The 55653-nt window shown below is 64.0% G+C and carries 58 protein-coding genes (1 of these 58 only partly in view); 34 read left to right on the top strand and 24 right to left on the bottom strand.

The window, feature by feature from the left end; genetic code table 11:
- The 4 genes from M2427_RS34290 to M2427_RS34275 form a co-directional block, all read left to right on the top strand.
- Positions 1-801, top strand: partial view of an acetyl-CoA C-acetyltransferase gene (locus M2427_RS34290; protein WP_280711238.1) — the 3' portion only. Its footprint begins 483 nt before the window's first position; the window shows 801 of its 1284 coding nt (coding positions 484-1284); the start codon falls outside the window, past its left edge; it ends in the stop codon at positions 799-801.
- A 2-nt stretch (positions 802-803) separates the two neighbouring features.
- Positions 804-2900, top strand: a complete 2097-nt coding sequence (locus M2427_RS34285; protein WP_280711237.1) for a 3-hydroxyacyl-CoA dehydrogenase NAD-binding domain-containing protein — start codon at positions 804-806, stop codon at positions 2898-2900.
- A gap of 7 nt (positions 2901-2907) precedes the next feature.
- Positions 2908-3318, top strand: a complete 411-nt coding sequence (locus tag M2427_RS34280; RefSeq protein ID WP_280711236.1) for an acyl-CoA thioesterase — start codon at positions 2908-2910, stop codon at positions 3316-3318.
- Positions 3319-3540: 222 nt separating this feature from the next.
- Positions 3541-3732, top strand: coding sequence for a hypothetical protein (locus M2427_RS34275; protein ID WP_237866489.1), 192 nt, complete (start codon positions 3541-3543; stop codon positions 3730-3732).
- A gap of 119 nt (positions 3733-3851) precedes the next feature.
- Here M2427_RS34275 and M2427_RS34270 read toward each other — a convergent pair whose 3' ends face one another.
- Together M2427_RS34270 and M2427_RS34265 are read right to left on the bottom strand one after the other, a co-directional pair.
- On the bottom strand, positions 3852-4247 hold the full coding sequence (locus M2427_RS34270; protein ID WP_280711235.1) for a nuclear transport factor 2 family protein: 396 nt from the start codon (positions 4245-4247) through the stop codon (positions 3852-3854).
- A gap of 57 nt (positions 4248-4304) precedes the next feature.
- Positions 4305-4757, bottom strand: coding sequence for a nuclear transport factor 2 family protein (locus M2427_RS34265; protein ID WP_280711233.1), 453 nt, complete (start codon positions 4755-4757; stop codon positions 4305-4307).
- Between the two features lie 154 nt (positions 4758-4911).
- Between M2427_RS34265 and M2427_RS34260 the strand changes: the two genes are divergently transcribed.
- Both M2427_RS34260 and M2427_RS34255 read left to right on the top strand, forming a co-directional pair.
- A complete protein-coding gene (locus M2427_RS34260) occupies positions 4912-5586 on the top strand; it encodes an HAD-IA family hydrolase (protein WP_280711232.1) in 675 nt (224 codons plus the stop codon).
- An 89-nt stretch (positions 5587-5675) separates the two neighbouring features.
- Complete coding sequence (locus M2427_RS34255; RefSeq protein ID WP_280711231.1) at positions 5676-6521, top strand: DeoR/GlpR family DNA-binding transcription regulator; 846 nt, start codon at positions 5676-5678, stop codon at positions 6519-6521.
- Between the two features lie 3 nt (positions 6522-6524).
- Here the strand turns inward: M2427_RS34255 and M2427_RS34250 are convergent, their stop codons facing one another.
- Together M2427_RS34250 and M2427_RS34245 are read right to left on the bottom strand one after the other, a co-directional pair.
- Complete coding sequence (locus M2427_RS34250; protein WP_280711230.1) at positions 6525-6941, bottom strand: type II toxin-antitoxin system VapC family toxin; 417 nt, start codon at positions 6939-6941, stop codon at positions 6525-6527.
- Positions 6941-7192: a type II toxin-antitoxin system Phd/YefM family antitoxin gene (locus M2427_RS34245; RefSeq protein WP_280711229.1), complete on the bottom strand. Its 252-nt coding sequence runs from the start codon at positions 7190-7192 to the stop codon at positions 6941-6943. Before M2427_RS34245 ends, M2427_RS34250 begins: the two co-directional genes overlap by 1 nt.
- A gap of 267 nt (positions 7193-7459) precedes the next feature.
- Between M2427_RS34245 and glpD the strand changes: the two genes are divergently transcribed.
- The 7 genes from glpD to M2427_RS34210 all read left to right on the top strand — a co-directional run bounded on the left by glpD (position 7460) and on the right by M2427_RS34210 (position 15175).
- Positions 7460-9010 (top strand): glycerol-3-phosphate dehydrogenase, encoded by a 1551-nt coding sequence (gene glpD, locus M2427_RS34240; RefSeq protein WP_280711228.1) that lies wholly within the window; start codon positions 7460-7462, stop codon positions 9008-9010.
- Positions 9007-10083 (top strand): ABC transporter ATP-binding protein, encoded by a 1077-nt coding sequence (locus M2427_RS34235; protein WP_280711227.1) that lies wholly within the window; start codon positions 9007-9009, stop codon positions 10081-10083. Before glpD ends, M2427_RS34235 begins: the two co-directional genes overlap by 4 nt.
- A 13-nt stretch (positions 10084-10096) precedes the next feature.
- A complete protein-coding gene (locus M2427_RS34230) occupies positions 10097-11182 on the top strand; it encodes an ABC transporter ATP-binding protein (protein WP_280711226.1) in 1086 nt (361 codons plus the stop codon).
- Positions 11182-12156: a sugar ABC transporter permease gene (locus M2427_RS34225; RefSeq protein WP_280711225.1), complete on the top strand. Its 975-nt coding sequence runs from the start codon at positions 11182-11184 to the stop codon at positions 12154-12156. Before M2427_RS34230 ends, M2427_RS34225 begins: the two co-directional genes overlap by 1 nt.
- Complete coding sequence (locus M2427_RS34220; protein ID WP_280711224.1) at positions 12156-12962, top strand: carbohydrate ABC transporter permease; 807 nt, start codon at positions 12156-12158, stop codon at positions 12960-12962. The genes M2427_RS34225 and M2427_RS34220 overlap by 1 nt, the downstream gene beginning before the upstream one ends.
- 10 nt (positions 12963-12972) lie before the next feature.
- Positions 12973-13302: a DUF2160 domain-containing protein gene (locus tag M2427_RS34215; RefSeq protein ID WP_280711223.1), complete on the top strand. Its 330-nt coding sequence runs from the start codon at positions 12973-12975 to the stop codon at positions 13300-13302.
- A 76-nt stretch (positions 13303-13378) separates the two neighbouring features.
- Positions 13379-15175, top strand: coding sequence for an ABC transporter substrate-binding protein (locus M2427_RS34210; protein ID WP_280711222.1), 1797 nt, complete (start codon positions 13379-13381; stop codon positions 15173-15175).
- Between the two features lie 89 nt (positions 15176-15264).
- Here M2427_RS34210 and M2427_RS34205 read toward each other — a convergent pair whose 3' ends face one another.
- From M2427_RS34205 to M2427_RS34195, 3 genes are all read right to left on the bottom strand, one after another.
- The gene (locus M2427_RS34205; protein WP_280711221.1) at positions 15265-16365 is read right to left on the bottom strand and encodes an alkene reductase; all 1101 of its coding nucleotides are present in this window, start codon (positions 16363-16365) and stop codon (positions 15265-15267) included.
- A 181-nt stretch (positions 16366-16546) separates the two neighbouring features.
- On the bottom strand, positions 16547-17050 hold the full coding sequence (locus M2427_RS34200; RefSeq protein WP_280711220.1) for a DUF1993 domain-containing protein: 504 nt from the start codon (positions 17048-17050) through the stop codon (positions 16547-16549).
- A gap of 109 nt (positions 17051-17159) precedes the next feature.
- Complete coding sequence (locus M2427_RS34195) at positions 17160-18461, bottom strand: lytic murein transglycosylase (protein WP_280711219.1); 1302 nt, start codon at positions 18459-18461, stop codon at positions 17160-17162.
- A gap of 188 nt (positions 18462-18649) precedes the next feature.
- On the opposite strand from M2427_RS34195, the gene htpX reads away from it, so the two are divergent.
- The 3 genes from htpX to M2427_RS34180 all read left to right on the top strand — a co-directional run bounded on the left by htpX (position 18650) and on the right by M2427_RS34180 (position 20823).
- On the top strand, positions 18650-19582 hold the full coding sequence (gene htpX / locus M2427_RS34190; protein ID WP_280711218.1) for a zinc metalloprotease HtpX: 933 nt from the start codon (positions 18650-18652) through the stop codon (positions 19580-19582).
- A gap of 253 nt (positions 19583-19835) precedes the next feature.
- Positions 19836-20015: a hypothetical protein gene (locus M2427_RS34185; RefSeq protein ID WP_280711217.1), complete on the top strand. Its 180-nt coding sequence runs from the start codon at positions 19836-19838 to the stop codon at positions 20013-20015.
- Between the two features lie 166 nt (positions 20016-20181).
- On the top strand, positions 20182-20823 hold the full coding sequence (locus tag M2427_RS34180) for a tetratricopeptide repeat protein (protein WP_280711216.1): 642 nt from the start codon (positions 20182-20184) through the stop codon (positions 20821-20823).
- A 33-nt stretch (positions 20824-20856) separates the two neighbouring features.
- Here the strand turns inward: M2427_RS34180 and M2427_RS34175 are convergent, their stop codons facing one another.
- Positions 20857-21210, bottom strand: coding sequence for a hypothetical protein (locus M2427_RS34175; protein WP_280711215.1), 354 nt, complete (start codon positions 21208-21210; stop codon positions 20857-20859).
- A 176-nt stretch (positions 21211-21386) separates the two neighbouring features.
- Positions 21387-22199: a hypothetical protein gene (locus M2427_RS34170; RefSeq protein WP_280711214.1), complete on the bottom strand. Its 813-nt coding sequence runs from the start codon at positions 22197-22199 to the stop codon at positions 21387-21389.
- Positions 22200-22425: 226 nt separating this feature from the next.
- Between M2427_RS34170 and M2427_RS34165 the strand changes: the two genes are divergently transcribed.
- On the top strand, positions 22426-22719 hold the full coding sequence (locus tag M2427_RS34165; protein ID WP_200517822.1) for an antibiotic biosynthesis monooxygenase: 294 nt from the start codon (positions 22426-22428) through the stop codon (positions 22717-22719).
- A gap of 202 nt (positions 22720-22921) precedes the next feature.
- Here M2427_RS34165 and M2427_RS34160 read toward each other — a convergent pair whose 3' ends face one another.
- The gene (locus M2427_RS34160; protein WP_280711213.1) at positions 22922-24367 is read right to left on the bottom strand and encodes a short-chain fatty acyl-CoA regulator family protein; all 1446 of its coding nucleotides are present in this window, start codon (positions 24365-24367) and stop codon (positions 22922-22924) included.
- A 233-nt stretch (positions 24368-24600) separates the two neighbouring features.
- On the opposite strand from M2427_RS34160, the gene M2427_RS34155 reads away from it, so the two are divergent.
- From M2427_RS34155 to M2427_RS34145, 3 genes are all read left to right on the top strand, one after another.
- Complete coding sequence (locus tag M2427_RS34155; RefSeq protein WP_280711212.1) at positions 24601-26235, top strand: isocitrate lyase; 1635 nt, start codon at positions 24601-24603, stop codon at positions 26233-26235.
- Positions 26236-26258: 23 nt separating this feature from the next.
- Entirely contained in the window at positions 26259-26468 is a 210-nt protein-coding gene (locus tag M2427_RS34150) for a hypothetical protein (protein ID WP_008137787.1), read from the top strand.
- Positions 26469-26655: 187 nt separating this feature from the next.
- Positions 26656-27213, top strand: coding sequence for a hypothetical protein (locus M2427_RS34145; protein ID WP_280711211.1), 558 nt, complete (start codon positions 26656-26658; stop codon positions 27211-27213).
- A 146-nt stretch (positions 27214-27359) separates the two neighbouring features.
- Here the strand turns inward: M2427_RS34145 and M2427_RS34140 are convergent, their stop codons facing one another.
- Entirely contained in the window at positions 27360-28241 is an 882-nt protein-coding gene (locus M2427_RS34140; RefSeq protein ID WP_280711276.1) for a metallophosphoesterase, read from the bottom strand.
- Positions 28242-28348: 107 nt separating this feature from the next.
- On the opposite strand from M2427_RS34140, the gene M2427_RS34135 reads away from it, so the two are divergent.
- From M2427_RS34135 to M2427_RS34115, 5 genes are all read left to right on the top strand, one after another.
- Positions 28349-28840, top strand: coding sequence for an NUDIX domain-containing protein (locus tag M2427_RS34135; protein WP_280711210.1), 492 nt, complete (start codon positions 28349-28351; stop codon positions 28838-28840).
- A 47-nt stretch (positions 28841-28887) separates the two neighbouring features.
- Positions 28888-30039, top strand: coding sequence for a hypothetical protein (locus tag M2427_RS34130; protein WP_280711209.1), 1152 nt, complete (start codon positions 28888-28890; stop codon positions 30037-30039).
- Positions 30036-30971: a glycosyltransferase family 2 protein gene (locus M2427_RS34125; protein WP_280711208.1), complete on the top strand. Its 936-nt coding sequence runs from the start codon at positions 30036-30038 to the stop codon at positions 30969-30971. Before M2427_RS34130 ends, M2427_RS34125 begins: the two co-directional genes overlap by 4 nt.
- 112 nt (positions 30972-31083) lie before the next feature.
- On the top strand, positions 31084-31599 hold the full coding sequence (locus tag M2427_RS34120; RefSeq protein ID WP_280711207.1) for an N-acetyltransferase: 516 nt from the start codon (positions 31084-31086) through the stop codon (positions 31597-31599).
- Between the two features lie 26 nt (positions 31600-31625).
- Entirely contained in the window at positions 31626-32093 is a 468-nt protein-coding gene (locus M2427_RS34115; protein WP_280711206.1) for a hypothetical protein, read from the top strand.
- Positions 32094-32439: 346 nt separating this feature from the next.
- Here the strand turns inward: M2427_RS34115 and M2427_RS34110 are convergent, their stop codons facing one another.
- The 7 genes from M2427_RS34110 to M2427_RS34080 form a co-directional block, all read right to left on the bottom strand.
- Complete coding sequence (locus M2427_RS34110) at positions 32440-34707, bottom strand: TonB-dependent receptor (RefSeq protein WP_280711205.1); 2268 nt, start codon at positions 34705-34707, stop codon at positions 32440-32442.
- 150 nt (positions 34708-34857) lie between these two features.
- Positions 34858-35256 carry a DUF2946 family protein gene (locus M2427_RS34105; RefSeq protein WP_280711204.1) on the bottom strand — a complete coding sequence of 133 codons (399 nt, stop codon included), beginning with the start codon at positions 35254-35256 and terminating at the stop codon, positions 34858-34860.
- Positions 35257-35410: 154 nt separating this feature from the next.
- Positions 35411-35791, bottom strand: a complete 381-nt coding sequence (locus M2427_RS34100; RefSeq protein WP_280711203.1) for a hypothetical protein — start codon at positions 35789-35791, stop codon at positions 35411-35413.
- A gap of 26 nt (positions 35792-35817) precedes the next feature.
- Positions 35818-37881 carry a hypothetical protein gene (locus M2427_RS34095; protein WP_280711202.1) on the bottom strand — a complete coding sequence of 688 codons (2064 nt, stop codon included), beginning with the start codon at positions 37879-37881 and terminating at the stop codon, positions 35818-35820.
- A gap of 7 nt (positions 37882-37888) precedes the next feature.
- The gene (locus M2427_RS34090) at positions 37889-40702 is read right to left on the bottom strand and encodes a DUF4159 domain-containing protein (RefSeq protein WP_280711201.1); all 2814 of its coding nucleotides are present in this window, start codon (positions 40700-40702) and stop codon (positions 37889-37891) included.
- Entirely contained in the window at positions 40699-41643 is a 945-nt protein-coding gene (locus M2427_RS34085; protein ID WP_280711200.1) for a DUF58 domain-containing protein, read from the bottom strand. Before M2427_RS34085 ends, M2427_RS34090 begins: the two co-directional genes overlap by 4 nt.
- Positions 41643-42641: a MoxR family ATPase gene (locus tag M2427_RS34080; RefSeq protein WP_280711199.1), complete on the bottom strand. Its 999-nt coding sequence runs from the start codon at positions 42639-42641 to the stop codon at positions 41643-41645. The genes M2427_RS34085 and M2427_RS34080 overlap by 1 nt, the downstream gene beginning before the upstream one ends.
- Before the next feature lie 273 nt (positions 42642-42914).
- On the opposite strand from M2427_RS34080, the gene M2427_RS34075 reads away from it, so the two are divergent.
- Genes M2427_RS34075 through M2427_RS34055 form a run of 5 tightly spaced genes read left to right on the top strand, consistent with a single transcriptional unit; the run spans position 42915 to position 46491 of the window.
- Positions 42915-43526 carry a DUF1285 domain-containing protein gene (locus M2427_RS34075; RefSeq protein WP_280711198.1) on the top strand — a complete coding sequence of 204 codons (612 nt, stop codon included), beginning with the start codon at positions 42915-42917 and terminating at the stop codon, positions 43524-43526.
- On the top strand, positions 43523-44200 hold the full coding sequence (locus M2427_RS34070) for a CoA pyrophosphatase (RefSeq protein ID WP_280711197.1): 678 nt from the start codon (positions 43523-43525) through the stop codon (positions 44198-44200). The genes M2427_RS34075 and M2427_RS34070 overlap by 4 nt, the downstream gene beginning before the upstream one ends.
- The gene (locus tag M2427_RS34065) at positions 44197-44460 is read left to right on the top strand and encodes a DUF6111 family protein (RefSeq protein ID WP_280711196.1); all 264 of its coding nucleotides are present in this window, start codon (positions 44197-44199) and stop codon (positions 44458-44460) included. Before M2427_RS34070 ends, M2427_RS34065 begins: the two co-directional genes overlap by 4 nt.
- A 10-nt stretch (positions 44461-44470) precedes the next feature.
- The gene (locus tag M2427_RS34060) at positions 44471-45724 is read left to right on the top strand and encodes a CCA tRNA nucleotidyltransferase (RefSeq protein ID WP_280711195.1); all 1254 of its coding nucleotides are present in this window, start codon (positions 44471-44473) and stop codon (positions 45722-45724) included.
- Complete coding sequence (locus M2427_RS34055; protein ID WP_280711194.1) at positions 45721-46491, top strand: TSUP family transporter; 771 nt, start codon at positions 45721-45723, stop codon at positions 46489-46491. Before M2427_RS34060 ends, M2427_RS34055 begins: the two co-directional genes overlap by 4 nt.
- Before the next feature lie 7 nt (positions 46492-46498).
- On the opposite strand, the gene M2427_RS34050 is transcribed toward M2427_RS34055, so the two are convergent.
- From M2427_RS34050 to M2427_RS34035, 4 genes are all read right to left on the bottom strand, one after another.
- The gene (locus tag M2427_RS34050; RefSeq protein ID WP_280711193.1) at positions 46499-47065 is read right to left on the bottom strand and encodes a hypothetical protein; all 567 of its coding nucleotides are present in this window, start codon (positions 47063-47065) and stop codon (positions 46499-46501) included.
- A 146-nt stretch (positions 47066-47211) separates the two neighbouring features.
- On the bottom strand, positions 47212-47595 hold the full coding sequence (locus tag M2427_RS34045; protein WP_280711192.1) for a VOC family protein: 384 nt from the start codon (positions 47593-47595) through the stop codon (positions 47212-47214).
- 71 nt (positions 47596-47666) lie between these two features.
- Entirely contained in the window at positions 47667-48353 is a 687-nt protein-coding gene (locus tag M2427_RS34040; protein ID WP_280711191.1) for a YafY family protein, read from the bottom strand.
- Positions 48354-48546: 193 nt separating this feature from the next.
- On the bottom strand, positions 48547-49107 hold the full coding sequence (locus tag M2427_RS34035; RefSeq protein WP_280711190.1) for a hypothetical protein: 561 nt from the start codon (positions 49105-49107) through the stop codon (positions 48547-48549).
- 324 nt (positions 49108-49431) lie between these two features.
- On the opposite strand from M2427_RS34035, the gene M2427_RS34030 reads away from it, so the two are divergent.
- The 3 genes from M2427_RS34030 to M2427_RS34020 all read left to right on the top strand — a co-directional run bounded on the left by M2427_RS34030 (position 49432) and on the right by M2427_RS34020 (position 51654).
- Positions 49432-49617 carry a hypothetical protein gene (locus tag M2427_RS34030; protein WP_280711189.1) on the top strand — a complete coding sequence of 62 codons (186 nt, stop codon included), beginning with the start codon at positions 49432-49434 and terminating at the stop codon, positions 49615-49617.
- A gap of 28 nt (positions 49618-49645) precedes the next feature.
- Complete coding sequence (locus tag M2427_RS34025) at positions 49646-50455, top strand: arylamine N-acetyltransferase (RefSeq protein WP_280711188.1); 810 nt, start codon at positions 49646-49648, stop codon at positions 50453-50455.
- Positions 50456-50580: 125 nt separating this feature from the next.
- On the top strand, positions 50581-51654 hold the full coding sequence (locus M2427_RS34020) for a TauD/TfdA family dioxygenase (protein WP_280711187.1): 1074 nt from the start codon (positions 50581-50583) through the stop codon (positions 51652-51654).
- A 68-nt stretch (positions 51655-51722) separates the two neighbouring features.
- Here the strand turns inward: M2427_RS34020 and M2427_RS34015 are convergent, their stop codons facing one another.
- Together M2427_RS34015 and M2427_RS34010 are read right to left on the bottom strand one after the other, a co-directional pair.
- Positions 51723-51989: a hypothetical protein gene (locus M2427_RS34015; protein WP_280711186.1), complete on the bottom strand. Its 267-nt coding sequence runs from the start codon at positions 51987-51989 to the stop codon at positions 51723-51725.
- A 256-nt stretch (positions 51990-52245) separates the two neighbouring features.
- On the bottom strand, positions 52246-52458 hold the full coding sequence (locus M2427_RS34010; RefSeq protein WP_280711185.1) for a DUF2158 domain-containing protein: 213 nt from the start codon (positions 52456-52458) through the stop codon (positions 52246-52248).
- Between the two features lie 309 nt (positions 52459-52767).
- Here M2427_RS34010 and M2427_RS34005 point away from each other — a divergent pair, with 309 nt between their 5' ends.
- Positions 52768-55257 (top strand): ATP-binding protein, encoded by a 2490-nt coding sequence (locus M2427_RS34005; RefSeq protein WP_280711184.1) that lies wholly within the window; start codon positions 52768-52770, stop codon positions 55255-55257.
- Positions 55258-55653 lie beyond the last annotated feature (396 nt).

The raw sequence follows: 55653 nt of genomic DNA, 5'->3' as shown, positions 1-55653 counted from the left end.
ATCGGCCTCGAGCGCGGACTGACCGATCCCATCACCGAATTGAACATGGGCCAGACCGCCGAGGTTGTCGGGCATCTCTTCGGCATTACGCGCGCGCAGTCCGATGCCTATGCCGCCGAGAGCCATCGTCGCCTCGCGCAGGCGCAAGCCGGGGGATTTCTGAAAGGCGAGGTCGAGACCGCGTTCTCCCGCGACGGAAAATTCTTCGACCATGACGACGGCGTGCGTCCGGACTCCACGGCCGAGACGCTGGCAAAGCTGAAGCCGGTGTTCGAGCGTCCCTGGGGCCAGGTCACCGCGGGCAATTCCTCGCAGATTACCGACGGTGCCTCCTGGGTGATCCTGGCGTCCGACGCGGCGGTCGCAAAACACAAGCTGACGCCGAAGGCCGCGATCGTCGACAGCAATTGGGCCGCGCTCGATCCCAGCATCATGGGGCTGGGGCCGGTTATGTCGGCAACGCCACTTCTGACTCGCAACAACCTGACCCTCCAGGACGTCGAGACCTGGGAGCTGAACGAGGCCTTTGCGACCCAAGTGCTCGGCTGCCTCGCCGCCTGGAACGACGAAAAATTCTGCCGCGAGATTCTCAAACTCGATGGCGCGGCCGGCGAGATCGATCGCGCAAAACTCAATGTCGATGGCGGCGCGATCTCGCTCGGCCATCCTGTCGGCACGTCAGGCAACCGCATCGTGCTTCACCTCGTCAACGCGATGAAACGGCTTGGGACGCGACGCGGCATTGCCACCGAATGCATCGGTGGCGGGCTCGGTGGTGCCATGCTGATCGAGGCGGTGTGACCATGGATTCCAGGATCATGACCGCGCTCGGTGACCGCGTGCTGGCGCTCGGGCCGCAACCGGCTGCCGATAATCCCTACAAGCATCTCAAGCTGACGCGCGATGCCGACGGCATCGCCTGGCTGCTGTTCGACCGTGCCGATTCCAGCGCCAACACGCTGTCCTCGGACGTGATGGAGGAGTTCGATGCCGCGCTCGCCGCCATCGAGACGGAGCGCCCCGCAGGCCTCGTCATCCGCTCGGCAAAACCGTCCGGCTTTATCGCCGGCGCCGACGTCAGCGAGTTTCGTGGCGCTACTGATCCGGAGATGGTCGAAACGCGCATCCGCGCCGCGCATGCGGTGGTCGATCATCTGGAAGCGTTGAAGCTGCCGACCGTCGCGGTCATCCACGGCTTCTGCCTCGGCGGCGGGCTTGAGGTCGCGCTGGCCTGCCAGTCGCGCGTCGCCATCGATGACGCGCGCTTCGGCTTCCCGGAGGTGATGTTGGGCCTGCACCCCGGTCTCGGTGGCACGGCGCGCTTCACCGCGCTGGTCAATCCGACCCAGTCGATGGCAATGATGCTGACCGGCCGCACCATTGATGCCCGCCGCGCCAAGGCGCTCGGGCTCGTCGACAGCGTAACGCAGGAGCGCCATGTCCGTAATGCCGTGAAGGACGTTCTGTTCGGCCGCCTCAAGCGGGCCAAGCCCGGCCTGCTCACCCGCGCGGCCAATCTCGGCCCCATACGTGGTTTGCTCGCCAAGCGCATGCGCAGCGAGGCGATGAAGGCCGCGCCGCGGGAGCATTATCCCGCGCCTTACGCGCTGATCGATCTCTGGGAAACACATGGCGGCAGCAAGGCCGCGATGCTGAAGGCTGAGCAGGCGTCCTTCGCCAAATTGATGGTGACGCTGACCGCGCAGAATCTGATCCGCGTGTTCTTCCTGCGCGAGCAGATGAAGAAGGCGGCCGGCCCCGGCAACATGGTCAAGCACGTCCACGTCATCGGCGCCGGCGCCATGGGCGGCGACATTGCGGCTTGGGTAGCCGGGCAGGGCTTTCGCGTTTCGCTCGCCGACATGAAGGCCGAGCCGATCGCCGGCGCGGTGAAGCGCGCGGCCGAGCTCTACGGCAAGATCATCCGCAAGCCGACCGAGGTGCGCGACGCGCTGGACCGGCTGATTCCGGATATGGATGGCGAAGGTGTCCGTAGCGCCGATCTCATCATCGAGGCGGTGCCGGAGAAGCTCGAGCTCAAGCAGAAGGTCTATGCCGGCCTCGAGCCCAGGATGAAGCCTGGCGCGATCCTTGCGACCAACACGTCCAGCATTCCGCTTCAGGATCTGCGCACCACGCTGGCGCGACCGGAGCGGCTGGTCGGCCTGCACTTCTTCAATCCGGTGTCGCGGCTGCAACTGGTCGAGGTTATCAGCCATGACGCCAACGATGGGCAAGTGCTGAAGGAGGCGCTCGCCTTCGTCGGCGCGATCGATCGCCTGCCGCTCTCAGTGAAAAGCTCGCCCGGCTTCCTCGTCAACCGCGCGCTGACACCCTACATGCTGGAAGCGATGGTGATGCTGGACGAGAAGACCGACCAGCGCCTGATCGACGCAGCCGCCGAACAGTTCGGCATGCCGATGGGACCGATCGAGCTCGCCGACCAGGTCGGGCTCGATATCTGTCTCGATGTCGGCGACATGCTGCGCGCCAAATTCGGCGACCTGCTGCCGCCGACGCCGGCTTGGTTGCGCGAGAAGGTCGCCAAGGGCGAACTCGGCCGCAAGACCGGCAAGGGCTTTTATACCTGGAAGGATGGCAAGGCGGAGAAGGCGTCGCTGCCCGAGACCGGTCCGCGCGTTACCGACCAGATGATCGACCGCCTGGTGCTGCCGATGTCCAATGTCTGCGTCGCGGCACTTCGCGAAGGAATCGTCGACGATCCCGGTACGGTCGACGGTGCCATGATCTTCGGCACCGGCTTTGCGCCGTTCCGCGGCGGTCCGCTGAACTATGCACGTGCGCGCGGCGTGGAGAATGTCGTATCCACCATGCGGGCGCTGGCGGAACGATTCGGTGGGCGCTTCGCGCCCGATCCGGGCTGGGACAATTTCAAGTGAGAGGCGCATGAGCGACCAGGGGATGACCGAGCCGAGCGGCGATCTCTGCATTCGCACGCTGGCGATGCCTGCCGACACCAATGCCAATGGCGACATTTTTGGTGGCTGGCTGCTCAGCCAGATGGACGTCGGCGGCGGCGTGTTCGCCTCGAAGGTCGCGAAGTCGCGCACCGTCACGGTCGCGATCGAGGCGATGAACTTTCGCAAGGCCGTCTATGTCGGCGATCTCGTCTCGGTCTACGCCAATCTCGTGCGTGTCGGCCGCACCTCGATGACCGTGCATCTCGAAGCCTGGGCACTGCGGCGGCGCGAGCAGCAGCCGATCCTCGTGACCGACGGCAATTTCACTTACGTCTCGATCGACGATAACGGTCATCCGCAAGCGATCCAGCGCAACGATCCGCCGATCGCGACCTAACCGCGCGCGGCTTTCCGCCTCATCTCGCGAAAACTTGCGGCATCGCGAAACGCGGCACTGGTGAGTCCACGCGTCGCTTCTTTGCCAAGAACGGGTCATAAAACGGATGAGGTCTCGGCGTACTCAGTTGCGTGTCGATTCGGGGTGGAAACCGGCTGATTTGCCCTGGGAACCTTTGGGCAAACATGCCGTTATTCGCCCGCACTGAGGAATCCACGGGCCATGCCGGACAGCTACATCATCGAAGTGAACTCAGAGACCGCGGGCATCGTCGTTCGCGGCCAGGGAGGCTATTGCTTCTTCGCCTCGTCCCACCAATTCAATCGCCTCGAAGGCCAGCTCTTCCGCAATGCCCGCGAAGCCGAGCGCGCCGCGCGCAAGCTGGTCAATGGTGATGTGAGGGAGGCGGCGTAATAACCAACTCGTCATTCTGGGGCGCGCAAAGCTCGAACCCGGAATCTGTCTCGCTGCAGAAATTGCCGATCAATGGATTCCGGGCCCGCGCTGTGCGCGTCCCGGAATGACACTGACGATCACAGTTTCGTCGCGGAGCGCGACAGCAGCTTCCACTCGTTGCCCTGCTTTAGCCAGTTCATCAGGATGTGAAGGCTGTTTTCCACCTTCTTTCCGTCGGTCATCATCTCGGCCATCCAGTGAAAGCGCACGATCGCGGCGGGCCCGACGATCTTGATGGTCGGATCCTTGTACGTAATCGACAGAAATTTCGTTTTTCCGTCGGTTGCGTTGGCGACGAAGGCGGCCTTGTCCTCGAGGAAGCCGTTGGAATGGCTGTAGCTCAGATCGTCGGAGCACAGAGCGCCGAGCGCCTTCGGATCGGCCGCGATCTGGGCAAGGCGAAATGCCTCGACATTTCTTGCCACCGCCTCATGGTCCGTCGCGGCAGCCTGATCGCGATTAATCGCCATCATTTCCTCCTTCTCGATCTTGTAGGGAGCGCTGCGCGCGTCCCGGAATGACACTGTCGATCACAGCTTCGTCGCGGCGCGCGACAAGAGCTTCCACTGATCGCCCTGCTTCTGCCAATTCATCAGAATGTGAAGGTTGGTCGGCACTTTTTTCCCATCGGCCGCCATCTCCTGTTCCGCGATCCAATGGAAGCGCACGATCGCGGTGGGGCCGACGACCTTGATGGTCGTATCCTTGTATTCGATCGAGAGAAACTTTGATTTGCCGTCGGTGGCATTGGCGATGAAAGTGGCCTTGTCTTCGACCTTGCCGCTGGAATGGCTATAGCTGAGATCGTCCCAGCACAGCGCGCCCAGCGCCTTGGGATCGGCCGCGATCTGTGCGAGGCGGAAGGCCTCGACCTGCTTCGCCACGGCTTCTTCGTCCGCGGATGACGCAAGCGCCGGTGCTGCGAGAGCAAGTGCGGACATGGCGAGAGTTGAGAGAGCCAGATCGCGTCGGTTGATGGTCATCGTTTCCTCCTTTTTGGTCTTGCGTCGAGTGTTGCAGCCATGGGCGGCTTTGTCGAGTGTCGCGTGGCCGTCATGCACGTGCGTCATTGCGCGATGGCGGCTGCATTGATACGTCTTCCGCATCGATGCATTGCGCATTTGGGAAAGTACGGACATGATCGAAGCTCTCGGCAAGTCGCTGCTGTTCGATATCGATGGCACGCTTGCCAACACCGACCCGCTGCACCTCAAGGCATTCAACCAGGTGTTTGGTCCTCACGGCCATGTCTTCGACCACGCACGCTTCTCGAAAGAGTTGCAGGGCTTCGCCAACGTCTCGATCGGCGAGCGCTTTCTGCCCGGCGAGACGCTGGAGCGGCGCGCCGAAATTCTCGGTGAAAAGGAAGAGGTGTTCCGGACGTTGGTTGCGGGGCAGATCGAACCGCTGCCGGGCCTGATGGCACTGCTCGACCGCGCGGATGCCGTCGGCGTTCCCATGGTCGCCGTCACCAATGCGCCGCGTCTCAATGCCGAGTTGCTGCTGTCCGGTCTCGGCATCACGCATCGCTTCAAGACGCTCGTGATCGGCGATGAGCTGCCGCACGGCAAGCCACATCCGCTTCCTTATCAGGAGGGGCTGCGCTTCGTCGGGGCCAGCGCGGCCGCCTCGATCGCGTTCGAGGATTCCCGTTCCGGCGTGCAGTCGGCCACTGCCGCGGGGATTCCGACCATCGGCATCCGGACCAGCCTCAGCGATGCTGACCTTGTCGGCGCGGGTGCGGTCGCCTCGGCGAGCGCCTTCGACGATCCCGCGCTGCTGGCGCGGCTTGCGCGCGCTATGGCGTGGTGACGGCCCATCCATTAACCGTGATCGGCGTGCGCATTGACCGCGCGCCCGAGAAGCCGCACCATGCATCATTCTGATTTGAGGCCATTGCCGTGACCGGATTGACCCATCGCCAGGCTGAAATCCTCAACATCGCCCGAGCCTCCGGCCGCGTCATGGTCGAGGAGCTGGCGCGCCGGTTCGAAGTCTCGGCGCAGACGATCCGCAAGGATCTCAACGATCTCTGCGAGCGCCGCTCGCTGACCCGCATCCATGGTGGCGCGATCATCGCCTCCGGCGTGGAAAATCTCGCCTACGAGGCGCGCCGCTTCGTGGCGGCCGACGAGAAGAAGGCCATTGGCGCTGCTGCTGCCTCGTTGATCCCGAACGGCTGCTCGCTGTTCATCAACATCGGCACCACGACGGAGGAGGTGGCGAGCGCGCTGACCTCGCACGAGGATCTGCTGGTCATCACCAACAATCTCAACGTCGCCATGCTGCTCTACCGCCATCCCCGCATCGAGGTCGTGGTGGCTGGCGGCACGGTGCGGCGCGCCGACGGTGCGGTGGTCGGCTCGACCGCGACGCAGCTGATCGGCCAGTTCAAGGTGGACTACGCCATCATCGGCGCCTCCGCGATCGACGAGGAGGGCGCGCTGCTCGACTTCGATTATCGCGAGGTGCAGGTGGCGCAGGCCATCATCGCCAATGCCCGCAGTGTCATGCTGGTCGCCGATTCCACAAAGCTTCGCCGCAGCGCGCCGGTCCGCATCGCCCATATCAGCCAGATCCAGACCTTCGTCACTGATCAGGAACTGCCCGAGCGCCTCGCTACGATCTGCCACAGCAAGGGCATCGAGGTGATGGCCGCGATGCCGAAGGGAGCCGATATCGACGATAGCCAGGCCGATGCGCAGGACGCGGCGCCTGAGGCGGCGCCGGTGGTTAGGCTGCGATAGGGCTTATGCACTATCCCACGGGTTGAGCAGCTGAACGCCCGTCGGTTCAAAATCTCCCACATTGCGCGTGACGACCGTGAGGCCGTGAACAAGCGCCGTGGCCGCTATGAGAGCATCGCGTTCGGCCCTTGGATTGGGAACGTGAAGCTGAGCGCAGCGCTGCGCCACAATCGTATCGATGGCCAGGATCCGCCCCTCGAAGCGAACCAGAACTTGATCATTGATCCATGTGCGGAGGATGGCACCTTGCGCAGCGTCCCTGCGCTCTATCAGGCGCGCGCCAAGTTCGATTTCGAGGATCGAAACGACGGACATGAAGAAATTCGCCACAGGAACTGCGTTGGCCCAGGCGACGACACTGCGATCCGCTTTATCCGGTCGCCTGAGTTCGAAAATGACGTTGGTGTCGAGCAGAAACATCAATCGAGATCAGCGGGCTTGAAGACGCCGCCCGACAGGCGGGGCGGATCGAAATCAAAGTCCGTGCTCGCTTGTGCCAGAGCCTCGGCAAGACTCATGTGTCCGCCGCTCAGGCGCAAATAATCTTCAATCGTTAGCAGCACGTGGGCCGGGCGGCCGCGATTCGTAATAAAGACGGGTCCCTGCGCAGCAGCTTTTTTTGCGCCGCTGGTGTCTTGATTGAATTCTCGGCTGGTGAGGGTGGTCGTCATCGTCAGCCCTCCTCGCTGCGGTCGTGTCATACACGCAACTATATGTAGTTACGTTTCTACATTTAAGGCACTGGCTGCGGCCTGCTGCTCAATCGCGCCGATTGCCCCCGAATCTATCCGTCTGTCTGCCTATTTCTTGGCCATTCTGGTGGGGAAAAAGTTCCGCTTTCGCTTCTTTTCGTCTCTCTTTCGTCTTGCTTTCGTTTTTCGGTGTGATCTAATCAAAAACGAAAGTAGCCGCTCGACTGAACGAGCGGTTTCCGGGGGATGCGTCAGTTGGAGCGTATTTTCGACCTCGCCATCATTGGAGGCGGTGTAAACGGTTGCGGCATCGCGCGTGACGCGGTCGGCCGTGGCAACACTGTTTTCCTGTGCGAAATGAACGATTTGGCGAGCGGGACGTCGTCCTGGTCGACCAAGCTGGTGCATGGTGGCCTCCGCTACCTCGAATATTACGAGTTCCGCCTGGTTCGCGAAGCGCTGATCGAGCGCGAGATTCTGTGGGGCATCGCGCCCCACATCATTCGCCCCCTGCGTTTCGTTCTGCCTCATCACGCCGGCCTGCGCCCCGCCTGGCTGCTGCGCCTTGGTCTCTTTCTCTACGATCACATCGGCGGCCGTCATCTGCTGCCGGCAACCCGATCGCTCGATCTGACGCGCGACGAGGTCGGCCGTCCGCTGATCCCGAATCGCTACGGCCGCGCGTTCGAATATTCCGACTGCTTCGTCGACGACGCCCGTCTGGTCGTGCTCAATGCGCGCGACGCCGCCGACAAGGGCGCCGAGATCCGCACCCGCACCCGTGCCACCGACATCAAGCAGTCCGACGGGCTTTGGACCGTCAGCATGGTCGACACGCTGACCGGTGCGCGCTCGCAGATCCAGGCCCGTGCGCTGGTCAATGCCGGCGGTCCCTGGGTCGAGGACGTGCTTGGGCGCGGCGCCGGCGTCAACGCCAAGGCGAAGGTACGCCTGGTGCAGGGCTCGCACATCGTGGTCAGGAAGCTCTACGACCACGACCGCGCCTACATGTTCCAGAACGCAGACGGTCGCATCATCTTCGTAATCCCCTACCAGGACGACTTCACGCTGATCGGCACCACCGACCGCGATTACGACGGCGATCCGTCCAAGGTGAAGGCCACGGCCGAGGAGATCCAGTATCTCTGCGCGGCCGCGAGCGAATATCTCGCCAAGCCCGTGACATCAGAGGATGTGGTCTGGACCTATTCCGGCGTGCGACCGCTTTATGACGACGGCGCCAGCGAAGCCAAGGCCGCGACCCGCGATTACGTATTCGAGCTCGACACGCCCGGCGGCTCGCCGCTGCTGTCGATCTATGGCGGCAAGATCACGACCTATCGCCGCCTCGCCGAAGAGGCGCTGGAGCGGCTCGCGCCCTATCTTCGCAGCGCGAAAGCGCGTGAGGGCTGGACTGGCAAATGGCCACTGCCCGGCGGCGACATGGACGTGTCGGCCGTCGATGGCCTGATCGCCGAGCTTCAGCGCGGCTATCCCTTCCTGAGCCACGAGCATGCGCGGCGCCTTGCGCGCGCCTACGGCACCCGTGTCGTCAAGCTGCTCGGCGACGCCAAATCGGCCGCCGATCTCGGCCAGGCCTTTGGCGCAACTCTGACCGAGCGCGAGGTTCGCTACCTGATGACCAATGAGTGGGCGGTGACCGCCGAGGATATCGTCTGGCGCCGCTCCAAGCTCGGACTGCGGCTATCTGCCGACGAAATTACCGCCCTGGACGACTGGATCAAGACCCACGTTGTATCGCAAAGTCCTCTGCTGCAGGCAGGAGGACGCTCATGAGCGTGACACTCGATCACGTGACCCGGACCGTCGACGGGGTCCCTCACATCCGCGACGTCTCGCTGACGCTCGAGAGCGGCACGCTCAACGTGCTGCTCGGGCCGACGCTGTCGGGCAAGACATCGATCATGCGGCTGCTCGCCGGCCTCGACAAGCCGACCACGGGCAAGGTGCTGGTCAACGGCAAGGACGTCACTGGCATCGACGTGCGCCAGCGTTCGGTCGCTATGGTCTATCAGCAGTTCATCAACTACCCCTCGCTGACGGTCTACGAGAACATTGCCTCGCCCTTGCGCGTGCAGGGCAAGCCGCGCGAGGAGATCGAGACGCGCGTGGCGGAAGCCGCCAGGCTGTTGCGGCTCGAGCCGTTCCTGAAGCGAACGCCGCTCCAGCTCTCCGGTGGCCAGCAGCAGCGCACCGCGATGGCGCGCGCGTTGGTGAAGGGCGCCGACCTCGTGCTGCTCGACGAGCCGCTCGCCAATCTCGACTACAAGCTCCGCGAGGAACTGCGCACTGAGCTGCCGCGCATCTTCGAGGCATCAGGCGCGATCTTCGTCTATGCCACGACAGAGCCGACGGAGGCCCTGCTGCTCGGCGGCAATACAGTGTGCATGTGGGAAGGCCAGGCGCTCCAGATCGGCGAGACGCCCGGCGTGTACCGCCGTCCCCAGACGCTGCGCGTCGCGCAGGTCTTTTCCGATCCGCCGCTCAACCTCGTCGGCATCGAGAAGAGGAACGGCTCGGTGCAATATGCCGGAGGCATCGCGGCGCCGGCGTCCGGCCTCTATTCCTCGCTCGCCGACGGCGCCTATCGCGTCGGTTTTCGCGCCCACCAGCTCGCGCTCGCCAATGGCCAGACTGATCGCCATGCCTTCCATGCCACTGTCACGGTGACCGAGATCACCGGTTCGGAGAGTTTCGTGCATTTGACCCGCGACGGATCGAACTGGGTTGCGGTGCTGCATGGCGTGCACGAGTTCGAGCCCGGCCAGATGCTCGATGCCGTGCTCGACCCCAATGATGTCTTCGTCTTTGACGCGGCCGACCGTCTGGTCGCCGCGCCGAGCTCGTAAGGGGGGATGCGCGATGGCCCGCATTGACCTCGTCGATCTCGCCCATTCCTACGGCGGCAACGATGCGCCGCAGGAGACGTTCGCGCTGAAGCCGGTCACCATGACCTGGCGGCAGGGCGGTGCCTACGCGCTGCTCGGCCCGTCCGGCTGCGGCAAGACCACGCTGCTCAACGTCATCTCCGGGATCATCACGCCGTCGCGCGGGAAGATCCTGTTCGACGGCCAGGACATCACACCGCTGTCGACCCAGAAGCGCAACATCGCCCAGGTGTTCCAGTTTCCGGTGATCTACGACACCATGACGGTGGGGCAGAACCTGGCGTTTCCGCTGAAGAACCGCGGCGTGCCGAAGGCCGAGATCGACAAGCGCGTCGCCGAGATCGGCCGTCTGCTCGATCTCGAGCCCTATCTGAATCGCAAGGCGACGCGGCTGACGGCCGACGCCAAGCAGAAGATCTCCCTCGGCCGCGGCCTCGTTCGCTCCGACGTCGCCGCCGTGCTGTTCGACGAGCCGCTGACGGTGATCGATCCTGAATTGAAATGGCAGCTCCGCTCGAAGTTGAAAGCGCTGCATCGCGAGCTTGATCTCACGATGATCTACGTCACGCACGACCAGACCGAGGCGCTGACCTTTGCCGACACCGTCGTCGTCATGCATGACGGCCGCGTGGTGCAGAGCGGCACGCCGGCGGAGCTGTTCGACAAGCCCGCCCACACCTTCGTCGGCTATTTCATCGGCTCGCCCGGCATGAACATCCTGCCGGCCGAAGTGAAGGGGCGCGAGGCACGGGTCGATGGCCATGTCATCGCGCTGAACCGCAGCTACGACAGCCTTCCGGCAGGCGCCAAGATCGAGATCGGCGTGCGTCCGGAATTCGTCGACGCGGTTGCGCCCGCGCCCGGACTGCTCACGGCGAAAATCGAGCGCATCGACGACCTTGGCCGCATCCGTTTCGCACGCGTGCGCATCGGCGAGGCTAAGATCGCAGCGCGTGCGCCGGCAGGCTTCACCGGCTCCGACGGAAACGCCGGGCTGAAATTCGATCCGGCACACATCCACGTCTATGCCGACAGCCTTCTGGTGGAGGGAGCCGCCTGATGGACAAGACCGTCAACCAAAAAGCCTGGTTCCTGGTGCTGCCGGTGTTCCTGGTCGTCGCCTTCTCGGCGGTGCTGCCGCTGATGACGGTGGTGAACTACTCGATGCAGGATACTTTCGGTAACAACCAGTTCTTCTGGAACGGTGTCGGCTGGTTCAAGGAACTGCTCGATCCCTCGACCGATCTCGGTGGCCGCTTCCTGGCCTCGCTCGGGCGCAATCTGTTCTTCTCGCTGGTGATCCTCGCCATCGAGGTGCCGCTCGGCATCGTCGTCGCGCTGTCGATGCCGCGCCAGGGCTGGACCGTCGCCGCCTGCCTCGTCACGCTGGCGCTGCCGCTGCTCATTCCGTGGAACGTGGTCGGCACGATCTGGCAGATCTTTGGCCGGCCCGACATCGGCCTGCTCGGCTATGTCCTCAACCACATCGGGCTCGACTATAATTACGTCTCCAACGACATCGACGCCTGGGTCACCGTCATCGTAATGGACGTCTGGCACTGGACCAGCCTCGTCGCGCTGCTCTGCTATGCCGGTCTGAAGTCGATCCCGGAGGCCTATTACCAGGCCGCCCAGATCGACGGCGCCTCGCGCCGGGCCGTGTTCAAGGCGATCCAGCTGCCGAAGATGAACCGCGTGCTGCTGATTGCCGTGCTGCTCCGCTTCATGGACAGCTTCATGATCTACACCGAGCCGTTCGTCGTCACCGGCGGTGGACCCGGCAACTCGACCACCTTCGTCTCGATCGAGCTGGTCAAGATCGCGCTCGGCCAATTCGACCTCGGCAAGGCCGCCGCGCTTTCGCTGGTCTATAATCTGATCATCCTGATCGTCTGCTGGATCTTCTACACCGTCATGACCAATGCCGGCGTCGAGCGTAAGGCACAGACGAAGAAGGAGCCGGCGGTGGAGCCCAAGCCCGCAGGTGTGCTCCAGCCTGCGCCCGCGCTCAAGCCGAAGGAAGGAGTGGCCTGATGCATTCGATTCCTGGCCGCCGCCTCATCATGGGGCTGTTCCTGATCTTCCTGCTGTTGCCGATCTACTGGCTCGTCAACATGAGCTTCAAGACCAATGCCGAGATCGTCTCGACGATGACGCTGTGGCCGCATACGCCGACGTTGCAGCACTACAAGCGCATCTTCACCGACGAGAGCTGGTATTCCGGCTACATCAACTCGCTGGAATATGTGGTGCTCAACACCATCATCTCGATTTCGGTGGCGTTGCCTGCGGCCTATGCGTTCTCGCGCTACCGTTTCCTCGGTGACAAGCACCTGTTCTTCTGGCTGCTGTCGAACCGCATGGCGCCGGCGGCAGTCTACGCGCTGCCGTTCTTCAACCTCTACTCGGCGATCGGCCTGTTCGATACGCCGTGGGCGGTCGCGCTCGCGCACTGCATCTTCAACGTGCCGCTGGCGGTCTGGATCCTCGAGGGCTTCGTCTCCGGCGTGCCGCGCGAGATCGACGAGACCGCCTTCCTCGACGGCTATTCGTTCCCGCGCTTCTTCATCCGGATCCTGGTGCCGCTGATCGCGAGCGGCATCGGCGTCGCCGCCTTCTTCTGCTTCATGTTCTCCTGGGTCGAATTGCTGCTCGCGCGCACCTTGACCTCGGTGCAGACCAAGCCGATCGCGGCGATCATGACGCGCACGGTGTCGGCTGCGGGCATGGATTGGGGCCTGCTGGCCGCCGCCGGCGTGCTCACCATCATTCCGGGCGCGCTGGTGATCTGGTTTGTCCGCAACTACATCGCGCGCGGTTTCGCGCTTGGCCGGGTCTGAGGAGGCTCTCATGGAATCCATCGCATGGATGGCCTGGACGCTGCCGACGGCGATCTTCTTCGTCGCGCTCGCCTGCACGCTCGCGGTGATGACGTGGCTCGCGGCTGCGTATCCCGAGGCCGAGCGCGTCGGCGTGCTCAGCATTCCGACCACGCGCGGTGACCGCCTGTTCATCTCGCTGATTTTGGCGGCCGTCATTCACCTGATGTGGATCGGCCTCGTCGGAACCAATCCGATCGCCTCTCTGCCGATTAGTGAAGAGGGGATCGAGATTTCGAGCCTGTGGCTCGCAAGTGGAATTTCGCTGGTCACGGCCGCGCTTGTTTTTCGCACGGTCTGAAGCTCGCGAAGGGACGGCCAGATCCGGGGGCAACCCGGGCCTGTATAAAAGTTTGTCGCTGCAACGGAGGAACAACATGCGACAGTTTAGGAGAAGGAAAGGTCCATTGACCAAGATCAGTTTTCTGACCGTATCGAGCGCCGCGGCCATTCTCGCCACCGCGTTCGCTGCCTCGGCGCCGGTTCGCGCCGCCGACGACGCCACGATCCAGAAGTGGATCGCGGAATTCCAGCCTTCGACCTTGTCGAAGGACGACCAGAAGAAGGAGCTCGAGTGGTTCGCCAAGGCGGCCGAGCCGTTCAAGGGCATGGAGATCAACGTCGTCTCCGAAACCATCACCACCCACGAGTACGAGTCGCAGACGCTGGCCAAGGCGTTCACCGAGCTTACCGGCATCAAGCTCAAGCACGACATCATCCAGGAAGGTGACGTCGTCGAGAAGCTGCAGACCCAGATGCAGTCCGGCAAGAACGTGTACGACGGCTGGATCAACGATAGCGACCTGATCGGTACCCACTTCCGCTACGGCCAGACCATCGTGCTGTCCGACTACATGACCGGCGAGGGCAAGGACGTCACCGATCCCCAGCTCGACGTCAACGACTTCATCGGCAAGTCGTTCACAACCGCGCCGGACGGCAAGCTTTATCAGCTTCCCGACCAGCAGTTCGCGAACCTCTACTGGTTCCGCTACGACTGGTTCACCAACCCGGACTACAAGGCCAAGTTCAAGGCCAAGTATGGCTACGAGCTCGGCGTGCCCGTGAACTGGTCGGCATATGAAGACATCGCCGAGTTCTTCACGAACGACATCAAGGAGATCAACGGCGTCAAGGTCTACGGCCATATGGACTATGGCAAGAAGGACCCGTCGCTCGGATGGCGTTTCACCGACGCCTGGCTCTCGATGGCCGGCAACGGTGACAAGGGCATTCCGAACGGTCTTCCGGTCGACGAATGGGGCATCCGCATGGAAGGCTGCCGTCCGGTCGGCTCGTCGGTCGACCGCGGTGGCGACACCAACGGTCCGGCTGCGGTCTACTCGATCACCAAGTACCTCGAGTGGCTGAAGAAGTACGCTCCGCCGCAGGCGCAGGGCATGACCTTCTCTGAAGCAGGCCCCGTGCCGGCTCAGGGCAACATTGCCCAGCAGATGTTCTGGTACACCGCCTTCACCGCCGACATGGTGAAGCCGGGCATCGCCGTGATGAACGCGGACGGTACGCCGAAGTGGCGTATGGCTCCGTCGCCGCATGGCGCGTACTGGAAGGAAGGCATGAAGCTCGGCTACCAGGACGCCGGCTCCGTGACGCTGTTGAAGTCGACCCCGGCGGATCGCCGCAAGGCAGCCTGGCTCTATCTCCAGTTCATCATCTCCAAGACGGTGTCGCTGAAGAAGAGCCATGTCGGTCTCACGTTCATCCGTGAATCCGACATCTGGGACAAGTCGTTCACCGAGCGTGCGCCGAAGCTCGGCGGCCTGATCGAGTTCTACCGCTCGCCCGCGCGCGTGCAGTGGACCCCGACCGGCAACAACGTGCCTGACTATCCGAAGCTTGCTCAGTTGTGGTGGCAGAACATCGGCGATGCGTCGTCGGGTTCGAAGACGCCGCAGCAGGCGATGGATGCGCTGGCCGCTGCCCAGGACTCCGTGATGGAGCGTCTGGAGAAGTCCGGCGTGCAGGGCGCCTGCGGTCCGAAGCTCCACAAGAAGGAGTCGGCCGAGTTCTGGTTCGCCAAGGCGGAGAAGGACGGCACCATCGCGCCGCAGCGCAAGCTCGCCAACGAGAAGCCGAAGGGCGAGACGGTTGACTACGACACGCTGATCAAGTCGTGGCCGGCCACCCCGCCCAAGCGCGCCTCGCTACAGTAAGCGACGCCTCATAACGACGAAAGGCCGGGAGCAATCCCGGCCTTTTTCTTTCTTACCTCTCCCCGTAAGAACGGGGCGAGGGAGAACGCTTACTCCGCCGGCTCGGCCGCGAGCGTCGGGTAGTCCGTATAGCCCTTGGCGCCGCCGCCGTAGAACGTGTTCTTGTCCCAATCGTTCAGCGCCGCACCCTTCTTCAGTCGTTCGACCAGGTCGGGGTTGGAGATGAACGGCTTGCCGAAGGCGATCAGGTCGGCGGCGTTCGCATCGAGCACCTTGGTGGCGAGATCGAAATCGTAGCCGTTGTTGGCGATATAGGCGCCCGAGAAGCGCTTGCGTAACGATGCATAGTCGAACGGTGCGAAGTCGCGCGGGCCGCCGGTCGCGCCCTCGACGACGTGGAGATAGACCAGCTTCAGCGCGTTGAGGCCGTCGGTGATGTGGTCGAACAGCGCCTGCGGGTTGGAATCCGAGATGTCGTTGGCGGGCGTCACTGGCGAGATGCGGATGCCGGTGCGCTCAGCGCCGGCTTCCGCGACGACGGCCTTGGAGACTTCGAGCATCAGCTTCGCGCGGTTCTCGATCGAGCCGCCATAGGAGTCGGTGCGCTTGTTGGCGCCGTCCTTGGCGAACTGGTCGAGCAGGTAGCCGTTGGCGCCGTGGATCTCGACGCCGTCGAAACCGGCCTCCAGCGCATTCTTCGTGGCGCGCTTGAAATCATCGATGATGCCAGGAATCTCGGAGAGCTCGAGCGCGCGGGGCTCGGAGACGTCGGCGAAGGTGCCATTGACGAAGGTCTTGCCCTTGGCGCGGATCGCGCTCGGCGCCACCGGGGCTGCGCCATTCGCCTGGAGATCGACATGCGAGATGCGGCCGACATGCCAGAGCTGGATGAAGATCTTGCCGCCGCGCTCATGCACCTTGTCAGTGACCTTGCGCCAGCCGGCGACCTGGTCCTTCGAATAGATGCCGGGGGTGTCCTGGTAGCCCTGGCCCTGTTGCGAAACCTGGCTCGCTTCGGTGATCAGGAGGCCCGCGGAAGCACGCTGGCCATAATACTCGGCGGCGAGCGGCGAGGGGACGAAGGTGCCGGGCGCGGCGCGGTTGCGCGTCAGCGGCGCCATCACCAGGCGGTTGGCCAGCATGATCGGGCCGAGCTTGTAGGTCTCAAACAATTTGGTCGAACGGCTCATTGGGATGATTCCAGACGGGTGAGAGGTCCGGAACACTTGTGCATTGCGACATCAGGCGCAAGGGACGAGCCATACGGAAAGTGCAGGCGAGCTGCGCGGAAAGCCCCGCGCAGCATGATTCAGGCGTAATCTCGGCCACAACAGCGGATTTTCCCCTGCCGGGGCCGTGCATTTGCGCAAATTAGCTCACGCCAAGGAAATCGCGCTTGCCAATCTCGACACCGTTGTGACGCAGGATGCCGTGGGCGGTAGCGGCGTGGAAATAGAAGTTCGGCAACGAGACCGCGCTGAAGAATTGCTGGCCCTTCAAGGTCATGGTCCGGTCGGGACCCGACGGGAAAGTCACGTCCTTGGCATCGGCGCCCTCGAACTGTTCCGGCTTGAACGATTTCACGAAGTCGATGGTCTTCGCCAGCCGCTGCTTCAATTCCGCGAAGCTGGTTTCGGTGTCCGGCATGGACGGCAGCTCGGTATGCGTCAGCCTCGCGCAGCCCTTGGCAGCGAAATCGCTGGCGAGCTGGATCTGCTTCGACAGCGGCAGCATGTCCGGGAAGAGGCGCGATCCGAGCAGCACGCTCGGTTCGATCTTTTTAGCCGCGCAATGCGCCTCGGCTTTGGTGAGCAGGCCGGTCAGGCTGTTCAGCATCTGCAAATAGGCGGGGACGACGGCGTCATGGAAGGACATGTGATGCTCGCTTCAAATGGTGGGTAATCTCAGGAGAAACCTGAGCCACTCACATGGGATCATCATGGAATAATACAATCGCGAAAGCGGCTTGTGCGGTGCGAAAATTCTACCGCACCGTCGCTGCCGGCTGGGCCTGTGCCGTGCCGCCGCGCATGCGGGCCAAAAGCTCGGCGGTCGGCCAGGAATCCGCCGGCAGGCCGTATTTGATCTGCATCGCCTTTACGGCCGCGCGGCTCTGCTGGCCCAGCACGCCGTCGACCTTGCCGACGTTGAAGCCGGCCCGCACCAGCAATTGCTGCAATTCCTTGAGCTCGTTGAACGGCAGTTGCGCCACTTGCCCGGCAGGCTTGCGCATCGGCGCAGCGCCCGCAATGCGGGAGGCGAGATAGCCCGCGGTGGTCGAATAGATCAGCGAGTTGTTCCACTCGGTGTAGGCAGCGAAATTCGCATAGGCCATGAAAGCCGGCCCAAAGCGTCCCATCGGCAGCAGCACAGAGGCGGCGAGATTGTCGTTCGGCAGCGGACGGCCATCGGGATAGGTGACGCCGAACTGCGCCCATTTCGAGCGCGGCAGCTGCACGCTGAGATCGGTCTGGTCCCATGGCAGGTTTTGCGGCACTTTGATCTCTTCCAGCCACGGCTCGCCGCGCCGCCACTTCAAGCCGTTGGCGATGTAGTTCGCTGTCGATCCAATCACGTCGGGCGCTGAGCGCAGCAGGTCGCGCCGTCCGTCACCGTCATAGTCGACGGCATAGTTGACGTAATGCGTCGGCAGGAACTGCGTCTGGCCGAGTTCGCCGGCCCAGGAGCCGATCATCTCGTCGGGCGTGAGATCGCCGCGGTCGATCACTTTCAGCGCGGCGATGGTCTCGTTCACGAACATCTCCGAACGCCGGCAGTCGTAGGCGAGCGACACCAGCGATTTCAGCGTCGGCAGATTGCCCATGTTGGCGCCGAAATCGCTCTCCAGGCCCCAGAACGCCGCGATCACCGCTGGCGGCACGCCATATTCCTTTTCGGCGCGCGTAAAGGCAGCTGCGTATTGCTTGATGTGCTGCTGGCCGTTCTGCATGCGATAGGGCGCGGCCATGCGGCCGGCGAATTCGGTGAAGAGCTGGCCGAACACGCGCTGACCGCGGTCGCGGTTGACGATGCCCTGGTCGTAGACGAGGTAGGGGGATGCTTCCGACAGCGCACGCTGGGATACCCCGGCCGCAACCGCCTGCTGTTTCACCTCAGCGAGAAATCGATCGAAGCTCGCCCCATTGTGGCAGGACGCTGCGCGCGGCGACGGCGCGATGGCCTTCGGCGCCGCGGGCCTGGCGGGCGGCGGTACGAATTGGGCGGCGGCGGGAAGGGAGAGCGCGGCGAGCATAACGGCCGCGATCGCAAATCGGGTCTGAAGCATGAGGTATCCGAGAGGGGGGGGGGAGAAGCTTGGATTCTTGACGAAGTTTAATGGAATGATCGAGCTCAAACCAGTGCCGCGGCTCCGCGACGCACCCTGAAACCTTGCGCTCCGGCCGGGGGCATTCCTACCTGAGGTCTGCCGGCTTGCAGCCCCTCCAGCGGCGATGGCCGGCTTTGGAGACGGCCATGAACTATCTGCGCACCGCATTGCTTCTGGCAGGCCTCACCGCCCTGTTCATGGGCGTGGGCTATCTGATCGGCGGCGCCGCCGGCGCGATGATCGCGCTTGTCATTGCGGCCGCGACCAATCTCTTCACTTACTGGAACTCGGACCGCATGGTGCTGTCGATGTACGGCGCCCATGAGGTCGATCGTCGCAGCGCGCCGGAGCTGGTCGGCCTCGTTGCCGAGCTTGCTGGCCGCGCCGCTCTGCCGATGCCGCGCGTGTTCCTGATGGACGAGCCGCAACCGAATGCATTCGCGACCGGGCGCAATCCCGAGAATGCTGCCGTTGCCGTCACCACCGGCTTGATGCGCCAGCTCAGCCGGGAGGAGCTCGCCGGCGTGATCGCGCACGAGCTTGCGCATATCAAGCATCACGATACGCTCTTGATGACCATCACCGCGACCATCGCCGGCGCCATCTCCATGCTGGCGCAATTCGGAATGTTCTTCGGCGGCAACCGCGACAATAACGGGCCCGGCATCGTCGGCTCGATTCTGATGATGATCCTGGCGCCGCTCGGTGCCATGCTGGTGCAGATGGCGATCAGCCGCACCCGCGAATATGCTGCCGACGATCTCGGCGCGCGCATCGTCGGCCAGCCGATGTGGCTCGCCTCGGCGCTCGTCAAGATCGAGAGCGCGGCGCATCAGGTGCAAAATGTCGAGGCCGAGCGCAATCCCGCGACCGCGCACATGTTCATCATCAATCCGCTGTCGGGTCATGGCGTCGACAATCTGTTCGCGACGCATCCCTCGACGCAAAACCGTATCGCCGCGCTCCAGCAACTGTCGGCCGAGCTCGGCGCTCATGCTGCGCCGTCGGTTGGTGCGAACGAGAACTATCCGCCGCACAGCCCGTGGGGCCGCTCGTCCTCGCGCGGACCGTGGGGATGAGCTCGCGAGCCGCGCGGACGCATTCTCCCCGCGTTGCAATTCAAGCGAGAGATTTTGGTTCAACGTCGCATTGCCGACGTCCGACAAGAACACGTCAGGGTGCGTTGCTGCTGCGCACTATCCGAAATGTTAACTTGCGCTTTGCGGCCTGTTGCGCCAGATCAATGACTGCTCGCCTTGGCTGGGGGAGCAATGATGTTTGAGATGCTTGCCGAGTGGCAGGGTTTGCATATGCAAATCGCCGGAGGTTCGCATGGCACCGTTGCAAATCGAGCATGTGGTCGAACGCGATATTGCACCGCGCGAAGGCCTCGCAGAACGAATGGAAGGCGCACTGCTCCTGACCTCACTGGCCTCGGTGACGGTTGTCTGGTGCTGTCTGCTTGGCCTGGTGGTCTGGAAGTGCTGCGTCTGGATCCTCGGCCTCGCGTAGCTTCCGCAAGGACCGGCCTTGAGCACGCTGCCGTGCGCGGCGGTCGGATTATGCTGGCATTGTGATCTGGCGCACAGAGGGGCGCCCCGGCCGGTGCTAAGACCCAACCGAGAGTGTTCCTTCGAAAGGGGATGCGGGGCCGGCCTGTCGCCTGTCACCGTCGAAGATGACCAGAGCTGCCGTGCCATTGTTGATCGTCCTGGGCGTGGCCATCGGCCTGTCCACGCGTATGGTCGTGAATTGCGGCGACGAGGACGAGCCCGACATCTGCTCGGCCGTGATCGGCTTCTCGCCGTTTCGCGGCTCCCTGATCGCCTTCGCCTATGAGGGGCGCGGGCGGATCGCATTGCGTCATGGCGACAACGGCCGGGCGATCGCCGACTTCAACGAGGCCATCCATCTCAATTCCAACCGCGCTTCGCTCTATCGCGATCGCGCGCAGGCGTACCGGCAGAACGGCGATTTCGGCCTTGCCGTCGCCGACTACGACGAGGCGATCGCGCTCGATCCCAAGCCCGCTGCGCCCTATCGCGAGCGCGGCCTTGCGCTCGTTGCCAAGGGCGATCTCGATCGCGCCATCCTGAGCTACAGCACAGCGGTGCGCCTCGACCCCACCGACGCACAGGCCCGCCTCGACCGCGGCCTCGCCTTCCTCGCCCGCGGCCAGGCCAATGATGCCCGCGCCGATTTCGAAGCCGCGCTTGCGCTGCCCCCCGGCAAGGACTCTCGCACGCGCGATGCCGCGCGCGCAAAGCTCGCCGAACTCGCGCAGACCAAGCCGACCCAGGTCCTGATGCCGCAGCGCTGAGTGGTCGTCGCTTTCGCCAAAGAAGGCGGGCGCCTACTTCGCTTTCTTGGCGTTGGCCTTCTTCGCCTTCGCAGCCTTCTTCGCCGGCTTCTCCTTGGCCGGCTTCTCCGCTTTCACCTCGACAGGCGTGCTGGCGGCGAGCCGCATGGCGCGGGCGTAGCTGTCGGCGACGTTGTCTGCGGACATCTGCAGGCGCCTTGCGGCGGCGGTGGCCTGTTCGATGGTGGCTTTAGCCATCATCTTGAAGCGGGCGCCGGTCTCCTTGCTCTTGGCCTTGGCGGCAAGTGAGCTGAAGCGATCCCGACGCTCTTTGGCGCGGGTCATCAAGCCCGTCTGCAGCTGTCTGGCCAGTTGCCGGATCACGACATCCAGGTCGGCGTCCGCCATGTCTTCTATCCTCTTCGAAACAGTCCCAATCGATGCGGCGGGACTATGCAGATCGGGCCCCCGCTTGGCAATTCCCGCCGGGCCGTCATCCGCAGCTTCCGGTTATCAAAACAGAAAAGCCGCGCATGTCGCGCGGCTTTTGGCATTGGTTTGGTGTGGAGCGGGCTGCGTGGGCCTTATTTCAGCGAGGCAACCGGTCCGCTCGAGTTTGCTGCTGGATCGGGATCGAAGCCGAATATGCCGACCAGATATTTGTAATAGTCCGGCATCTTTTCCTTGAGCACGTCGCGGGTCTTCGGCTCCTGGATATCGCTCTTTCCGGCCAGGAAGATGCTGGCGGTCACGGCGAAGAACTCCATCTGGTTCTTCATCGCATAAGCCTCCTTGGGCAGGAGGTCCTTGGTCTTGGCAAGGGCGTAATAGATGATCACACCCTTGTTGGCGTAGCCGTCCGGCAGCAGCCGGGCATGATAGGCGTGCATCATCTCGTGGAGCAGCACGGCCTCCTTCTCGTAGCGCATCATGTCCGGGCGGACCATGATCACGCCGAGCCCGGAATCGACCGCGAGGTCGACGGCATTCGGATTGGTCCAGCGCTGCGTGTCGTGGTCCCACACCGTCAGCGTGCGCGGCGTGGTGCGCTGGATGTCCGGGGTGACCCGGCCGTAACACGCGGTCGCGGCGCCTTCGTCGAGGCAGGCCAGCTCGCTTGCGATGATCGGAACGGTGCGGAAGAAGCGCATCACGCGCGGCGAGAGGCCTGCGGCCTCGACGACGTCGATCTGGCGCTTGAGGTTGTCCGTGAGCTTGTCGAGGTCCTTGCGATCGGACGCCTCCGAGACGTCGAACATGTAGCCGCGATAGCTCTGGAAGCCAGGCGGCAGCGATTTTGCGGCATCGGCGGACGCGACGTCGAGCGAGCCGGCGTTGGACGGATTGGCGAACAGCGCGCCGACGATGGTCGCGGTCAGCAGCAACGCAATGCGCATGGAAAACCCCCTGATGTCACTTCACGCGGCAGGATAGGCTGCCGTTGTTTGCGAAAAGTGAGTGGGGCGAGACTAAGGCGCCGATGTTGAGGCGTGCTTAATCCTTGGTTGCAGATCGCGGTGGTGGATTAGGGCCGGGTTAACCAAGCCGTAGATCGAACGCGTCGTTCGGCGTAACATGCCGCCGGGCACCATGTCCCATATCAGTAGCCGGAAGGAGGATGCCATGTATGCCGCCATCCGTCAGGCCAAGGCAAAAAGCGGAAGTGCCGAAGAGCTCGCCCGCCGCATCAAGGACGGCGCCGTTCCCATCATCAGCGACGTCGAGGGTTTCAGGGCCTATTACGTCGTTTATGCCGGCGACGACACGGTGACCGCGATCTCGATCTTCGACAAGTTCGAGCAGGCCGAGGAGGCCAACAAGCGCGCGATCGCCTGGATCGAAAAGGATCTGGGCTCATTGCTGGCGGGGCATGCGAGCGCGGCGGCGGGGCCGGTGATCGTGCATACGCTGGCGTGACGTCAGGGCAAGCTCTCTCCTGTCGTCCCGGCGAAGGCCGGGACCCATACCGCGTGATCTAACCGTGATGCGCGGTATTCGTACCGCGAGGGATCAACTGCCAGTCTTCGCCAAACTGCTCCCTGTGGTTATGGGTCCCGGCCTTCGCCGGGACGACACCGAGTGTGTCGGACGGACTTTCACCAAGCGCGCAGCCGCCCCCTCACAACTCCCGTGCATTCGAGAACGCGAAGCTCGACACCCGCCGCGTCGTCTCATCCAAAATCAGCGTGCGGGTGATCGGCGGCTCGGCGCGCTGGGCGCAGTTTTCGCGCTCGCAAAGCCGGCAATTGACGCCGATCGGCGTGCCTTCCGTCTTCTCCAGATCGATGCCGGCGGCGTAGGTCAGGCGTGCGGCGTGGCGGATCTCGCAGCCGAGGCCGATGGCGAAGCGCGGCTGCGGCAGCGGGTGCGGCGCGACGGGACGGCGCACCATCTGCGCGATCGAGAAATAGCGCGTGCCGTCCGACAGCTCGATCACCTGCTTGAGCAGGCGGTCCGGCGTGTCGAAGGTGGAGTGCACATTCCACAGCGGACATGTGCCGCCGAACTTCGAGAACGGGAACGTGCCGGAGGAGAAGCGCTTCGAGACGTTGCCGGCATTGTCGACGCGCAGCAGGAAGAACGGAATGCCGCGCGCGTTCGGCCGCTGCAGCGTGGTGAGCCGGTGACAGACCTGCTCGAAGCCAGAATTGAAGCGCTGCGCCAGCACGTGAATGTCGTAGTTGAGCGCCTCGGCCGCAGCGAGGAAGGTCGGGTAGGGCATCATCACGGCTGCCGCAAAGTAATTGCCGAGCGTGATGCGGAACAGCCGGCGCGGCGCGTCGTCGAGCGGACCCGCGCGACTGATGATGGTCTCCAGGGCTTGCGCGCACTCGCCGAGACCCAGCTGGAAGGCGAGCTGGAACGCGCGGCCCGGCGGATCGACCAGCTCCGAGATCAGCAGTTGGCGGCGATGGCGGTCGAACCGGCGCAACGTCTCGCGCATCACATCGACAGGCATGATCCGGGTCTGGATCGAATGCTTTTCGCGCAGGCGCTCCACGAGAGCGGCATAGAGCCCCTCGGCCGGAACATTCAGCTCGTCGCGCAGGTTTTCCGCGGCCTGCTCGAACTCCGGGAAATAATTGCGGTTGGCCTCGATCAGCTCGCGCACGCGCTCGACCGGATTGGCCTCATAGCGCGTGCCGACGTCGCGGTCGGCCATTTGCGCCGCGGCCAGCGTCTCGCCCTGGCGGGCCTCGGTATAGGCCGCATAGAGCCGCTGCAGCGCATGGGTGACGCCGGGGCAGAGCTCAGCGAGGTCCCGCAGTTCCTGCTTGGGAACGTCGATCTGGCGGAACAGCGGATCGGAGAAGATCTCGTTGAGCTCGGCGAAGAAGCGGTCCTCATCGGCGGTGGCGAGATCGCGCAGATCGAGATCGTAGGTCTCGGCCAACCGCAGCAGGATCTGCGCCGTCACCGGGCGCTGGTTCCGCTCGATCAGGTTGACATAGCTCGGCGAGATGCCGAGCCCCTCGGCGATCTGGGTCTGGGACAGCCCCAATTGCTGCCGGATCCGCCGGAAGCGTGGGCCGACGAACAGTTTTTTCCCGGATTCGGCGGCCATTCTTGGAACTCCAGAGCCATCAAGGTCAGTCTTTCTGACCTTTTATTTACAAAATTTACAAATTAACATCTATTACATGTTCCGATGTTACACAACATCACCATTCAAATACAAGGCCTCTATACGAACTTCCCTTTCTCGCGTTTATCTCATGACACGCATTTCGCAATGCATTGTCAAAAATGTCGATGACGAAGCCGAGCGCTTCGTCGTCATCGAGAAGGATCAGGCACATGAACTACCAGCCCCGCGGCATCAGCACCCTTCAGGGCCCGGCCTCGTATCAGAGCGAGATCGAAGCGGCCCAGGCGCTCCTCAAGACCCAGCCGACCTGGAACGGGGTCTCGGCCGAGGCCGTCGCGCGCATGCGCCTGCAGAACCGTTTCAGGACCGGCCTGGACGTCGCCCGCTACACGGCGGCGCTGATGCGGGCCGACATGGCGGCCTATGACAAGGATCCGACCAAGTACACCCAGTCGCTGGGCTGCTGGCATGGCTTCATCGCGCAGCAGAAGCTGATCTCGGTCAAGAAGCACTTCGGCGGCAAGACCGATCGCACCTATCTGTACCTGTCCGGCTGGATGATCGCGGCACTGCGTTCCGAGTTCGGACCGCTGCCCGACCAGTCGATGCACGAGAAGACCTCGGTGCCGGCGCTGATCGACGAGCTCTACACCTTCCTCCGCCAGGCGGATTCCCGTGAGCTCAACGATATCTTCCGTGCGCTCGACAAGGCGCGCAAGGAGGGCGATGCGACCCGCGAGAAGGAGCTGATCGCCAAGATCGACAACTTCCAGACCCATGTCGTGCCCGTCATCGCCGACATCGACGCCGGCTTCGGCAATGCCGAGGCGACCTATCTGCTCGCCAAGAAGATGATCGAAGCGGGCGCCTGCGCGCTGCAGATCGAGAACCAGGTCTCGGACGAGAAGCAGTGCGGTCACCAGGACGGCAAGGTCACCGTGCCGCACGAGGTGTTCATCGCGAAGATCCGCGCCTGCCGCCACGCCTTCCTCGAGCTCGGCGTCGAAGACGGCATCATCGTCACCCGCACCGACTCGCTCGGCGCCGGCCTGACGCAGCAGATCGCCGTCAGCCACAAGCCGGGCGACCTCGGCGACCAGTACAACAGCTTCCTCGATTGCGAGGAAATCACCGCTGAGAACGCCCGCAATGGCGACGTCATCATCAACCGCAACGGCAAGATGATGCGTCCGAAGCGGCTGCCCTCGAACCTCTACCAGTTCCGTCCCGGCACCGGCGAAGACCGCTGCGTGCTCGACAGCATCACCTCGTTGCAGAACGGTGCTGACCTGCTCTGGATCGAGACCGAGAAGCCGCATATCGAGCAGATCGCCAAGATGGTCGACCGCATCCGTGAGGTCATCCCGAACGCCAAGCTCGCCTACAACAACTCGCCGTCGTTCAACTGGACCATCAACTTCCGTCAACAGGTCTACGACGCGATGAAGGAAGCCGGCAAGGATGTCAGCAAGTACAGCCGCGCCGAGCTGATGAAGCCGGAATACGACGATACGCCGTTGGCGCTTGAAGCCGACGAGCGCATCCGGACCTTCCAGGCGGATTCGGCCAAGCGTGCCGGCATCTTCCACCACTTGATCACGCTGCCGACCTACCACACGGCCGCGCTGTCCACCGACAACCTCGCCAAGGAGTATTTCGGCGATCAGGGCATGCTCGGCTACGTCAAGAACGTCCAGCGTCAGGAGATCCGTCAGGGCATCGCCTGCGCCAAGCACCAGAACATGGCCGGCTCCGATATCGGCGACGACCACAAGGAATACTTCGCAGGTGAAGCTGCCCTGAAGGCGGGCGGCGCCCACAACACGATGAACCAGTTCGGCTAACGCCATCCAAGAGGAGACTGACAATGACCAAAGGCAGCAATTTCTGGGTGATCGGCGGCGAGTTCGGCTCGATGAACTTCCACAAGCTCGTCGAGGGCTCGGCCCAGGTGCAGGGTCCGTTCAAGACCCGCAAGGAAGCCGAAGACGCCTGGCGCTCGGTTTCGGAAGAGAACCGCCACAAGGCCGGCGTCCGTTTCTCGATCGTGGAAGAGCCGTCGCGGGTCTCGGCCTGACGGCTGCCTGAAAATCTAAGAAGACGTCCAAGGCGGAGGGTCCCATCCGGCGCAAGCCGGGTGGGATCGTCTGTTTTTGGCACACATCAACTGCCTGTGGGTGCCGTAAGTATCTGGAATTGTGGGCCCTTTGCGGACGCTGTGGTTACTGATAGGTTAACTTCGTTGAGTGAGGACGAGGCCGACGATGTCAGAGCCCAAGACCAGCGGTATCAATCCCGGCCAGCCGCGCCCGGTGCGGCTGCGCGATGCGCTGCTGCGCGCGCGGATCGAGGCCGCCGACCGGACCGGCGTGGTCGTCGATCTCAGGGACGCCGAGGTGGCGCGGCTCGAGATCCTCAACGACGCGCTCGATCCGCTGTTCGCGCAGGTGCCCGATCAGATCGATCTGTTCGACCGCGGCATCAGCCAGGGCGATACGCCCCGGCTGTGGATCGATGTTGTCGCCCACATCGTGATGGGGCGCGACAAGCGGCAGTACCGCTTCGTCCAGGACACCCGCTTCGGCCGCATCGTGCTCGCCGAATCGCACGAAACCGCCGTGATCGTGGACGCCGTCACCGACTACGTCGCCCGCCGCATGATCGAGCGCGAGCGTGCGATGGTGGTGCCATCGGAGCCGAAGGCGGAGGTCGCCGAACAGCCGCCGCGCCGCTCGCGCATCTGGCCGTTCGTGCTGGGTTTCATTCTTGGTGCCGCCGCGCTGTTCGGTGTCGCCGTGCTCGCGGCGTTGCGGAGCTGGTGAAGGTCTCTCCGCCGTCATTCCGGGGCGCGCCAATGGCGCGAGCCCGGAATCCATTCATCACCACATACCGCCGCCCGATGGATTCTCTGGTGCGCAATTGCGCACCAAAGATCGCGCTTCGCGCGCCCCGGAATGACGCCATCAGATCACACCACCCGCACCCGCTTGATCTCCCGGATCTGCAGGCCATGATCGATGCTTCGCACGATCTGCTCGCAGCGCCATCCGGCATTGTCCTTCTCGATCGCGAACAGATTATAGGCCGCGGCCGGATAGCGGCCGTGCGCGAGCGCCGAGGCCGACGGCACGCCGATGGCCGGAATGTTGCCATTGGGGCCTTCGAACCACATCGTCGAATGGATGTGGTCGTGCCCGTGCAGGACGAGTTCGACACCCCTGCGCTTGAGCAGCGACAGCAGGCTCGCGGAATCCGTCAGCCGTTTCTGGCGCGCATCGGACTTTAGGGGATGATGCACCATCAGCACGCGGAAGACGTCCTCGGCTGCGAGCTTGTCGAGCACCCGTTCGAGATCAGCGAGCTGCTCTCGCCCGACCGTACCCGTCGCCATCAAGGGCGGCGTCGGCACGGCGCTGGAGAGGCTGACCAGCGCGACCGGCCCGCGGCGGCGCACGCCCGGAAAGCCGATGCTGCCTTCGTCGCTCGCAAGGTAGGGAGCAAAGGCCTCGCCGAAGCGGTGATACGTGCTGCGGACATAGGCGTCGTGATTGCCGGGAATCGCGGTGACACGGTCGGGCGGCCCGACGCTGTCGAGCCAGGCGCGCGCCGGTGCGAATTCCGCCTCCATCGCCAGATTGACGAGATCGCCTGTGACCGCGACGTGGTCGGGCGCCTGTGCCTGCATGTCGGCGACCAGCGCGTCGAGCACCTCGCGGCGCTGGTATTTGTGGCGGTTGCGCGTCCAGTTGACGTAGCCGAGCGCACGCTTGCCGGCGAGTTCGATCAGCCGCGGCTTCGGCAGCGGCGGCAGATGCGGGTCGGACAGATGGGCGAGCGTGAAAGGTGCCAGCATAGGGTCGGTCATGGCGCGCGATTGCCTCGCTATTCCCGTGCTGTAATGGCAAGGTCGCGCCCATCACGCAAGGGACCCCTGAACAGGTGCGTCACGAGAGGCTCATGGTGAAGCGCCTGGACGAGATCCGACGAAGATTCGAGCCGCTGCTGCGACGGTTCTTCCACGCCTATTTCCTGCTGGTCCGCGGCATGACGCTCGGCGTCCGCGCCGTCGTGCTCGATGCCGACAACAAGGTGTTTCTGGTCAAGCACAGCTATGTCGCGGGTTGGTACCTGCCCGGCGGCGGCGTCGACTTTGGCGAGACCATGGAGCAGGCGATGCGTCGCGAACTCAAGGAGGAGGGCGACATCGACCTGATCGGGGAGGCGGTGCTGCACGGCATCTTTCTCAACAGTCACGTTTCCCGCCGCGATCATGTGGCGGTCTACGTGGTCAGGCATTTCCGTCAGGACCGTCTGCCCGAGCCCAACCGCGAGATCATCGAATGCGGCTTCTTTGATGCTGCCACGCTCCCTGCGGGAGCGACGCCCGGGACGCGTTTGAGGATCGCGGAAGTGCTCCACGGCAAGCCCGTGATTGCGACGTGGCGGTGAGGGCGGGCTATGCTAGTACCGGTCCGAACGGGCGCCACGGAAACCTGATGAAGTCAGCTAAACTCGCCTTCGGCCTGATCTGCCTTGCGATCCTCGCCAGCAACATTTGGTCAATGTCGCGCTGGAGCGAGGCGCGCGGGGTCTATGACGATATCTGCTATCTCAGGCAGGCACATCTGTTCCAACGCTTCGGCGTCAGCGGGCTCGACACCAACGCGCTCAGGGACGACGATCGCTATTTCGAAGGCAAGATGAAGGAGATCGCCTTCGACGAGTGGAGAGATCCGATCCGCTGGCCCTGCCACAATCCGATGCCGAACGGCAAGATCGTGATCCAGTATCCGCCCGGCACCGGCTTTCTGCTGGCGCTGTTTCCGCAAGGTCACCAGGTGGTGCCGCTTTACATTGCCGCGAACGTGATCCTCTGCGGCCTCGCACTATCGGGCATATTCCTGGCGCGAACACCATCGTCGATCATTGGTGCAGGCGTGTTCGGTGGGCTTGCCGTCCTTCTCATGATCAACCCTGTCAAGGCAAGCTATTCGGTCGCACCGACCATGGCGCTGTGCGCTGTCGCGGGCTTTCTGACCGCGCTGTGGCTGAGCAGGGACAAGCGCAGCGTCTTGTTGATCGCGCTGATCGGCCTCCTGCTCGGCGCATCAGTCAATTTCAGACTGCCGAACGCGCTGCTCGCGGCCGGCTATTTCCTGTTCCTCGGCGTTCCCTTTCTGTGGACGCGCTCGCTCGCGACTTTCGTGCGTGGGTTAGCCTTTGGTGCCAGTGTGCTCGTTGGCATGGCACCGACGCTGATCGCCCAGGCCATCAACGCCGGCAGCGCACTGGCGACGACCTATGGCAGCGCCGACGTGGTCGCGCCGACTTTCGATCTCGCGGTGTTCGTTCAGTATCTGCGCGATACGCAGATCGTGCTGATCGTGTTTGCGATCGGTTCGATGCTCTGGCTGTTATGGTTCGGCGAGCGGCATGTGCGGCAGGCAGCCCTCATCGTCGCCGGTAACCTCGTGGTCAATCTCGGCTTCTTCATGAGCCATCCGATCTTCACACCGTATTATGTCGTGCCGATCACGATGCTGTCGCTGTGGACGCTGTCGTTCGCCCAAACGCTGCAACCGGCCAAGGCGCGCGAGGCCACGTCGGTCGGGCTCGAGCAGGCGAGCCTGGGAGCGCTGCCGCGATGACGTCGGCGCAACCCCGCATCGCCGTCTTGGTGCCCTGCTATAACGAGGAGGCAGCGGTCGCGACGGTCGTCGCGAACTTCCGGTGCGCGCTGCCCGCGGCGGAGATCTATGTCTACGACAACAATTCGCGTGACCGCACCGCAGCCGTCGCCCGCGAGGCCGGTGCGATCGTGCGCAGCGAGCGGCGGCAGGGCAAGGGCCACGTCGTGCGCCGCATGTTCGCCGACGTCGAGGCCGACATCTACGTGCTGGTCGACGGTGATGCCACCTACGACGCGCCGAGCGCCCCTGAGATGATCGACAAGCTGCTCGACGAGCATCTCGACATGGTGGTCGGACTGCGCATCGACCAGTCGGAGGCGGCCTACCGCCTCGGCCATCGCACTGGCAACCGCATGCTGACCGGATTTCTGGCCTGGACTTTCGGCCGCGATTTCCAGGACATTCTGTCCGGCTATCGGGTGTTCTCGCGCCGATTCGTCAAATCGTTCCCGGTACTGTCGGATGGTTTCGAGATCGAAACCGAGCTTGCGGTCTATGCGCTGGAATTGTCGCTGCCGGTCGCGGAGGTCAAGACGCCCTATTGCGCGCGGCCCGAAGGCTCGTTCTCGAAGCTCAACACTTGGCGCGACGGCTTTCGGATTCTCGGTACCATGCTGAAGCTCTACCGTGCGGAAAAGCCGCTGCGCTTCTTCGGTGCGATCGGCATCCTGCTGGCGGTCGTGTCGGTGCTGCTGTCGATCCCTGTTGTGATCACCTTCATCGAGACCGGGCTGGTGCCGCGGCTGCCGACCGCCGTGCTGTCGATGGGCCTGATGATCATGGCCATGCTGTTGGTCTCCTCGGGCCTCGTGCTCGACACCGTGACGCGGGGACGGCGGGAGATGAAGATGCTGTCCTATCTGTCCCAGCCGGCGCCGAAAAGGAACTGATGCGGCGCGCTGCCATGGACGGCACGAGATCAAGATGCTACTCCGCTCCCTCTTTTGACGCGTTTTCTTAACGCGAACCGGGATCCACTTCGCTCGAAAACGCTTTGGCAACATGAACGATCTCTCCATCACCGTCCGCCCCGAAGTCCCAGGCGATGCCCAGGCGATCGAGCGGCTGCACGAGCGTACCTTCGGCCCCGGTCGTTTCGTGCTCAGCGCCTATCGCATCCGCGAGCATGTCGACCATCTGCTCGAGGTCTCCTTCACTGCGCGCATCGGCACCTTGCTGGTCGGCTCGGTCAGGCAGTTGCCTGTCATGATCGGCGAGACGCCGGCGCTGCTGCTCGGGCCGCTCACGGTCGAGCCGCCGTTCCGCAGCCGCGGCATCGGCCGCATGCTGATGGAGCGGGCTCTGAAGGACGCGAAGGACAAGGGGCATCGCATCGTGCTGCTGGTCGGCGACGAGCCCTATTACAGCCGCGTCGGCTTCAAGCTCGTGCCCAAGGGGCGCGTCGCCATGCCGGGCCCGGTCGACGCCGCCCGCGTCCTGGTGTTCGAGCTCGTCGACGGCGCCTTCGAAGGCGTCTCGGGGACGGTCACGCCCGACTGGAGCAGGGCGCGGGGCTAGCACACCAACGTCCAGTCGAGGCTCACATGTTCCGCGTGACAGCCGACACATTGCAGGCCTACCTCGATTTCGATCCGGACCGAAAGCGCGACCTGATCGCGTTGCACAAGCTGGTCGTCTCGGCCGCTCCAGCTCTCAAGCGCCATTTCCATCAGGGAACGCCCGCGGGAGAAGCGGGGATGCGCATGAAGATGATCGGCTACGGAAAGTTTCGCTATGCCATCAAATCTGGGAAAAGCACGGATTGGCCGGTGATCGGCGTTGCGCTCCAGAAAAACTACATCACCGTGTACGTGACGGTGACCAGGCAAGGCGTGCCGATCGTTTCCCACTATGCTGGAAAGCTCGGCGAACTACGCATGGGCGGCAACAACTTCAGTTTCGAGCGGTTCGACGACCTCAGGCACGAGGCCGTATCGACCCTATTCGCGGAGGTTGCTGGCATCTTCCAGGCGGATCCTGAAAACCCGGTTCGCTATATGCAGGGGTCATGAATCCGGAAAGCCCGGCACGCTATACCCTCGGCGCGGTTTATGCCAAAACTGGAAGGCGAAAGCTGACGAAGGATATTTGAAGTTTGGCCGCATCGAAGAATGGCACCTCGCCCGCGGAACGCCAGATCGCAAGTGAAGCGTTGACCTGCGAGCACGCCTCGTCCTTCGAGACGGCCGCGGAGCCTGTCATCGCGCCGCGCGTTGCGCGGACCCGGTGGCGGTCTCTTCAGGATGAGGCTAAGCGGCATCGGCGTCCGCTAAAACTGTAGCCACGCACTCCGCCCTCATCATGAGGGCCCGCCAGAGGCGGGCGTCTCGAAGGATGCGCCACAAGAGGGCCGCGCAGCTAGAACCGCTGCGACATGCCGACATAGAAGCCGCGCCGCGGTCCGTATTGCGGGGCGAACACGCCGATGCCGGAGCCGTCGCGGATCTGGTAGATCGTGTCGAACACATTGACCACGTCGAAGCGCACAGTCGTCGGCTTGTTCGGCGCGACGATGTTGAAGTCGTGCGACAGGCCGAGATTGACTTGCGTATAGCTCGGCAGATGGTCGGTGTTGGCAAAGCCCGAGCGGAGGCCGCTGCCATAGATCATCGACACGCTGTAGCGCGTGCCCTCCCAGAGATAGGAGGCGCCAGCCGAGCCTGACAGCATCTGCGCGTGATCGGTGTAGATGTAATGACCCGCGATGTAGGCGAGTTCGTCCGCGCCGAACAGATACTGGTTCGAGACCACGTTGGTCGCGATCTGCTTCGCCCAGGCGAGGTTGGCATAGGCGCTGAAATTGCCGTTCTTGTAGGTCGATTTCAGCTCGACGCCGACATTCTCGCCGCGATCGTAGTTGAAGCCGCTCAGCACATAGGCCGCGCCGAACTGGCCGTCGTCGAGCAGGTCGCGCGCCTTCTTGTAATAGGCGTCGGCGCCGACCTCGAGGCCCGGGATCGGATAGATTTTCTGCGTCACGCCGACGTCGAACACGTGCGACCGCTCCGGCAGCACCGGGCTGTTCCGCCCGACCTCCGGCGTCTGCGTGTTGGCAGGCGCGCCGGGCGGGGTCACCAGCGCGAGATTGACGGGGGACGCGATCACCTGCGAGGGCGGGGTGAAGTTGCGCGCATAGCCGGCGTGGAAAATAGTGCCGTCGAACGGCTTCCAGGTCAGGCTGACGCGCGGGCTGAGCTGGTTCGCATCGATGAATTGGTACATCTGGTCGAAGCGCAGACCGGCGTTCAGCGTCAGATTGTTGGTGATCTTCCATTCGTCCTGGACGTAGGTCCCGATCAGCCAGCCGGTCTTGGCGTTGGAATCGAATACCGAGAACGGCGCGTCGATCGTGCCCGCTGTCGGATCAGTTGGATCGACCAGCGGCAGCACCGTCGTGCCACTGTTGACCAGCGTTCGCTCCGCGCTCACCGACAGGCCGAAGCGCAGCGTGTGCGCATTGCCGATCCGCCAGGAGGTGTCCTGCTGGATGCCGTTGACCACGCTCTGCCGGTAGACGTCCGATGACACGCCGTTGAAGACGAGATCGCCGATCGGATCGGGATAGAAGTGCAGCAGGCTGGTGCGGTTGAAGTACGAGGTCTGCGTGTCGAACTCGCCGTTCGAGGTCTGGTAGGAGACGACGTTGAACTGGTTGAACTCGTTCTGATGCTCGTTCAGTCGCGACGAATCGAAATTCGAGACGCCGAACGCGGTAAATGCAGGCGTCTGGCCGGGATTGTTGGGGATCTGGAAGGTCGCATTCGACACGCCGCTCATGAAGGTGAGGCGGCTCCCTGGATCGATCATCGTCGACAGATAGAGAAATCCCTTTTCCTGGTTGGTGCGATCGTGGATCGCGTTCACCGACGGCGTCGGGTTCTCGATGCCGAGATTGTTCTGCAGGAAACGCCCCGACAGGAAATACTGGGTCTGGCCTGCCGTCCCGCCGTACTCCACATTGGTCGAGATCGTGCCGTTACTGCCGCCATAGACGCCGACGACGCCTGTGTTGTTGAAGGCGTCGGCCTTGGTCTGGATGTCGAGCACGCCGGCGGTGCGCTGGCCGTATTGCGCCGGCAGTGCGCCGGTGAGCAGGCTGAGGCTGCCGACGATACCGGTGTCGAGGATCTGTCCGAACGCACCGACGCCATCGGGCAGCATGACCCCGTTGATGCGGTATTGCAGATTGGCGTGCTCGTTGCGGACGTGCAGGTCGCCGCTCGCCGCCGAGTCCTGGGTGACGCCGGGGAATTGCAGCAGCACCTTGTCGAGCGAGGCATTGCTGCCCTGCGGCAGCGCCTCGATCGCCTGGCGCGTGAGGGTGTGGGAAGTGGCCCCGCCCGGCGGAAGAATCGATTGGCGCGCGGCATCCAGCCGTTCACCCGGGCCTTCGACGGCGGCCGGTGCCTCGGTCTGTGGCCGCGCCTGAGGCGTTGCGCGTCGCTTGTCGATAGCGACGCGAACCTTGGGTCGGCGCGGCGCCTGCGTCTGCTTGGGTGCTTCGACTTCGACAGTCGGTAGCGTCGTGGTTGGGGCCGTCGTTTGCGCCATGGCGCCGCCGCCGGGATGGAGCAGCGTGAGTGCGGCGAGGCTCGAGCCCGCCAATATTGCTTTTGAAGACACCATTGTCCTGATTTCCGATCACGCACCGCCGCAGCTCTGTTGAGAGGCTTGTCACGCAGCACGTGCCGTCGACACGCGACGGATCGTCTTCGATCACCCAGCGGAATCGGCGCGAGGCGCAGCCGATGCCGAAGGCAGCTCAATCGATGGAGATCAGGAGGCGGGAGGAGCGCGCGGCTGGAACGCGTGGCTGGCCGATTCCAGATGGACGAATTCGGCGTCGGTGGTGCGGTAGAGCAGCTCGACCGCTTGCGGCAGCAACAACAGCGGCGGTGTCGCTGATATGACCGTGCCGGCCATCGCGACCAGTGCGCAGATCGCGCAGATGTCGTCGCCCGGCTGTTCGCGATCGGGACTTGCAGGTGACTGCTTCTGGGCCGCCGCGCTATCGGGCGATGCGATGGTCTTGGCGTGGTCGCTCAGCTGGGACTGAGCAAGCGGCGCAGCCTGCGCGAACCAATGGCTGTGGCCGAAGGTCAGCGCGATTTGCACCAGCATCGCAAATATCGCGAGCCGGGCGCCGTGCCTGATATTCGACCGGAACCACTTCATCCAAACGCACCCCACACCGCGAGGCGCCGACCGGGCGTCACGATGTAACAATATAACATCGGAAGGAAAGGTGGCTGTCAACCTGGCGTAGGGAAGCTGGCCGCCGATCGACTGGGCCTGTGTGATTGTTGCAACGGGTGTCGAAGACGATGTCTCAGGCTTCGTTCGTATCAGCCGGAAGGATCTGTCGACGGCAGTTGTCTCGATACGTCATCCAGGACTTGACGGTCGAAATCACAACGACGGTCGCACCCAGGGTGCCCAGCAAGGCGGCCTGCATTTGGCCCGCAAAGAAACACGCGAGGGCAAAGCTGGGCACGGCGACGCAGCCGCCGGCCAGCGATTTCATATACTCGGCCTGCACCGCCAGCGGCGTTGATGGTTCAAGTGCATAGATCGGAATCGCATAGCGCGAGTTCAGGCCATCCCGGAACTGCAGGGGCAGCGTGTCGGATACCACCGATTGGACGCCGAAATATTTGACGATCGACCAAGTCACTGCAAGCGCGCATAGGACACCGAAAAATACGGCCATCTGTCGCTCCACGAAGCCGCTTAGCCCTAGCGCCCCTCGCGCACCCAGGTCGCGGCGAACGCGCCGAGCAGCAGCAGCAGGCCGATCAGGCCGGCGAAGATCGGCAGCACGCCGACGCCCTTGACGACGCTGGCGTCGCGCATCCGCACGCCCATCCAGCCGTCGCCGGCAAAGATGCCGGCCGAGCGCACCGGGACGATGCGCGGCAGCTCGACGCTGCCGCCGTCCGCGATCCGCACGGAACTGCCGCCGGTGGCTTGCGTCAGCGGCCTCAACGCCTCGGTGGTGGAGGTGACTTCCGAAAACTCCTTCGGATTGGTCGGGCCGACATTGATCAGCGCTTTCAGCGTGCCGTCGGTCGCCTGCCACAGGCCGAGCTCGTTCGCCGGCAGGCTGGCGCGCCACTCGCCGGGATCGCCGGGATTGAGCGTCAAATCATGCGACACGCCGGAGGGCGAGGTCACGCTCACCGGCTGCACGCTATCAGCCATGGTCTGGCGCACCACGACGAGATCCTTGCCCTGCACCTGCAGGCGGAGCGCTTCCTCATCGAGGTCCGGCTGCTTCATCAGCCAGTGCGACATCCGCCGGAGCAGATCGAGATGCGGGCCGCCGCCCTCATAGCCGCGCGCCCACAGCCAGATGTGGTCGGACAGCAGCAGCGCGACGCGGCCCTCGCCAAAGCGCGACAGGAACAGCAGCGGCTTGCCGTCGGCGCCCGTCATTACCGGCGGGTTGACCGAATTGCGGGTGTCGACGGTGCGGAAGAAGCGGCTCCAGTGCGGCGGCTCGAACGCCGCGCCTTCCAGTCCACGCGTCACCGGATGGCGTTTGCCGAGGTCGGAGAGGTGCGCATAGAACGGCTTCTCGGTGACGCCGACCGGCTCGGCCGGCAGCACCGAATCCAGCGGCGTGCGCCAGATGCTGCTGGTCGAGGCATAATCGGGGCCTGCAGACACCAGCACAGCGCCGCCCGCGCGCACATAGCGCGCCATGTTCTCGAAATAGGGGATCGGCAGCACGCCCTGGCGGGCGTAGCGGTCGAAAATGATCAGCTGGAATTCGTTGATCTTCTGCTGGAACAGCTCGCGGGTCGGAAACGCGATCAGCGACAATTCGTTGATCGGCGTGCCGTCCTGCTTCTCCGGCGGACGCAGAATCGTGAAATGCACGAGATCGACGCTGGCGTCGGACTTGAGGAGGTTACGCCAGGTACGCTCGCCGGAATGCGGCTCGCCCGAGACCAGCAGCACGCGCAGCTTGTCGCGCACACCGTCGATGGCGACGACGGCGCGGTTGTTCACCGGCGTCAATTCTCTCTCGAGCGGGGAGGCCTCGATCTCGACGATGTTCGAGCCGGCGTGCTTGATCTCGACGTCGACGCTCGCGCTCTGGCCGCTTGCCAGCGTGCGCTCGTTGATGACCTCGCCGTCGCGGCGGACCGTGACCCTGGCGCGCTCATTGCTCACGCCCTGGTCGTCGAGCTTGTAGGTGATGGTCTGGTTCTGGCCGACGATGCCGAAGCGCGGCGCCGCCGTGATCGCGATGCGGCGATCGCGCTCGTCCTTCTGTCCGGTGATCAGTGCCTGCACCGGCGCCTGGAAGCCGAGCGCGGTGGTGTTGGCCGGGATGTCGTGCACGCGGCCGTCAGTGATCAGGAACGCGCCGGCGACGCGGTCGACCGGCACGTCCGACAGGGCGGAGGCGAGCGCGCCGAACAGCTTCGTGCCGTCGGTCTCGCCGTCGGCCTGTCCGGCCTCGACGACGCGCACCTCGAGTCCCTTGATCTTCTTCAGGCTGTCGACCAGCGCTTCCTGCGCCTTCGCGGCCTCCTGGTTGCGCTTGCCGAAATTCTGGCTCGGGCTCTTGTCGACGACGACGGCGGCGACCGAGGTGAGCGGATCGCGGTCCTCGCGCGTGAAGGAGGGATTTGAGAGAGCCAGCAGGAACAGCGCCAGTGCCGCCACGCGCACGGCTGCGCCACGCGCCCGCGCAAGCAGCAGTACGATCGCGATGACCACGATCGCAGCGAGCGCGATCCAGAGGACGATCGCAGGAACCAGCGGCGTGAAGGCGATGCCGTAATTCATCTCGGTCCTATTGCCCCAGCCGTTCGATCAGGGCGGGCGCGTGCACCTGGTCGGCCTTGTAGTTGCCGGTCAGCGTGTACATCACGATGTTGACGCCGGCGCGGTAGGCGAATTCGCGCTGGCGCGGCTCGCCCGGCGACAGCGGCAGCATCGGCTGGCCGTCGGGACGGAGCGCCCAGGCGCCGGCGAGGTCGTTGGAGGTGATGATGATCGGCGAGACGCCGTCGCCACCGCGCGCGGGCTTCTGCGCGCTTTCGTCGTCATCCTCGCGCGGCAGCGCCTCCACCCAGGTCTGGCCCGAGTTGAAGCGGCCGGGGAAGTCGCGCAGCAGATAGAACGTCTTGGTCAGCACGTGCTCGCGCGGCACCGGCTCGAGCTCAGGCACGTCGAGCGAGGACAGGATCTCGCGCAGCGCCTGCATCCCCGGCGTCTGCGATGCGCCGTTGTCGCCGGGCGGCGCTTCGACCGCGTCGCGGGTGTCGAAGATCACCGTGCCGCCCTGCTTCATGTAGGCGTCGATCTTGTTGATGGCGTCCTGCGGCGGCTTCGGCGCGCCCGGCACGATCGGCCAGTAGATCAGCGGGAAGAAGGCGAGTTCGTCATGCGCGGGATCGACGCCAACGGGATCGCCGGCTTCCAGCGCGGTGCGCTGCGCCAGGAACAGCGTCAGGCCGGCCATGCCGGCCTTGACGATGGAATCGACGTCGGCATTGCCTGTGACGACATAGGCGAGGCGGGTCTGCGAGGTCGACTTCATCGCGAAATCGTCCGACGCACCGTCGGCCCGCGACGGCGTCGGCGACAGCACCGCGAGGCCTGCGAGCACGAAGCCGAGCAGGATGATCGCGGGCGCGGCGCGGCGGCGCAGCAGCGCGGCAAGGCCGCCGCCGAGCAGCGCGACGATGATGGCATCGATCAGGAACAGCGCGAGCGAGGTCGACAACAGCCAGCCACGCAGATCGCGCGGCTCGGCGTTGGTGTAGGTGGCGTGCCGGGCGCGCAGGCCTGACGTGTTGAGGGCGGCGATGCGGTCGGCGCTGGCAAGCGTGTTCACGGCGAGCGGTCCTTCTGCCGGACCGTAGAAGCCGGGCGGATGATCCGGCGTAGCGCGGTCGCGATAATCGGCTGTCAGCGGCTTGGCGGCAGCCGGCGGCGGCCCGAAGGCACCGAAGCCATCGAGCATGTGCAACGGCGCCAGCGTCTCGGCGCTCGCCTCAGCGGCAACGCCAGGGCCGGGCTTGGCGGTGTAGCCGGACATGTCGACGACGCGCCGGAGCATTTCGACGAAGGTGCCGGACATCGGCAAATCCGACCAGCGCATGTCGGCGCTGACATGGAACAGGCTGACGATGCCTTTGCCGCGATGCTCGCCGGTGACGAGCGGCGTGCCGTCTTCGAGCGAGGCCCAGCTCTTGGTCGCGAGCACCGCATCGGGTTCGGCCAGCACCTGCCGGTTCACGGTGACGTCCTTGGGAACGGCGACGCCGACAAACGGGCCGTCGGCGGTGAAGTTGGCGAGATGCTGCGGCTTCTCCCAGGTCAGGCTGCCGCCGAGCGTGCGGCCGCCCTTGCGCAGCTTGACCGGCACCAGATCGTCTTCGGCCTGCGCCAGACGGGGCCCGGCGAACCGCACCAGCACGCCGCCCTGCTCGATCCAGGCGTTGAGGCGCTCGCGCAATTCGGGCGCGACGGTGCCGACATCGGCGAGGATGATCATCGGCAGCTTCTGGTCGAGGAATTGCGCGATGCCCTGCTGCGGCGAACCCTTGTCGGCAAGCCGCACGTCGGCGAACGGTGCCAGCGCGCGGGTCAGGTAGAAGGTCGGCGCGAGCAGCGGCTGCGATGTTTCACTGGTCGAACCGGAGACGATGCCGATGGCGCGGCGGCGCCAGCGCTTGTCAAGCAGTTGCACCGCGCCGGCCGAACGCTCGCCCGAGATCTCGAGCCTGGATATGTCGTTGCGCAGCTCGACCGGAAGATCGAACGCGGCTTCGACTTCCTTGTCCTGCGGTCCGAAGGTGAAACGCGCCTCGCCGATCGGCGAAGCCTTCTGGTCGAGCGCCCGCACGGTGCCGGCGAGAATGCCGCTGTCGGTGCGCAGCACCTTCACCGTCATCTTCGCCGCCGCGTTCTCCGCCGCAACCAGCGCCAGCGGGGATGAGGTGCCGCCTTCGAACAGCGTCAAGCTGCGTTCCCCTAAGGTCTTGCCGAGCCCGGCTACGAACTCGTCGCCGCGGCCGGTGTCCACGCCGTCAGACAGCCAGGCGATCTCGCAATCGCCGGTCGCCTTCAGGAAACGATCGATCGCAGTGAGGGTTTCAACGCGATCGATCGAATAAGGCTTCGGCACGATCTGCCGCAGCGCAACGCGCGCCGCGCCGGCCGGCATCAGCGTGATGTCGCGGTTCGGCTCGGACAGCGGCACCAGCGCAATCGCGCGGCGGTCGTTGTCGGCGTTCGCGATCAGCTCGTCGGCGGCCCTGATCCTGGTGTCCCAGTTCGATGCGGCGCTCCAGCCGTCGTCGAGCATGATCATCAGCGGTGCTTTGCTGCCGGCGAGGCCGGTTTGCGGATTCCAGATCGGGCCGGCGGCGGCAAAGATCACCAGCGCCGCAGCCAGGAGCCGCAGGGCCGTCAGCCACCACGGCGTCCGCGACGGTGTCTCTTCCCGCGGCGCGATGTCGAACAGCAGGCGGGTCGGCGGAAACTCGATCCGGCGCGGCCGCGGCGGCATCACGCGCAACAGCCACCACAGCACCGGCAGGCTGACAAGGCCGATCAGCAGCAGCGGTTCGGTGAAGGCGAGCGGCAATCCCATCATGCGGCCGGCCCCGCCTTGATCGAGGAGGTCCGGGCGCCCGACTTGCTCACCTGCATGCCGGCATGGAGGAACAGCAGGAGCTCGGCAGCCGAGCGGTCGGTCGCATGGGTCGTGAACAGCCAGTCGAGCTTGCCCGTTTCGGCGCGGATCTGGTCGCGATGCAGCGCGAGCCGCGCGGTGTAATCCTGCGCCCAGCTTTCGGCGCGGCCGGCGGTGATCATGCCAAAGCCTTCCGGCTCGACGAACTCGACGCGGCCGGAATAAGGGAAGCTTTCTTCGGCGGGATCGACGACCTGCACCAGCGTGCCATGCGCGCCGGTGCCGGAGAGGCCGGCGAGTGTCGCCTGGATCTCCTGGAGCGGCGACCAGAAATCCGACAGCACGATGATTTCGGCGAGCGCGGCGGGGACGAAGGACGGCGGCAGGCTCAGCCTGATGGCATCGTCATGCAGCATCGCCTGCGCCATCTTGTCGATCACGCTGCGGCTTGCGGTCGGTGCCATCAAACCGGGAATGCCGACGCGTTCGCCGCCCGCAACCAGCAGCTCGGCCAGCGCGAAGGCGACGATCAGCGTGCGCTCCAGCTTGGACTCGCGCGCGGTCTTCGAGGCAAACGCCATCGACGGCGAACGATCGGGCCAGATCCAGACCGTGTGCGAGGCTTCCCATTCGAGCTCGCGGACATAGAGATGGTCGTCACGCGCCGATCTCCGCCAGTCGACATTCTGCGACGGCTCGCCGGAGACGAAGCGGCGGTATTGCCAGAAATTTTCGCCGGAGCCGGCGCGGCGGCGGCCGTGCAGGCCATGGATGACGTTGGCAGCGATGCGACGGGCTTCTAACACCAGGCGCGGCAGCGAAGCGGCGAGCGTACGGCTTTCGCCATCGGCACGTCGGATCGCGATGATCTCCTTCGCCGTGTGCCCGTTCTCTGCCGCCATCAACCGATCCGTGTTTTCAATTGCCTGATCACGTCCGGAATCGTGCGGCCTTCCGCGCGTGCCTGGAACGTCAGCGCCATGCGGTGCTTCAGCACGGGCTCGGCGAGGTCGAGCACGTCGTCGATCGAGGGCGCGAGACGCCCGTCGATCAGCGCGCGTGCGCGCACCGCCAGCATCAGGGATTGGCTGGCGCGCGGACCCGGGCCCCAGGCGATGAACTTGCCGGCCTCGCCGCTGTCAGGACCCGGACGGGCCGAGCGCACCAGCGACAGGATGGCTTCGACCACGGAATCGCCGACCGGGAGGCGGCGCACCAGCCGCTGCGCCGCGATCAGCGCATCCGCGGTCATCGAGCCCTTCGCCAGCGTCTCTTCGGCGCCGGTGGTCTCGAACAGGATACGGCGTTCGGCGTCGCGATCGGGATAATCGACGTCGATCTCCATCAGGAAGCGGTCGAGCTGCGCTTCGGGCAGCGGATAGGTGCCTTCCTGCTCCAGCGGGTTTTGCGTGGCGAGCACGTGGAACGGCTTCGGCAGATCGTGGCGCGCGCCGGCCACCGTGATGTGCTGCTCCTGCATCGCCTGCAGCAGCGCCGACTGCGTGCGGGGGCTCGCGCGGTTGATCTCGTCGGCCATCAGCAGCTGCGCGAACACGGGGCCGGAGATGAAGCGGAACGAGCGCTTTCCTGCCGTGCTCTCGTCGAGCACTTCGGCGCCGAGAATGTCCGATGGCATCAAATCGGGCGTGAACTGGATGCGCTTGGCATCGAGGCCGAGCGTGACGCCGAGCGTCTCGACCAGTTTCGTCTTGGCAAGGCCGGGCACGCCGATCAGGAGCGCATGGCCGCCGGACAGGATGGTGACGAGCGTGTTCTCGACCACGCGATCCTGGCCAAAGATGACGGACCCGATCGCATCCTTCGCCGCGCGAATCTGACTGGACACCTGCTCGGCCGAACGGACGATGCCGTCTTCGAGCTTCTCGACACTCTCCGCCATTCGCTCGCTCCTTAAGCCTGCCACACGGCTATCTTGCGTCGTCTGTTGATCGCATCAATCTGCGTCATCAATCTGCGTCATGGGCCCTATGCTAGACTTGCAAGAACGCCATGTATTCGTTGAATTAACCTATCCCCACCTTATCGGCTTCGGGTTATGTACGGCATCACGAAGTGGAGACCTTCCACACCGGACGAACCCGGGGTGGAACCGTAAACTTACGTACAACGTAGACCTGCACCAATCGTGCCAAACGCAAAGTCAGGGCAAACCATGGCGAACCAAGGGCAGAGCACACATCAAGGTCTTGAGGGGCTGACTGCCGCCGCCAATCAGGCTGCCAAGGCCGAAGGCGCCAAAAAGGGCCTGCCTCCGGTGCATCTGTGGAATCCGCCGTTTTGCGGCGATCTCGATATCCGAATCGCCTCCGATGGTACTTGGTTCTACATGGGCACGCCAATCGGGCGTCACGCGCTGGTGCGTCTTTTCTCGACCATCCTCAAGCGCGAGGGCGACAAGCATTTCCTCGTCACGCCCGTGGAGAAGGTCGGCATCCGCGTCGACGACGCGCCGTTCATGGCGGTGGAGATGTCCAGGAGCGGCGAGGACAACCATCGCGTGCTGAGCTTCCGCACCAATGTCGACGACTGGGTCATTTGCGACGCCGCGCACCGGCTGCGCTTCGAGCAGGCGGCGGACGGCGGCCTGACGCCGTATCTGCACGTCCGGTCCGATCTCTGGGCCAAGGTCACCCGCGCGCTCTACTACGATCTGGTTGACATGGGTGAGGAGCGGATGGTCGATGGCCAGCCGATGTTTGGCGTCGAGTCGGCCGGCGAGTTCTTCGCCATGGCCGACGCGGAGCAGGTGAGGGCCGCGCTTTGAACAAGCCCATCAAGAGCGACAAGAGCGAGCCGGTCGCCTTTCGTGCGGCGGATTTCTTCGCCCGCTCCAGGGCAAAGCTCGGCTTCGACGTGCCGCCCGGGCTGTTTGATCCGAACATCATCCCGGCCTCCGGCGATCCCGGCACCGACAAGATGCTCGAGATCGTCGCGCGCGAGCAGCCGGTGCGGCCGGCAGCCGTGCTGATCGCGGTGGTCGACCATCCCGAGCCGACCATTCTCTTGACGCAGCGCTCGGCCCATCTCAACGATCACGCCGGGCAGATCGCCTTTCCCGGCGGCAAGATCGACGCGATCGACAAATCGCCGCTCCACGCCGCGCTGCGCGAGGCCGAGGAGGAGGTCGGGCTCAGCAGGGATTTCATCGAGCCGATCGGCTATCTCGATCTCTACGGCACCGCCTTTGGCTTCCGCATCCTGCCGACGGTCGCAAGGGTCAGGCCGGGCTTTCAGCTTACCATCAACCATTCCGAGGTTGATGACGCGTTCGAAGTGCCGCTATCCTTCCTGATGAATCCGGTGAACCACCAGGTGCACAGCAAGGAATTCCGCGGCATGGAGCGGTTCTACTATGCGATGCCGTTTGCGGAGCGTTACATCTGGGGTGCGACGGCCGGAATGCTGCGTGTGCTGTATGAGCGGATCTATTCGTCATGATCCGGACGGTTCTGACCGAGATCGGAATCTTCCTCATCCCCTTTGCCGTCTATGCGCTGTTTTTGGCCGCCACGCGGTCCGGCCTGTTCGTGCAATCGTCCTGGCCGATCACCATCGTCGCGCGGCTGGTGCTGGCGGCGCTCGTGCTCGTCATCGCCGGGCTGATTGGGCTGGCGCATTTCTCGGGCGCCGCGCCGAACTCGACCTACGTGCCCGCCCATGTCGAGAACGGCAGGCTCGTGCCGGGCGCGCAAAGATAAGGGCCGGACGATGAGCGCGGAGCCGATCCTTGCTGGTGCGCCCTGGCTGACCTCAGGCGGTACGGCGCGTGTCCTGCGATTGCTCAACGCTGATGGCGAGGAAGCGCGCGTGGTCGGCGGCACTGTCCGCAACGCGCTGCTCGGCCTGCCGCCGGGCGACATGGATATCGCGACCACGGCGCTGCCGGAGGAAGTGGTGCGGCGCGCGAAAAGCGCCGGCATCAAGAGCGTGCCGACCGGCATCGAGCACGGCACCGTCACGCTGGTCATCGATGGTGAGCCCTTTGAGGTCACCACGCTGCGGCAGGATACCGAAACGTTCGGCCGCAAGGCCAAGGTCGCCTTCGGCCGCGACTGGGTGAAGGACGCCGAGCGGCGCGACTTCACCATGAACGGCCTGTCGGTCGATGCGAGCGGCGTGGTCCACGACCATGTCGGCGGCATCGCCGACGCCAGGGCGCGGCGCGTGCGCTTCATCGGCGCGCCCGACCAGCGCATCGCCGAGGATTATTTGCGCATCCTGCGCTTCTTCCGCATCCATGCCGCCTTCGGCGTCGGTGAGCCCGACCGCGACGGCACTCTCGCCTGCATCCGCGGTCGCGCGGGGCTTGCGACCATCTCGGCCGAGCGGGTGCGTATGGAGATGCTGAAGCTGCTCGTGACGGATGGCGCCTCTGCTGCCGTGCTTGCGATGGTCGATGCCGGATTGCTGCAGGCGATGATCGGCGGCGTCGCCTATACCGGACCGCTGACCGCGATGATCGCGATCGAGCGCGCGCTCGGCCTGCCGCCAAGCAGCACGCGCCGTCTCGCCGCGCTGACGGTCGCCGTCACCGAAGACGCCAAGCGTGTCGCCACCCGCCTCCGGCTGTCGAATGCCGAGGCCAAGGCGCTGGACTCGATGGGCCATCGCTGGTGGCGCTTCGCCGCCATGGACGAGGCTCGTGCGCGGCGGCTGCTCTACCGCCTCGGCCCCGAGCGCTATCACGATCGTGTGTTGCTGGGCTGGGCACGGGCCGATGACGAGGTGAATTCGTCGCGCTGGCGCGAACTCGCCGAATTGCCGCAACGCTGGACCGCGCCGAAATTCCCGCTTCGCGCTGCCGACTTCATCGCACGCGGCATGGCGGAAGGGCCAGCGCTCGGGCATGTGTTGATGCTTGCCGAGGACGCTTGGCTTGCGGCGGATTTTCCACTAGACGAAGCCGCACTCGCTTCCATCGCCGATCAAGCAACGGCACGCGCCACTCGCGAGAGAAATTGACCATCGTCTCAGGCTTCGCCGACATCTCGATTTTCCAGCTCCTGCTGGTCGCGATGATGGCGTTGTTTGCTTCGATCATCGGTGGCCTTGCCGGCTACGGCACCGGCGCGTTGATGCCGCTGGTGCTGGTGCCCCTGGTCGGTGCCGAGCCGGTGGTGCCGATCATCGCGATCTCGGCGCTCTTCACCAATTCCAGCCGTGCGGTTGCCTATCTCCGCTATGTTGACCGCCGCCGCGCAGCTGTCGTGCTCGCCTGCGCGGCGCTGACGACCGCGCTCGGCGCCTACGGCTACACCCGCCTCACCAATGCTGGCGCCGCGATCGTGATCGGCACCATGCTGATTTTGAGTGTGCCACTGCGCCGCGTGCTGCGTCATCGTCAGGTCAAGATCGGCGACGCCGGCCTTGCGACAGGATCCGTCGGCTACGGCGTGCTGGTCGGCGGCACCTCGGGCTCGGGCGTGATCCTGCTCTCGCTGCTGATGGCCGCAGGCCTCGAAGGCGCCGCTGTCATCGCGACCGATGCGATGATCTCGCTCGGAACTGGTTTGATCAAGATCTCGGTGTTCGGCCTCGCCGGCGCCGTGACCGCCCAGGTGCTCGCCTTCGCGCTGCTGATCGGCGGCATCGCCATCCCCGGCGCGTTCCTGGCCAAGGCATTCGTCGAGCGGATGCCGGTGCACATCCACACCGCGATCCTCGACGTCGCGGTGATCACGGGTGGGCTGGTGATGATCTCGGCGGCGGCGAAGCAGCTGATCGGTTAGGTCCGGCTCAGCGCACGGTCGCATCGGGCGCCACGTTCAGCGGCGCTCCCCCGACCGAAATCGGACCCGTCGTTGGCGCCACGCGCGGCGGCTTCTTTTGCTTTGGGACAACGCGTGCTGCCGGCGCCGGCGCGACAGGAGGCACGGAGGCCGATGGCATCGACGCTGTCGGCCCGGGCGACAGAGACGGCGCGGCCGGTGCCTGCGGCGCTGGGCCCTTCAGGGCGTCGATCTTCGAATTGAGGGTGGCAAGCTGACCGACGATCGCCTTCAGCTGCTCCTGCTGATCGGCGACGGTCTTTTCGATCGCCGCCAAATCGTCGGCCGCCTTCTGTTGCGCGGCGAGCAGGTCCGTCATGACCGCGCTGTCATTGGCGCTGGCATTTGCGTCCCCTGCCTCGCGCCCCGCGGACGGAGTGAGCAATCCCGGGTTTAGCCAGACGTAACAGGCTCCTGCGCCTGCGAGCGCAAGGACAACGGCCACGAAGAGTGCAAGCGGCCACCGGCGACGCGGCGCGGGAAGGAAGGGCGGTGGCTCCACGACGGGCCAACTGGGGGGCGATTCGGAATTCATCCGAATTTCCTAGTCAGCCTTTTCGCTCCGCGCAATCGGTGCTTTGGCGATCGGCTTCCTGAGGCGCCCTCGTCGGAGCGCCGCGACAGAGAGGCTGGTCACGGCAGTGCCAACTGCCCAGCCTCTCACGCGAAGCAGTCCAGCCTTTAAGCGGCGGTCGCCAGCACGCGCAGGCGATGACCGTCGGGATCGAGCGCAACGAAGGTATCTCCGAACGGCATGGCGGTCGGAGGCTGCGCAATCCGCACGCCGCGGGTCGTCCACGTCTCGTAGGTCGCGCGCACGGCGTCCGCGTTCGCGACCGCCCAAGAGATCTCGCTGGAGCAGATCTCGTTGCAGCCGGCCTCCGAAGCGGAAGGCGGCACGACGGCATCCCGCTGCCACAGGCCCAGCATGGCGCCGTTCCCGAGTGGAAGAACCACGAATTTGGGGGATGATTGCGCGACCGGGCACTCCAGCAGGGTCTGATAGAAGGCGGAGCTCGCTTGTGCATCCTCGACATAGAGCACCACGAGGTTGAAATCGGCCATTTGCATCTCCTGTTCAGCTTGGCGATGGCGCAAGGCTTACAGGACGGTGCTGCCAGTTTTCGTCAGCATGATCAGGGTTGGGTGATGCATTCCCGCTGCCGCCACTCCCGCAGCAAATCTGTGCGGCGCCGCAGGTAGCGGCGCTCCGTGCATGTGATCGACAGGATCCGGTCGGTGCGGAAATGGCGGTAGTCGCCGCGGCTCTCGCACCAGGCCGCCACCATGCGGACAGAATCGAAGAACCCGAGTGCGATCGGCCAGATCGTGCGATGGCTGCGGTTGTCCCGTTCGTCGCTGTAGGTGATGCGCAATTTACGCTCGTTGCGGATGGCGGCCCGGATGATCGGCAATTCGGCGTCGCCTGCCACCGGATCGCGGCGCGCCACCATCAGGCCGGATGTTTCCAGGCTCCGCTGCAGGTCCTCCGGCAGCACGGCGGCGATCTTCGCAAGCGCGTTCTGGGCCGCCTTTCCGAGCGGCTCATCCGGCTGTGCCGCAACCCATCGGCCGCCCAGCACCAGCGCTTCGATCTCCTCTTCCGAGAACATCAGCGGCGGCAACATGAACCCCGGCCGCAGCACATAGCCGATGCCGGCCTCGCCATCGATGTGGGCCCCCTGGCACTTCAGCGTCTCGATGTCCCGATAGATCGTCCGCAGCGAGACGCCGAGTTCGTCGGCCAGCCGGCCCGCCGCCACGGGCCGTCGGTGCCTGCGCAACAGCTGGATCACGTCGAGAAGGCGTTGAGCGCGCGACATGCCGGCTCATATCACGGCATGCTGCCGGATTCTGTCAGCATGCTGGTGATGAATCCCGGCGGCGCGGGCTGATCGGGCGGGGCTGAGTACACCCTGTCCGACGTCCGCTTCTGGTCCGAAGAGGGGGATTCCGCATGGCTCGAAACCTTCGAGCCATGCGGACTGTCTTTGGTAGGCCCGCGGGTGGCGCGGACTAGCGGCGGCCCGATTGCTCGGCGACTTGCCTTTCGCCGGCCAGCTTGCCCCCGGCCAGCAGGCTGCTGCAAATCCACCGAGATTCTCTGGGTGTTGCGCCGAGGAAGCCTTTGGTTTCGACGCACTGCGCGTAGGTGTTGTAGGTCAGCGTGTCCCGGCACGTTGACGAGAAATTATTGGTGAAAGGCTCCCCGGCACCATAGCTACATCCAACCCAGGGGGCGTTGCCGACTCGATAGCTGGTTTCGCAACCACCGTTGCAACTGCTGGCGGATCGCTCCAGCCTGGCAAGCCTCCCCAGCGCTGTATCCGGCCCGAAGACCGGCCCTTGAGCGGTCGAAGAGCCTGATGCCCGTTGGTGGCGGTGGTGGGAGGTCGCGGTCGTTGGCCCCTGCGTCGGCGCAACAGCCTGTCTTGGCTTCGGCGCTTCGACCGACACGGCGGGTAGCGAAGAATTCGGTGTGGGTTGCGAAAGCGCCGTGCCTGACGTGCTGCACAGCAGGATGGCTGACAAAGTAAAGACGACGGACGGCACGGCGAAGCCAAATGACGGTCGCATAAGGTACCTCCCAAATCGGGGACGGAACAGCCGTCCCGACAGCTAAGGGTTGTACCATACCATTCTGAAACCGACAATTCGGAGGGTGCAGGAACCATCTGCGCCTTCGACATGGTGGTCGACAGAACGCCAGCCGCTCGCGCTCGTTGCGAAATCAGTTGGCAGGCCTTCTGTGACGTCCAGTGATGTCCGCCAGAGAGCCAGTGGTTAGCCCGAGACTTGTTTAGCCAGAGACTTGTCTAGCCAGAGACTTGCCGCCATTTCGGCGACAGATTTATGATCGGCCCGAGAGGGGAGGTCATGGCAGGTCCGGCCGAGAGTGGAATGATCGGAATAGCCGAAAGCTCGGCGGAAGCCGTTCCCGCTGCAAAAGCGACTGCTGATGTCGGCGGGCACGATTCACGTCCGGACATTTTCAGACTGATTGTCGACCGTCGACCTGCCGAGCGGGTGTGGGATTCCCTGGTGGCGGTCGGCATGACGATGGCGCGCTTGCGTGCCGGTCAGTAATCTCCTTGCATCAGGATGTTCAGCAGTGATGACGAATACTTTCGATCTCGACGCTTACCTCGGTCGTATCGGCTACGTTGGCCCGCGTACACCGACTTTCGAAACCCTGGCGGGGATCCTCGCGGCCCATGTCGCGAACATCCCCTTCGAAGTCTTTGACGTCTTGCTTGGCCGTCCCATCAGGCTGGATCCCGAGGGACTGCACGCCAAGCTCATCACGGCGCGGCGCGGCGGACATTGCGTCGAGCACGCAACTCTCATGTATAACGCCCTGCATGCGATCGGCTTTGATCCCGTCAGACACTCGTCGCGCGTCGTCTTCTTCAAGCCACGTCATGAGAGCGTGCGGGAGCACATGTTTCTCTCGGTGACGGTTGATGGCACCGCTTACGTGGTCGATCCCGGCTTCGGTCCCTTTGCCTGCCCTCATCCGATCCCGCTCGACGGCACGCCCGTGCCGGCCGGCGCCCCTACGCACAGACTCGCCCACGAAGGTACCGATTGGATTCTCTTCTGCCTGTTGCGCAACGGGGCGGAGACGCGAGGATGGATATCCAAGATGGAGGAGGAGTATCCGGTCGATTTCGAGATGATGCACTACTATCTCGTCAGTCACCCGAATTCTTTCTATACGCACAACCTCGTCGCGAGCGCCGTGACGAAGGAGGGCCGCATCAACATCACGAACCAGGACGTCAGCTTCATTCGCGATGGCGCCGCTCAACCCGTTCAACTGACCGACCGCAAGGCGTTGCGTCTGCTGGTCGCAGAGCATTTCGGGTTCGATCTTCCGGAGTTGGAAACGATGAAAGTCGATGGCATACCCGGCTGGCTGTAGCCGATGGTATCGCCGGTGTCGTTGGGCAGCGCATTGAACCTGGCCGAGTTGCAAACATGCGGTCGGAACAATATCGTCTAGCCCGACGTCATGTCTGGCGATCAATCTCCTCAGGAATCAAAATCATGAACCTGGTCTCAGCGATCAGCGGGATCAATCGCCCGCCAGGGAAGATCGACATCCCATCCGCCTGGCGCGGTGCCGATATGAAAGCCAATCCTGATCGATGGCTGATCACGCTTGGGGCCGGCGAGATCTCAGAGCTCGAGCGCGCGGCTGAATCCTATCTTGCCCGGAGCAAGGCAATTGCCGCGATCACGAAGGACAGCTTTCCGCTTCCCCGTCTCAGTGCGCATCTGGACGAGCTCAAGACGAAGCTGCTGACTGGCCTGGGTTTCGAAGTCATCCGCGGCCTCCCGGTCGCAAACTACAGCCTGGAGTTTGCCGCGACGATCTTTTGCGGGGTGGGCGCGCATCTCGGCTCGGCGCGATCGCAAAATGCAGCGGGTCACATTCTCGGTCACGTCCGGGACATCGGCGCCGATGCGAGAGATCCAAACGTCAGGATATATCAAACCTCGGAACGGCAGACCTTCCACACAGATTCGTCCGACGTGGTGGGACTGCTCTGCATTCGCGAGGCGATGGAGGGAGGGGACTCTCTCCTGGTCAGCACGTCGACCATCTACAACGAGATGTTGGCAAGACGTCCGGACCTCGCTGCTCTGTTGTTCGATCCGATCGCAACGGATAGGCGCGGCGAGGTGCCGGAGAACGAAAAGCCCTATCTCGAAATCCCGGTGCTGAACTGGCATGCGGGGTTCCTGACCGGATTCTACCAGCGCCAGTACATCGACAGCGCGCAGCGCTTTCCCGAGGCGATGAGGTTGACGCCTGATCACGTCGAGGCGCTCGATCTCTTCGACGCGCTTGCAAACGATCCCGACCTGCATTTTGGCATGCGGCTTCAGCCGGGAGACATGCAGTTCGTCTACAATCATGCGCTGCTGCACGATCGGACCGGCTTTCGCGATTGGCCTCATGCAAACCAGAAGCGTCATCTCTTGCGCCTTTGGCTCAGTATGCAAGGCGACCGGCCGTTGCCCGATTGCTTCAGGCAACGCTACGGCTCGATCGAGATCGGCAACCGTGGCGGCATCATCGTCAAGGGGACCAGTTTGAACGTGCCGCTGGATTGATGCTCGAACTCAAAATTCGCGCTCACCCCAAATGGTTGCGCCTTCGAGATCGCGCCGGGCCCAGGTTTCTATGGGCCATGCAAGCTGTTCAGAAACCGCTCCTTTTCACCGGGTGCGTAACCCTGGCAAGCGCCGTAATACGCTTCGTGGTCACAGGAGGAATTCGACCCGAATTGCGCCAGCGGCTGCGATGGCGTGTAGGCAAAGCTCGAGTTGAGATTGGGGGCACGCTGATCGGAACGGACAACAGCATGCCGATGGCTGTGATGGACCGACGCGGCGTTCGCGGCGCCGGAAAGAGCGATCAAAAGGCTCAAGGCCAAAATCGAACGCATCGCTTTTCTCCAGATACGGTGGCCTCCATCAGTTAGCGCTCGATTGCAAAACCCCAACAGATCGCGGCTTCACGACTGGTCACATCCCCGGCATCAGGGCGCCGAATGGCGCGTGCAGTCGTGCGATTTGGCAAAGGTTGCCTGCCGACCACGAGCGATGTCCGCCAGTGCGCCGCTGCGGGCAGAGAAGCGGACATCTTGCGCGTCGGAGCCGGGCGCTCCGATCTCGCGCATGAACTTGCGGACCTGAACGAGACTATTCGTCGTCCTCGTCTTCTTCCTCGTCTTCTTCGTCCTCCTCCTCGTCTTCTTCAACCTGGATCAGGGTGGCGAGCGGCAGCGTCTCGCGGAAGAGATCGCCTTCCATACCCATCCAGAGGCAGAGAATGTCCTCGCCCTTGACCTCCGCGACGGTCAGCGGTTGGCCACCCGACTTGAGCATGACGATATCGCCGGCTTTCAATTCCATGGATTGTCCTTTCGAGTTGATCGACCCGATGCGAGGCTAGCAATTTGTCATGACACGCCGAACACTGTTCACGTACCCCGAGTTTGCGGAAGCTGGTGGCACGGGTTGCCGGTTCTTCGGACCAGGCCGGCCAGGGCTACCGGCGGCCAAGCCGACGCTTTTGCCTCCATGCTTTCAGTCTTTGCCGCAGTGGCCGGTGACGGGCCACCGGAAGTGGAAAAGCCGGCAGCTTGGTTGCATTCCCTGGTTCCCCCAGAGGCCCTGAAACCCTAGAGTACCGGTGATCAAGATTCTGATCAGGGAGATCGCTTGCTGCAGCCCGAACAAGTTGCCGACCTGGGCCATATGGATCGCAAATGGTCCATTCGGCGCAGCTTGGTGTTCGGAGGCGTCGGGCTCGTCACCGTGGCGTTGCTGATCTGCGCCATCGGCATCTACTTCCTGCTCTATCGGCCGCTGGTGAAGGAGCTGGCGGCGTCGGAGAGCGGCCGTGCCGCCGCACAGGTGACCGCTGATTTCGAGACGTTGTTCGTCAGGGTCGAGGCGATCGCTCGCCTCGAACGCGAATGGGGAATCAAGGGGCTGATCGATGTCGATCGTCTCGACGCCTCGAACGGTCTGCTTCGCCCGCTCCTGAAAGGGACCAGCGGCATCACCTCGTTCGCAATCGCGCGCGACGACGGTCGCGAGATCCTGATCTCGTCGGATGCGAACGGGCGCTGGTTCAACCGCCTCACCGATCCGGACGTGCGCGGCGGCGTCGGGCGCTTCATCACTTACGACGAGAACGACCGGGTGGTCGGCGACGAGGTGCGAAAGACCGACTACGATGCCAGGAAGCGTCCGTGGTTTCTGGCCGCGGCAGCGATGCCGAAGGACGACGATATCCATTGGACGGCGGCCTATCGGTTCGTTTCTTCCGGTGAGCCGGGCCTGTCGGCGGTGGTGCGGTGGACCGCTCCGGACGGCCACCGCTACGCCATCACCAGCGATGTGTGGCTCCGCGAAATCACGAACTTTACGCAGCAGGTCCGCTTCACCAATTCCGGACTGGTGGCGATCCTGACCGACGCCGGCGAGGCGCTCGGTCTCCCGCGCGATCCGGGCTGGACGAGCGAAACCGTCAGGAAGGCATTGCTGAAACCTGTCGACGCGCTCGGAGTGGGGCCGCTAACGGCGTCATACCGAGCCTGGCAGGATCGCGGACGTCCTTCCAACGAGATCATCCAGGTCCAGGAAGGCGGAAACCTCTGGTTCGCATCGTTCCATGCGGCGCATCCCGCAGGTCAAACCTTCTGGATTGCAACGCTCGCCCCGTCAGCGGATTTCGGATGGGTGGGCTCGGATAAGCTCGCGATTGGCGCAGCGCTTGTCGTCGGCTGCATGATGATCGCCTCGTTTGCCGCGATATGGTTCAGCACGCGCATCGCGCGGCCGATCGAGCAGTTGTCGGCCGAAAGTGCGCGCATCGGGCTGATGGAATTCTCTCGACCGATCAAGGTGGCATCGTCAGTCGACGAGATCGATGCGCTGGCCCGCTCCCTCGAAAGGATGCGATCGAGCTTCATGCAGGCCCAGTACGAACTGGAGAGCAAGGCCGAGCTGGAACGGAAACTGGTGCAGGCCCAGAAAATGGAATCCGTCGGCCAGCTCACGGGAGGCGTTGCGCACGACTTCAACAACATGCTCACCGTCATTCTTGGCACTATCGAGATTCTGAAGGACGGCGTTGCCGGCGATCCAGAGCTTTCCGCCATCGCCCAAATGATCGACGAGGCTGCCACGCACGGCGCGGACCTCACTCATCGGCTGCTGGCCTTTTCCCGTTTGCAGCCGCTGCAGCCGCGCCGAACGGACGTCAATGCGCTGGTCATCGATGTGGCCCGGCTTTTGCGACCGATGCTCGGCGACAACGTCGAGATCGAATCGATGTTGGCGGACGATGTGTGGGCCGCCCTGGTCGATCCGAGCCAACTGAGCAACTCTCTCGTCAATCTTGCCGTCAATGCGCGCGATGCGATGCCGGCCGGCGGCCAGCTCATGCTGGAGACCGAGAACGTCCACCTTGACGAGGACTATGCAAGTGCAAACGGCGACGTTCGTCCTGGACCTTACGTGATGATCGCCGTCAGCGATACCGGGCAAGGAATCTCCGCGGCGATCCGTGACAAGGTGTTCGATCCGTTCTTCACCACCAAGCACTCCGGCAAGGGATCCGGGCTCGGCCTCAGCATGGTCTACGGCTTCGTCAAGCAGTCGAACGGCCACATCAAGATCTACAGCGAGGAGGGATCCGGAACGACCGTCAGGATCTATCTGCCGCCGGCAGGAGAGCACGACGAGGAGCAGGCGCGCGCCCAGCCGGTGACGCAGATCGAGGGTGGAACTGAAACAATTCTGGTGGTCGAGGATGAAGCATTGGTGCGCGACTACGTTGGCGCTCAGCTGCGGAGCCTGGGTTATACCACGATCCTCGCGCGCAACGCCGAGGAAGCGCTGGCGCACATCGAACAGGGTGATGCCGTCGACCTGCTTTTCACCGACGTCATCATGCCCGGCGTCATGAACGGGCGCCATCTCGCCGACGAGGCCGTGAGGCGGCGGCCCGGCCTCAAGGTGCTCTTCACCTCCGGGTATACCGACAACGCCATCGTGCATCACGGGCGTCTCGACCCGGGTGTCCTGCTGCTGGCGAAGCCCTATCGCAGGTCGGATCTTGGCCGGATGCTACGCACGGCGCTCGCCATGCGCACGCCCGATGGTGACGCAACCGCTCGACCAGAGCCGCGCGGATCATAGTCGAGGTGATGATCGTCGATAGGCGCGCCCTGTCAGGGCGCGGTGCTCGGACCAAGCCAGACTCAATTGCGCCTACTCGTCGTCCTCATCGTCTTCGTCGTCCTCATCCTCGTCTTCGATGTCCAAGCGTCGAGCGTGGACAGCGGCAGCGTTCCGCGGAACAGATGACTCGCTTGGCGAGACCTGGCGCCGGCCAATTTTTTCCGCTCTTGGCCCCGTTACTGACCCAAGCCAAGCGCGCCGACAGGTCCGCTTCCGGGAGTTGAGCCGATGTGGTCATGCGGGCTGCCGAGGGCAGCTTATGACCCTGGCTGTGTGAAAAGCCACGAGTCGGCTACGATTCCTCCGTTTCCTGATGGAGGACACGGATGGGACGCTTCGTTGAAGGCGCGGACA

The sequence above is a fragment of the Bradyrhizobium sp. BR13661 genome, from assembly GCF_029892425.1.
GTDB lineage: Bacteria > Pseudomonadota > Alphaproteobacteria > Rhizobiales > Xanthobacteraceae > Bradyrhizobium.
Note: the sequence above shows the minus strand (reverse complement) of the source record. Positions and strands in the feature narration are given on the sequence as shown.

Excerpts from the sequence above, each read along its gene's own strand:
- M2427_RS34165 (WP_200517822.1), top strand. The coding sequence starts at position 22,426 with ATGTATGCCGCCATCCGTCAGGCCAAGGCAAAAAGCGGAAGTGCCGAA.
- M2427_RS34210 (WP_280711222.1), top strand. The coding sequence starts at position 13,379 with ATGCGACAGTTTAGGAGAAGGAAAGGTCCATTGACCAAGATCAGTTTT.
- M2427_RS34135 (WP_280711210.1), top strand. The coding sequence starts at position 28,349 with ATGGTGAAGCGCCTGGACGAGATCCGACGAAGATTCGAGCCGCTGCTG.
- M2427_RS34020 (WP_280711187.1), top strand. The coding sequence starts at position 50,581 with ATGAACCTGGTCTCAGCGATCAGCGGGATCAATCGCCCGCCAGGGAAG.
- M2427_RS34040 (WP_280711191.1), bottom strand. The coding sequence starts at position 48,353 with ATGTCGCGCGCTCAACGCCTTCTCGACGTGATCCAGCTGTTGCGCAGG.
- M2427_RS34085 (WP_280711200.1), bottom strand. The coding sequence starts at position 41,643 with ATGGCGGCAGAGAACGGGCACACGGCGAAGGAGATCATCGCGATCCGA.
- M2427_RS34050 (WP_280711193.1), bottom strand. The coding sequence starts at position 47,065 with ATGAATTCCGAATCGCCCCCCAGTTGGCCCGTCGTGGAGCCACCGCCC.
- M2427_RS34105 (WP_280711204.1), bottom strand. The coding sequence starts at position 35,256 with ATGAAGTGGTTCCGGTCGAATATCAGGCACGGCGCCCGGCTCGCGATA.
- M2427_RS34120 (WP_280711207.1), top strand. The coding sequence starts at position 31,084 with ATGAACGATCTCTCCATCACCGTCCGCCCCGAAGTCCCAGGCGATGCC.
- M2427_RS34195 (WP_280711219.1), bottom strand. The coding sequence starts at position 18,461 with ATGCTTCAGACCCGATTTGCGATCGCGGCCGTTATGCTCGCCGCGCTC.
- M2427_RS34275 (WP_237866489.1), top strand. The coding sequence starts at position 3,541 with ATGCCGGACAGCTACATCATCGAAGTGAACTCAGAGACCGCGGGCATC.
- M2427_RS34015 (WP_280711186.1), bottom strand. The coding sequence starts at position 51,989 with ATGCGTTCGATTTTGGCCTTGAGCCTTTTGATCGCTCTTTCCGGCGCC.
- M2427_RS34045 (WP_280711192.1), bottom strand. The coding sequence starts at position 47,595 with ATGGCCGATTTCAACCTCGTGGTGCTCTATGTCGAGGATGCACAAGCG.
- M2427_RS34100 (WP_280711203.1), bottom strand. The coding sequence starts at position 35,791 with ATGGCCGTATTTTTCGGTGTCCTATGCGCGCTTGCAGTGACTTGGTCG.
- M2427_RS34270 (WP_280711235.1), bottom strand. The coding sequence starts at position 4,247 with ATGATGGCGATTAATCGCGATCAGGCTGCCGCGACGGACCATGAGGCG.
- M2427_RS34130 (WP_280711209.1), top strand. The coding sequence starts at position 28,888 with ATGAAGTCAGCTAAACTCGCCTTCGGCCTGATCTGCCTTGCGATCCTC.
- M2427_RS34215 (WP_280711223.1), top strand. The coding sequence starts at position 12,973 with ATGGAATCCATCGCATGGATGGCCTGGACGCTGCCGACGGCGATCTTC.
- M2427_RS34250 (WP_280711230.1), bottom strand. The coding sequence starts at position 6,941 with ATGTTTCTGCTCGACACCAACGTCATTTTCGAACTCAGGCGACCGGAT.
- M2427_RS34200 (WP_280711220.1), bottom strand. The coding sequence starts at position 17,050 with ATGTCCTTCCATGACGCCGTCGTCCCCGCCTATTTGCAGATGCTGAAC.
- M2427_RS34175 (WP_280711215.1), bottom strand. The coding sequence starts at position 21,210 with ATGGCGGACGCCGACCTGGATGTCGTGATCCGGCAACTGGCCAGACAG.
- M2427_RS34150 (WP_008137787.1), top strand. The coding sequence starts at position 26,259 with ATGACCAAAGGCAGCAATTTCTGGGTGATCGGCGGCGAGTTCGGCTCG.
- M2427_RS34060 (WP_280711195.1), top strand. The coding sequence starts at position 44,471 with ATGAGCGCGGAGCCGATCCTTGCTGGTGCGCCCTGGCTGACCTCAGGC.
- M2427_RS34125 (WP_280711208.1), top strand. The coding sequence starts at position 30,036 with ATGACGTCGGCGCAACCCCGCATCGCCGTCTTGGTGCCCTGCTATAAC.
- M2427_RS34185 (WP_280711217.1), top strand. The coding sequence starts at position 19,836 with ATGGCACCGTTGCAAATCGAGCATGTGGTCGAACGCGATATTGCACCG.
- M2427_RS34115 (WP_280711206.1), top strand. The coding sequence starts at position 31,626 with ATGTTCCGCGTGACAGCCGACACATTGCAGGCCTACCTCGATTTCGAT.
- M2427_RS34230 (WP_280711226.1), top strand. The coding sequence starts at position 10,097 with ATGGCCCGCATTGACCTCGTCGATCTCGCCCATTCCTACGGCGGCAAC.
- glpD (WP_280711228.1), top strand. The coding sequence starts at position 7,460 with ATGCGTCAGTTGGAGCGTATTTTCGACCTCGCCATCATTGGAGGCGGT.
- M2427_RS34260 (WP_280711232.1), top strand. The coding sequence starts at position 4,912 with ATGATCGAAGCTCTCGGCAAGTCGCTGCTGTTCGATATCGATGGCACG.
- M2427_RS34010 (WP_280711185.1), bottom strand. The coding sequence starts at position 52,458 with ATGGAATTGAAAGCCGGCGATATCGTCATGCTCAAGTCGGGTGGCCAA.
- M2427_RS34035 (WP_280711190.1), bottom strand. The coding sequence starts at position 49,107 with ATGCGACCGTCATTTGGCTTCGCCGTGCCGTCCGTCGTCTTTACTTTG.
- M2427_RS34160 (WP_280711213.1), bottom strand. The coding sequence starts at position 24,367 with ATGGCCGCCGAATCCGGGAAAAAACTGTTCGTCGGCCCACGCTTCCGG.
- M2427_RS34145 (WP_280711211.1), top strand. The coding sequence starts at position 26,656 with ATGTCAGAGCCCAAGACCAGCGGTATCAATCCCGGCCAGCCGCGCCCG.
- M2427_RS34065 (WP_280711196.1), top strand. The coding sequence starts at position 44,197 with ATGATCCGGACGGTTCTGACCGAGATCGGAATCTTCCTCATCCCCTTT.
- M2427_RS34025 (WP_280711188.1), top strand. The coding sequence starts at position 49,646 with ATGACGAATACTTTCGATCTCGACGCTTACCTCGGTCGTATCGGCTAC.
- M2427_RS34205 (WP_280711221.1), bottom strand. The coding sequence starts at position 16,365 with ATGAGCCGTTCGACCAAATTGTTTGAGACCTACAAGCTCGGCCCGATC.
- M2427_RS34095 (WP_280711202.1), bottom strand. The coding sequence starts at position 37,881 with ATGAATTACGGCATCGCCTTCACGCCGCTGGTTCCTGCGATCGTCCTC.
- M2427_RS34090 (WP_280711201.1), bottom strand. The coding sequence starts at position 40,702 with ATGATGGGATTGCCGCTCGCCTTCACCGAACCGCTGCTGCTGATCGGC.
- M2427_RS34245 (WP_280711229.1), bottom strand. The coding sequence starts at position 7,192 with ATGACGACCACCCTCACCAGCCGAGAATTCAATCAAGACACCAGCGGC.
- M2427_RS34075 (WP_280711198.1), top strand. The coding sequence starts at position 42,915 with ATGGCGAACCAAGGGCAGAGCACACATCAAGGTCTTGAGGGGCTGACT.
- M2427_RS34080 (WP_280711199.1), bottom strand. The coding sequence starts at position 42,641 with ATGGCGGAGAGTGTCGAGAAGCTCGAAGACGGCATCGTCCGTTCGGCC.
- M2427_RS34225 (WP_280711225.1), top strand. The coding sequence starts at position 11,182 with ATGGACAAGACCGTCAACCAAAAAGCCTGGTTCCTGGTGCTGCCGGTG.
- M2427_RS34110 (WP_280711205.1), bottom strand. The coding sequence starts at position 34,707 with ATGGTGTCTTCAAAAGCAATATTGGCGGGCTCGAGCCTCGCCGCACTC.
- M2427_RS34280 (WP_280711236.1), top strand. The coding sequence starts at position 2,908 with ATGAGCGACCAGGGGATGACCGAGCCGAGCGGCGATCTCTGCATTCGC.
- M2427_RS34220 (WP_280711224.1), top strand. The coding sequence starts at position 12,156 with ATGCATTCGATTCCTGGCCGCCGCCTCATCATGGGGCTGTTCCTGATC.
- htpX (WP_280711218.1), top strand. The coding sequence starts at position 18,650 with ATGAACTATCTGCGCACCGCATTGCTTCTGGCAGGCCTCACCGCCCTG.
- M2427_RS34155 (WP_280711212.1), top strand. The coding sequence starts at position 24,601 with ATGAACTACCAGCCCCGCGGCATCAGCACCCTTCAGGGCCCGGCCTCG.
- M2427_RS34030 (WP_280711189.1), top strand. The coding sequence starts at position 49,432 with ATGATCGGAATAGCCGAAAGCTCGGCGGAAGCCGTTCCCGCTGCAAAA.
- M2427_RS34180 (WP_280711216.1), top strand. The coding sequence starts at position 20,182 with ATGACCAGAGCTGCCGTGCCATTGTTGATCGTCCTGGGCGTGGCCATC.
- M2427_RS34170 (WP_280711214.1), bottom strand. The coding sequence starts at position 22,199 with ATGCGCATTGCGTTGCTGCTGACCGCGACCATCGTCGGCGCGCTGTTC.
- M2427_RS34235 (WP_280711227.1), top strand. The coding sequence starts at position 9,007 with ATGAGCGTGACACTCGATCACGTGACCCGGACCGTCGACGGGGTCCCT.
- M2427_RS34265 (WP_280711233.1), bottom strand. The coding sequence starts at position 4,757 with ATGACCATCAACCGACGCGATCTGGCTCTCTCAACTCTCGCCATGTCC.
- M2427_RS34285 (WP_280711237.1), top strand. The coding sequence starts at position 804 with ATGGATTCCAGGATCATGACCGCGCTCGGTGACCGCGTGCTGGCGCTC.